The organism is Fructobacillus tropaeoli (assembly GCF_001047135.2).
Classification (GTDB): Bacteria; Bacillota; Bacilli; order Lactobacillales; family Lactobacillaceae; genus Fructobacillus; species Fructobacillus tropaeoli.
On the sequence record NZ_DF968080.1, the window covers coordinates 115,344 to 173,014 of the forward strand.

Annotated in this window: 48 protein-coding genes, 2 tRNA genes, 2 pseudogenes and 1 other annotated feature (2 of these 53 cut by a window edge); of the genes and pseudogenes, 8 read left to right on the forward strand and 44 right to left on the reverse strand. The window is 45.6% G+C overall.

Annotated features, from left to right (window positions below; all coding sequences use genetic code 11):
• On the reverse strand, positions 1-251 hold the 5' portion of the coding sequence (locus AOQ32_RS03430) for a SemiSWEET family transporter (RefSeq protein WP_059393695.1). The gene continues 64 nt to the left of window position 1, outside the view; only the first 251 of its 315 coding nucleotides appear in the window; the start codon lies at positions 249-251; its stop codon lies beyond the left edge, outside the window.
• Between the two features lie 563 nt (positions 252-814).
• Here AOQ32_RS03430 and AOQ32_RS03435 point away from each other — a divergent pair.
• Positions 815-1,024, forward strand: a complete 210-nt coding sequence (locus AOQ32_RS03435; RefSeq protein WP_059393599.1) for a hypothetical protein — start codon at positions 815-817, stop codon at positions 1,022-1,024.
• Positions 1,025-1,460: 436 nt separating this feature from the next.
• Here the strand turns inward: AOQ32_RS03435 and AOQ32_RS03440 are convergent, their stop codons facing one another.
• From AOQ32_RS03440 to nrdD, 31 genes and pseudogenes are all read right to left on the reverse strand, one after another.
• The gene (locus tag AOQ32_RS03440; RefSeq protein WP_059393600.1) at positions 1,461-1,853 is read right to left on the reverse strand and encodes a type II toxin-antitoxin system HicB family antitoxin; all 393 of its coding nucleotides are present in this window, start codon (positions 1,851-1,853) and stop codon (positions 1,461-1,463) included.
• A 37-nt stretch (positions 1,854-1,890) separates the two neighbouring features.
• Complete coding sequence (locus AOQ32_RS03445) at positions 1,891-2,082, reverse strand: type II toxin-antitoxin system HicA family toxin (RefSeq protein ID WP_059393601.1); 192 nt, start codon at positions 2,080-2,082, stop codon at positions 1,891-1,893.
• Positions 2,083-2,284: 202 nt separating this feature from the next.
• Positions 2,285-2,355, reverse strand: a tRNA-Cys gene (locus AOQ32_RS03450).
• An 85-nt stretch (positions 2,356-2,440) separates the two neighbouring features.
• Positions 2,441-2,743 carry a hypothetical protein gene (locus tag AOQ32_RS03455; protein WP_047975318.1) on the reverse strand — a complete coding sequence of 101 codons (303 nt, stop codon included), beginning with the start codon at positions 2,741-2,743 and terminating at the stop codon, positions 2,441-2,443.
• On the reverse strand, positions 2,727-3,506 hold the full coding sequence (locus AOQ32_RS03460; RefSeq protein WP_059393602.1) for a YibE/F family protein: 780 nt from the start codon (positions 3,504-3,506) through the stop codon (positions 2,727-2,729). The genes AOQ32_RS03455 and AOQ32_RS03460 overlap by 17 nt, the downstream gene beginning before the upstream one ends.
• Entirely contained in the window at positions 3,503-4,591 is a 1,089-nt protein-coding gene (locus AOQ32_RS03465) for a YibE/F family protein (protein WP_059393696.1), read from the reverse strand. The genes AOQ32_RS03460 and AOQ32_RS03465 overlap by 4 nt, the downstream gene beginning before the upstream one ends.
• Before the next feature lie 99 nt (positions 4,592-4,690).
• Positions 4,691-5,647 (reverse strand): primosomal protein DnaI, encoded by a 957-nt coding sequence (dnaI, locus tag AOQ32_RS03470; protein ID WP_059393603.1) that lies wholly within the window; start codon positions 5,645-5,647, stop codon positions 4,691-4,693.
• Positions 5,648-5,655: 8 nt separating this feature from the next.
• Entirely contained in the window at positions 5,656-7,107 is a 1,452-nt protein-coding gene (locus AOQ32_RS03475; RefSeq protein ID WP_059393604.1) for a DnaD domain protein, read from the reverse strand.
• The gene (coaE, locus tag AOQ32_RS03480; RefSeq protein ID WP_059393605.1) at positions 7,107-7,709 is read right to left on the reverse strand and encodes a dephospho-CoA kinase; all 603 of its coding nucleotides are present in this window, start codon (positions 7,707-7,709) and stop codon (positions 7,107-7,109) included. The genes AOQ32_RS03475 and coaE overlap by 1 nt, the downstream gene beginning before the upstream one ends.
• On the reverse strand, positions 7,706-8,416 hold the full coding sequence (locus tag AOQ32_RS03485; protein WP_059393606.1) for a DUF975 family protein: 711 nt from the start codon (positions 8,414-8,416) through the stop codon (positions 7,706-7,708). Before AOQ32_RS03485 ends, coaE begins: the two co-directional genes overlap by 4 nt.
• 128 nt (positions 8,417-8,544) lie before the next feature.
• Positions 8,545-9,375 carry a DNA-formamidopyrimidine glycosylase gene (gene mutM, locus AOQ32_RS03490; RefSeq protein WP_059393607.1) on the reverse strand — a complete coding sequence of 277 codons (831 nt, stop codon included), beginning with the start codon at positions 9,373-9,375 and terminating at the stop codon, positions 8,545-8,547.
• 305 nt (positions 9,376-9,680) lie between these two features.
• Positions 9,681-11,051, reverse strand: coding sequence for a DEAD/DEAH box helicase (locus tag AOQ32_RS03495; RefSeq protein WP_059393608.1), 1,371 nt, complete (start codon positions 11,049-11,051; stop codon positions 9,681-9,683).
• A 143-nt stretch (positions 11,052-11,194) separates the two neighbouring features.
• Complete coding sequence (obgE, locus tag AOQ32_RS03500; protein WP_059393609.1) at positions 11,195-12,511, reverse strand: GTPase ObgE; 1,317 nt, start codon at positions 12,509-12,511, stop codon at positions 11,195-11,197.
• A 273-nt stretch (positions 12,512-12,784) separates the two neighbouring features.
• Positions 12,785-14,578: an excinuclease ABC subunit UvrC gene (gene uvrC, locus AOQ32_RS03505; protein WP_059393610.1), complete on the reverse strand. Its 1,794-nt coding sequence runs from the start codon at positions 14,576-14,578 to the stop codon at positions 12,785-12,787.
• Positions 14,579-14,684: 106 nt separating this feature from the next.
• Positions 14,685-16,304, reverse strand: coding sequence for a CTP synthase (locus AOQ32_RS03510; RefSeq protein ID WP_059393611.1), 1,620 nt, complete (start codon positions 16,302-16,304; stop codon positions 14,685-14,687).
• A 311-nt stretch (positions 16,305-16,615) separates the two neighbouring features.
• Positions 16,616-17,995: an amino acid permease gene (locus AOQ32_RS03515; RefSeq protein WP_059393612.1), complete on the reverse strand. Its 1,380-nt coding sequence runs from the start codon at positions 17,993-17,995 to the stop codon at positions 16,616-16,618.
• Between the two features lie 51 nt (positions 17,996-18,046).
• Positions 18,047-18,269: a binding site (T-box leader), on the reverse strand.
• A gap of 84 nt (positions 18,270-18,353) precedes the next feature.
• A pseudogene (locus tag AOQ32_RS03520) lies at positions 18,354-19,370 on the reverse strand (HoxN/HupN/NixA family nickel/cobalt transporter).
• 37 nt (positions 19,371-19,407) lie between these two features.
• The gene (locus tag AOQ32_RS03525) at positions 19,408-20,184 is read right to left on the reverse strand and encodes an L-threonylcarbamoyladenylate synthase (RefSeq protein ID WP_199504894.1); all 777 of its coding nucleotides are present in this window, start codon (positions 20,182-20,184) and stop codon (positions 19,408-19,410) included.
• A gap of 170 nt (positions 20,185-20,354) precedes the next feature.
• On the reverse strand, positions 20,355-21,659 hold the full coding sequence (locus AOQ32_RS03530) for an MFS transporter (protein ID WP_059393613.1): 1,305 nt from the start codon (positions 21,657-21,659) through the stop codon (positions 20,355-20,357).
• 10 nt (positions 21,660-21,669) lie between these two features.
• Positions 21,670-22,254: a 3-isopropylmalate dehydratase small subunit gene (gene leuD, locus AOQ32_RS03535; protein WP_059393614.1), complete on the reverse strand. Its 585-nt coding sequence runs from the start codon at positions 22,252-22,254 to the stop codon at positions 21,670-21,672.
• 1 nt (position 22,255) lies between these two features.
• Positions 22,256-23,653, reverse strand: coding sequence for a 3-isopropylmalate dehydratase large subunit (gene leuC, locus AOQ32_RS03540; RefSeq protein ID WP_059393615.1), 1,398 nt, complete (start codon positions 23,651-23,653; stop codon positions 22,256-22,258).
• Positions 23,650-24,713, reverse strand: a pseudogene (leuB, locus tag AOQ32_RS03545) (3-isopropylmalate dehydrogenase). The gene leuC and the pseudogene leuB overlap by 4 nt, the downstream one beginning before the upstream one ends.
• Complete coding sequence (locus AOQ32_RS03550) at positions 24,710-25,879, reverse strand: 2-isopropylmalate synthase (RefSeq protein ID WP_059393616.1); 1,170 nt, start codon at positions 25,877-25,879, stop codon at positions 24,710-24,712. Before AOQ32_RS03550 ends, leuB begins: the two are co-directional and overlap by 4 nt.
• Before the next feature lie 295 nt (positions 25,880-26,174).
• Complete coding sequence (locus AOQ32_RS03555; RefSeq protein ID WP_059393617.1) at positions 26,175-26,483, reverse strand: metal-sulfur cluster assembly factor; 309 nt, start codon at positions 26,481-26,483, stop codon at positions 26,175-26,177.
• A 3-nt stretch (positions 26,484-26,486) separates the two neighbouring features.
• Positions 26,487-27,917, reverse strand: a complete 1,431-nt coding sequence (sufB, locus tag AOQ32_RS03560; RefSeq protein WP_059393618.1) for a Fe-S cluster assembly protein SufB — start codon at positions 27,915-27,917, stop codon at positions 26,487-26,489.
• Positions 27,918-27,919: 2 nt separating this feature from the next.
• The gene (sufU, locus tag AOQ32_RS03565) at positions 27,920-28,429 is read right to left on the reverse strand and encodes a Fe-S cluster assembly sulfur transfer protein SufU (RefSeq protein ID WP_059393619.1); all 510 of its coding nucleotides are present in this window, start codon (positions 28,427-28,429) and stop codon (positions 27,920-27,922) included.
• Positions 28,426-29,640, reverse strand: coding sequence for a cysteine desulfurase (locus AOQ32_RS03570; RefSeq protein WP_059393620.1), 1,215 nt, complete (start codon positions 29,638-29,640; stop codon positions 28,426-28,428). Before AOQ32_RS03570 ends, sufU begins: the two co-directional genes overlap by 4 nt.
• On the reverse strand, positions 29,621-30,811 hold the full coding sequence (sufD, locus tag AOQ32_RS03575; RefSeq protein ID WP_059393621.1) for a Fe-S cluster assembly protein SufD: 1,191 nt from the start codon (positions 30,809-30,811) through the stop codon (positions 29,621-29,623). Before sufD ends, AOQ32_RS03570 begins: the two co-directional genes overlap by 20 nt.
• A 1-nt stretch (position 30,812) precedes the next feature.
• Positions 30,813-31,601, reverse strand: a complete 789-nt coding sequence (sufC, locus tag AOQ32_RS03580; RefSeq protein WP_059393622.1) for a Fe-S cluster assembly ATPase SufC — start codon at positions 31,599-31,601, stop codon at positions 30,813-30,815.
• A gap of 245 nt (positions 31,602-31,846) precedes the next feature.
• Positions 31,847-32,428, reverse strand: a complete 582-nt coding sequence (nrdG, locus tag AOQ32_RS03585) for an anaerobic ribonucleoside-triphosphate reductase activating protein (RefSeq protein ID WP_059393623.1) — start codon at positions 32,426-32,428, stop codon at positions 31,847-31,849.
• Positions 32,364-34,574 (reverse strand): anaerobic ribonucleoside-triphosphate reductase, encoded by a 2,211-nt coding sequence (nrdD, locus tag AOQ32_RS03590; RefSeq protein ID WP_059393624.1) that lies wholly within the window; start codon positions 34,572-34,574, stop codon positions 32,364-32,366. The genes nrdG and nrdD overlap by 65 nt, the downstream gene beginning before the upstream one ends.
• 271 nt (positions 34,575-34,845) lie before the next feature.
• Here nrdD and AOQ32_RS03595 point away from each other — a divergent pair, with 271 nt between their 5' ends.
• Both AOQ32_RS03595 and nadE read left to right on the forward strand, forming a co-directional pair.
• A complete protein-coding gene (locus tag AOQ32_RS03595; protein ID WP_059393625.1) occupies positions 34,846-36,288 on the forward strand; it encodes a nicotinate phosphoribosyltransferase in 1,443 nt (480 codons plus the stop codon).
• On the forward strand, positions 36,285-37,106 hold the full coding sequence (gene nadE, locus AOQ32_RS03600) for an ammonia-dependent NAD(+) synthetase (protein WP_059393626.1): 822 nt from the start codon (positions 36,285-36,287) through the stop codon (positions 37,104-37,106). The genes AOQ32_RS03595 and nadE overlap by 4 nt, the downstream gene beginning before the upstream one ends.
• Positions 37,107-37,254: 148 nt before the next feature.
• Here nadE and AOQ32_RS03605 read toward each other — a convergent pair.
• The 3 genes from AOQ32_RS03605 to AOQ32_RS03615 form a co-directional block, all read right to left on the reverse strand.
• A tRNA-Lys gene (locus AOQ32_RS03605) sits at positions 37,255-37,328 on the reverse strand.
• Between the two features lie 82 nt (positions 37,329-37,410).
• Positions 37,411-37,971, reverse strand: a complete 561-nt coding sequence (rpoE, locus tag AOQ32_RS03610; protein ID WP_059393627.1) for a DNA-directed RNA polymerase subunit delta — start codon at positions 37,969-37,971, stop codon at positions 37,411-37,413.
• Positions 37,972-37,996: 25 nt separating this feature from the next.
• Complete coding sequence (locus AOQ32_RS03615) at positions 37,997-38,437, reverse strand: YwiB family protein (RefSeq protein ID WP_059393628.1); 441 nt, start codon at positions 38,435-38,437, stop codon at positions 37,997-37,999.
• 81 nt (positions 38,438-38,518) lie between these two features.
• On the opposite strand from AOQ32_RS03615, the gene AOQ32_RS03620 reads away from it, so the two are divergent.
• Complete coding sequence (locus AOQ32_RS03620) at positions 38,519-39,865, forward strand: HD domain-containing protein (RefSeq protein ID WP_059393629.1); 1,347 nt, start codon at positions 38,519-38,521, stop codon at positions 39,863-39,865.
• 123 nt (positions 39,866-39,988) lie between these two features.
• Here the strand turns inward: AOQ32_RS03620 and AOQ32_RS03625 are convergent, their stop codons facing one another.
• The gene (locus tag AOQ32_RS03625; protein ID WP_059393630.1) at positions 39,989-42,541 is read right to left on the reverse strand and encodes a M1 family metallopeptidase; all 2,553 of its coding nucleotides are present in this window, start codon (positions 42,539-42,541) and stop codon (positions 39,989-39,991) included.
• A gap of 190 nt (positions 42,542-42,731) precedes the next feature.
• Between AOQ32_RS03625 and AOQ32_RS03630 the strand changes: the two genes are divergently transcribed.
• On the forward strand, positions 42,732-44,810 hold the full coding sequence (locus AOQ32_RS03630) for a cation:proton antiporter (RefSeq protein WP_059393631.1): 2,079 nt from the start codon (positions 42,732-42,734) through the stop codon (positions 44,808-44,810).
• An 84-nt stretch (positions 44,811-44,894) separates the two neighbouring features.
• Here the strand turns inward: AOQ32_RS03630 and AOQ32_RS03635 are convergent, their stop codons facing one another.
• From AOQ32_RS03635 to AOQ32_RS03655, 5 genes are all read right to left on the reverse strand, one after another.
• Complete coding sequence (locus AOQ32_RS03635; RefSeq protein WP_059393632.1) at positions 44,895-45,488, reverse strand: DUF1054 family protein; 594 nt, start codon at positions 45,486-45,488, stop codon at positions 44,895-44,897.
• Positions 45,481-46,344 (reverse strand): YihY/virulence factor BrkB family protein, encoded by an 864-nt coding sequence (locus tag AOQ32_RS03640; RefSeq protein WP_059393633.1) that lies wholly within the window; start codon positions 46,342-46,344, stop codon positions 45,481-45,483. The genes AOQ32_RS03635 and AOQ32_RS03640 overlap by 8 nt, the downstream gene beginning before the upstream one ends.
• A gap of 81 nt (positions 46,345-46,425) precedes the next feature.
• A complete protein-coding gene (locus tag AOQ32_RS03645) occupies positions 46,426-47,793 on the reverse strand; it encodes an FAD-dependent oxidoreductase (protein WP_420889746.1) in 1,368 nt (455 codons plus the stop codon).
• Between the two features lie 122 nt (positions 47,794-47,915).
• Positions 47,916-48,632 (reverse strand): VIT1/CCC1 transporter family protein, encoded by a 717-nt coding sequence (locus AOQ32_RS03650; RefSeq protein ID WP_059393635.1) that lies wholly within the window; start codon positions 48,630-48,632, stop codon positions 47,916-47,918.
• A gap of 15 nt (positions 48,633-48,647) precedes the next feature.
• Positions 48,648-49,322: a VIT1/CCC1 transporter family protein gene (locus AOQ32_RS03655; protein ID WP_059393636.1), complete on the reverse strand. Its 675-nt coding sequence runs from the start codon at positions 49,320-49,322 to the stop codon at positions 48,648-48,650.
• A gap of 255 nt (positions 49,323-49,577) precedes the next feature.
• On the opposite strand from AOQ32_RS03655, the gene AOQ32_RS03660 reads away from it, so the two are divergent.
• On the forward strand, positions 49,578-49,982 hold the full coding sequence (locus tag AOQ32_RS03660; protein WP_047975351.1) for a Fur family transcriptional regulator: 405 nt from the start codon (positions 49,578-49,580) through the stop codon (positions 49,980-49,982).
• Between the two features lie 80 nt (positions 49,983-50,062).
• Here AOQ32_RS03660 and AOQ32_RS03665 read toward each other — a convergent pair whose 3' ends face one another.
• A complete protein-coding gene (locus AOQ32_RS03665; protein ID WP_059393637.1) occupies positions 50,063-52,102 on the reverse strand; it encodes a peptidoglycan D,D-transpeptidase FtsI family protein in 2,040 nt (679 codons plus the stop codon).
• A 99-nt stretch (positions 52,103-52,201) separates the two neighbouring features.
• Between AOQ32_RS03665 and AOQ32_RS03670 the strand changes: the two genes are divergently transcribed.
• Positions 52,202-54,829 carry a YfhO family protein gene (locus AOQ32_RS03670; protein ID WP_059393638.1) on the forward strand — a complete coding sequence of 876 codons (2,628 nt, stop codon included), beginning with the start codon at positions 52,202-52,204 and terminating at the stop codon, positions 54,827-54,829.
• Positions 54,830-54,891: 62 nt separating this feature from the next.
• Complete coding sequence (gene greA / locus AOQ32_RS03675; protein WP_059393639.1) at positions 54,892-55,383, forward strand: transcription elongation factor GreA; 492 nt, start codon at positions 54,892-54,894, stop codon at positions 55,381-55,383.
• Between the two features lie 142 nt (positions 55,384-55,525).
• Here greA and AOQ32_RS03680 read toward each other — a convergent pair whose 3' ends face one another.
• Together AOQ32_RS03680 and AOQ32_RS03685 are read right to left on the reverse strand one after the other, a co-directional pair.
• The gene (locus AOQ32_RS03680) at positions 55,526-56,470 is read right to left on the reverse strand and encodes a GRP family sugar transporter (RefSeq protein WP_059393640.1); all 945 of its coding nucleotides are present in this window, start codon (positions 56,468-56,470) and stop codon (positions 55,526-55,528) included.
• 127 nt (positions 56,471-56,597) lie between these two features.
• On the reverse strand, positions 56,598-57,671 hold the 3' portion of the coding sequence (locus AOQ32_RS03685; protein WP_207657365.1) for a glycoside hydrolase family 73 protein. Its footprint extends 75 nt past the window's final position; 1,074 of the gene's 1,149 nt are visible here — the last part of the coding sequence; its start codon lies off the right edge, out of view; the stop codon is at positions 56,598-56,600.

Genomic DNA, 57,671 nt, shown 5'->3' on the forward strand with positions numbered 1-57,671 from the left:
ATAATTGGCCAATCCTTATAAGTCTTCAACCAACCATAACCAGTCCATAGTGTAGCGTTGACCATTGCAACAGCCGGTTGGAGCCAGTTAACTGGATTTCCGCTAAAGTTAGAAACAATCTGTGGAAAGTATGAAACGTACATCAAGATGTTCATCACGGTTGCGACCTTAGAAAAGATCTTCAGCATCTTAATCCGCTTCTCATCTACCTGTTTTTTTTCTTCTGGTGAAACATAATTATCAACACGCATGCCCATGATTTTGTATCTCCTATTCCATCATTCGCTCGAATGATTGTGTCAATTATAACACAATCAGAAAAAATGCAAGGACAATCGAAGCGAAGTGTTGGATAATCAAAAATAAATATTTTTGATTAAAAAGCGCCACCATTCGTCAATCCTATCGGAATCAGTTTTATGGCTAAATGGCCGAAAAATTAAAATCGAATCATTGGGATTCAGTCAATATTCCAGAACTATAAACAAACTAAGACTTGCTTCATCAATTTTTAAATGAAATTTTATTACTTTTTGTTAGTTTTTATCTCATTTTTGATAGAATAAAGTATATCGCTCATCGAAGATGACATTCTATACAATTAATAGCCTTTTGTACAACCGTATAAAAGGCTAATTGCAGATTTTGTATCTTACAAATGTAGCGAAGAATTTGTCAATACATCAACACATGCTTTGGTATTTTAGTTGAAGTAAAAACAAATGTGTAGTTTGAATAATTGAATGTGGAAGCATTACGTGCAGAGCCGGAACCACGCTAAAAGCTGATTAACTTAGGTATTAGGAGAAGGCCCATGTTATTAGAGTCAAATCATTCAAATAGCGGTAAGGTTATCAGAATTTTAAATGAGTATGAAGTGATTGTGAACGTTGGTAAAAAAGACGGCATCTACTGCGGACAAAAGCTAGGCGTCTATAAGCTGTTAGGCGAGGTCACCGATCCCTATAATGATGACAAATTCTTAGGCCGCTGTGAATCACTAATTGAAACACTGACACCATAAAAATCGACGAAAACTACTCAATTCTATATAAGCGTCATTTCGCCGTGCCATCAACTGCACATGTTAACTACCCATTAACTAGCAAAGAAGCACTGATTTTAAATGTTGATGACGACAATATTCTCCCGTTTGAAGACGTTAGTCGTCAGACCATTAAACTGGGCGATACTGTGAGAAATTTGCCGTTGTATTGATGGCTGTGGTCTGACCACCTATTAAACAAAATTTGACTGCAATCCAATTAACGGAAAAAATATATTTTGTGCCTATGAGAGGCAGCAATTTGAAGGCTTAACAGCCTTCTTTTTTGTTTGCTAACACAACTTAACGCCTGAAAAATCAGAAAAACTTAAAAAAGTTCATCTACCAAATTTTAATGTACACTCAGAAAACAACTTTCAACGGATACTTTGACTCACTAGCAATTATCTCCTACTCAATTCAGTTTCAACTTTTTCTTTAACCTATCAGACAGCTCTTGCGAAAAGTTAAGGCCATTCTCCCGAGCAGCCCTATCTAAGTAAGACGGAATGGTCAGCGTTTTCTTGACCAATTTATTGTCTTCTCGCTCCCTTACAAGGGAGGTATCAACCACAACAGCAAGCAAGGAATCACCTTTTTTTGTTTGAATATCAGCAGCGTTCGTTCTTTCAGGCAATTCAATCTGGTTGTCTTCAGCAGCAAGCAGATACCCTTCTAATGCATCCTTGGCCATTTCGGACGCTTCAATTTCACCATCGCCAAAAGTATTCACATTTGGAAAATCGTAGAACTTAACACCAATGCTGTCACCGTCTTGATATAGAGTTGCATAATAAATATATTTCATATCGCTCACCTTTTCAATTTTAACGTGCAAAATCAACCTAATAGCCCAATGCTTTCAGTATTCGCTGGGCTGTGCCTTTAGCAATTGCCTGTTTACCGTGGTTAGGTATCGTAACCAATTCTCCTGTTTCGTCCTTCAAGAACTGATAATGACTACCTTTAATACGGACAACTTTAAATCCCTTATTATTAGCCATTTTGGACAACTTTTTGAAGTTGTACTCTACCATGCTTCCTCGTTTCTTCAAATAACATTATAACACGTATAAATATACGTGTTACTGCCAACTATCTATTTTAAAATCAGAAAAGTAATTACTTGTGTGCGCCAATCGACCACAAGTAATCATACGAAATCAAGATAAAATAACGCAGTTCAAAATAAATAAAAAAAGTCCCCGACAGGATAACCCGTCAGGGACTTTACTTTCAAGGTGGCAACCGGAGTCGAACCGGCGATCAGGGTGTTGCAGACCCATGCCTTACCACTTGGCTATGCCACCAAAAAGCGTTTGAACAACGCTTATAATTATAAAGAAAATTGGTCTAAATTACAATACCTTTATGAAAGTTATTGCACAAGCTGATTTAACCTAACTTATTGTCTAAAAGGATCTGCTTCATCTCCGCCTGGATATCATCCGGCTTGACCCACTCGTCAAAGTGGTCAGCTTCCAATGGCAAAAAATCATAGTGATGGTTAATGAAGTCCTCTACCTTTTCCACGTGAGAAGACCGCGGAATATTCATCTTCAAAATCCGCACTTCTTTAATCATCCCATGCTCAGCAGCATACTCTGCTCGAGAGTTTTCGGAAATATTGCCCAGCTCGTAGTAAATTGTGCCATCATTGCGGGTGATTTCTTCAATCAAATTAAACGTCTGATTCATCTAACAAGTTCCGTCCTTCCTTTTGGTAACGGCGCTCGACCATGTAAGTCGACAGCCAAATCGATAGCAAAATACCAATCATGCCCAACAGCATCGTGGCCACTTCCATCACCAAGAGCTTGGCATTGATAAATTCCGCCAACGTGTAGTGCAGGCGCAGGTACCAAATCAGAAGCGGAATATTAGCCCCTAACATCCCGAAGAAGAGCGTGTTAACCGCTGTCCCTAGAATTTGGCTCCCAATTGTTTCCGCATGTTCACTTAAAGACTCCTTGGTAATATCAGGCGAACGGTCAATTACCTCGAATAAATCAGCAGTAATCGCCATCGAAGCTTCGGCAATCGCTCCCAAAGCCGAAATCACCATCACAATCACGACCAAGTGACTAAAATTGATGCCGATATTGAGCGACAAGCCCTCTAATTCATCCGAATTTTCAAGAGTGTAGCCTTGAACCTGGGCAAAGTGTTGGGTCAAAAAAGACAAGCAGCCAACAACGGTGGTGACCACCAAGGAGCTTTGCCAAGCAATTGCCATCACTTTCGCCCGACCGGCCGAAAGGTAGATAGCGACCGAGAGGATCATCAAGGAAATAATGGCCGTCACGATATAAGGATTAAAGCCCCAATTAACTAGGATAATCAACGTAAAAATCAGGAAAAAGTTCAAAACTAGTCCCAAGAACGTTTTCAGCCCCTGCTGACCACCAACAATCATTAACGAAAGAAGAAGGATAATAATCAGCACACAAATCGAATTCATTTTGCCGCCTCCTCTTCTTGATGACGTAACTTCCAGGCCGTCAGGCCGGCTGTGACGGGCACTGCCCAAACAATTCCAAGAGCAGAAACAACTGTCTGCAAGATACCAAGATTCATGACCTGGTCCAAAATATACGACCAGTTATTGCCATTACGCAGCATCAAAATCACCATTGGAATCGTTTCGGCAATGAAAATCATAAACAAAACGTTGGTCAAAGTGCCCAAGATTTCACGGCCAACTGACAATCCCGCCTGCCAATAATCCTTAAAAGGTCGATGAGGTGATTCCCGGTGAAGACCAAAGAGGCCAGCAACAATATCAGCCGACTCATCCATCACCGCCCCCAAAACCCCAATAATAGTTTGCGCATAGAAAATTGGGGCTGGAACCTGGGTCACAAAGGACATGGTTTCAAAGTGGACACCAATACCACCCGTGACCAGTAAGACAAACCACATGACGAAAACCGCCAAGGCAGTTGTGATGACTGTTGCCGCCAGCGTAATGTGGGCTTGCTGACTCCGTCCCAAAACAAGGTAAAGAGAAAGTGCCGCCAAAGCCACTGCCACCAAAGAGAACCAGAAAACAACGGGCAAACTCTTAACATGAACGTCAACAAGGAGTGCTACCACAAAGACGGCAGCGTTTAACAGAACCGATAGCAATAAGAAACTGGTCTTTTTAAAGCGAACATAAATGATTGTCGCCGTTACCAATAAGGCCACCAACGCCAAGAGCGTCGAATCGCGCTTGATGGTATCAATCTGATAAGAGCCAGAATATTCCTTCAGGAGAATTTGGTCACCAACATCGTAATTAGTCGTCATCGTCTGTGAGGCCATCACCTGATTTTGAATCTTAACCGTTTGGCCAGACCGGTTGAGTAGTTTGACCGTCAGGTTCTGAGTATACTGACCGTCCTGGTTGCCAAATTCGTCCGTCGTGGATTCTTGGCTGGTCTGCTTGACGGCCGTTACCTGGCCAACAGGGGCGGGGTACAAAAAGCTATCAAAGCGAGCCAAGAAAAAGGCCAGGATGGTCACAACGGCAATAATGGCCAAGCGGCCAAGCTGTTTTTTCATGATCAACATCCCCTCTTGCCCTCCTGAAAAAGGGCAAAGTGAAAACTTACAAAAGAAAAGGGCTGTCACAGTAACTGTCCAGCCCCCAACAGAAATTTTTTAACGACGCAAGCGCAGATTTTCGCCGGCCACCGCTACTGGTTGAGCCAAGAAAAGGATTCGCTGCATTAACCGGGCAGCCTTGCCCGGCTCTTTTGCCTCTCTCGTTTGACTCAAATACTCCTCTAATGAGGTTAAATCAAAATTAGAAGTAAAGCAAGTGGTCAACTGATTTTGCATTCGGTATTCCAAGATAACCGACAAAATAGAATCTCTCGCCCAAGCAGTCAAGTTATCCGTCCCCATATCGTCTAAAATCAGGACTTCGGCCTGCTTGGCCTGCAAAATAATATCGTCTGTTTTTTGATCAGCGCCATTTTTGTTAAAGCCGGCCTTCAAGTCCTCAATCATCGATGTCCAGTGGACCATCATGACCGAAATCCCGTTAGCAGACAAGGCATTGGCCAAAGCCCCCATTAGGTAGGTCTTGCCGACACCAAAGTCACCATACAGGTAAAGGCCCTGAACAAAGTCGTCCTGGTGGCCTTCATCCTTGGAAACCAAGGCATCAAAAAGTCGCACGGCAGCAGAAACAGCAGCCTGGCGGCCAGGATGTTGGCCGACTTCTGCAACTAATTGTTTCAAATCAGCCTGGCGCACGTCCTTTGGCACCGAAAACATCTTCAGCATCTTTTTTTGCATCAAAGATTCCTGGGTTTTCTGGCTGGCCTGGTAGGTCACATGTGGGTAACCCTTTTCAATCGTCAGAACGGGATGGTAGCCGGGGAAAAGCCCACTATCCGGATTTTTGCTCTGATGCTTTTGGTTAACAAATTCAAACAAATCCATCATCGATACCGCAAAGGCATCAGGCCTCAGCTCTTTTTGATGTGCCTGCCAGAAATCTTGAACGTCTTGATCGTTCTTGATTACTTCCAGGGTTTGCGCCAAACGGGCATTGGAAACTTGGGGGTATTTTTTTTGAAAATCTTTTAAGGCTGACCCTAAATCTTTCATTACAAACCTCAATTCTTAGTTTTGCGGTCCTTCAACAACGCCATCATGGCGGCTGCATCATCACCCTGACTGGCCTGGTTGGTCAACTGATCATTTTGAGCCATCTTTGGTTCAACCTTTTGACCGGATCGATTATAGCGGCCCTGGTAGCGACTTTGATTCGTGCTCGTGCGGGCCTTCTGCTGATTTTGGTGGTTCTTAATCGCAGCGACTGCCTTCGGTGCGGTATCGACCTGATTTTTCGCCCAATCATTGGCAATCGAATCGACCAAGTTTCGCTTCAAATCGGAATTATCCATATTCACCAAAACCTGGTAAATCAGGATATTAATCACCGGCACCGGCAAAATATTTTGTTGGACCAGATTGGTTAGTAACTGGCTCTCGGACTTTGTCACGTAACCATGATTATTTTCTTTAATTTGCCGTAGAAAGTCAATTGGGCTCAAGAGGTCAGCGGCCTGATAAAGCGATTGCAGGGCCCTTGATTGTTTTGACGTTCCTTGTTTAGGATGACTCTGACTGTTTGACGCCTGAGCAGACTGACCCTGGCCTCCGTTAGTCTGTTGGCTAGCTGGGTCAGTAGCTTGGTTGCTCTGCCCCTGACTAGTAACAGGCCTTTCGCCTTGGCTCCCCCGGTTGGCCAACTTGGTCTTTTCAGCATTGTTTCCCCACTGATTTTGCAAGTAGGCCATAAAGGCGGGGCGGTTTAAACGGTGGTCATCAAGGTTAATGCTGCGTGTAATGGCCGTTGCTAACTCGGCCTCGTTCAGCCCGTAAAGGACTTGCTGGGTCATAATCAATTGCCGGTCAGGCGCTAAATTAGCAACCGTTGTGCCATGGATAAGGGCGACCATTGCATCATAGTCAAAAGGTTGCTTGCTAAAGTCCAAATCGTCCAGCGACCCTGGCCCTGCCAATTCGACACTTGGCTGACGGCCAGCAACCGGATTATCAAAGAATTCCAAGAAGCTAGCCGAGAGGTTGACAACGTTGGCACCAGTGACTTGACCGGCCGGTTGACCCGCAAAGCGGTCAGCCAAAACCTGAAAACGGTCCTCACCGGCAAAGTAAAAGAGTAAGCCAGACAGCAGGTCTTCGTTAAAGAAGTCTTGTGCCGTCATTGGGGGCTGAATTTGATATGTATAGCCAACAAAGCCACCAGCTTCCTGGTAGAAGGTTTTCAACAACCCTACCGCCTCCAGCGCCTTGCGGGCATGGACAAGGTCGGGCAATGAAAGGGTTAGCGTATCAAGCAGCAAATAGTGATCGGCCCATTTTGTCGTACCAGCCTGGCTCTCTTGAACCATGAAATGGTAAAGCGCATAAGCCTTAGCACCCAAAAATGGCAAGTACAAGCTAAAAACCCGGTCCAAATCAGCAAGGCTGATCGGCGCCTGCAAGCTCAAATAGGCCGGCTCTTTCGCCTGAAATTCAATTGTCTGCTTGGAAACAGCCATTATTCTTCCTTCTTTAAATCAGCTAAATACTTTTCCACTTGCTGCTTTAGTTCTTCTTCACTGCCATTGTTATCAAAGACGACGTCTGCCATCTCGGCCTTCTTTTCGATTGAAATTTGGGCCTTAATTCGGCTTTGAGCCGCATATTCGTCTAAGTGATCACGGGCCATTAATCGGTCAAGTTCGATCCGCGGGTTCGTAGCGACCACCAAAATTTGGTCGAGCCAGCCAGATTCATCGTACTTTTGTTCAAAAAGGAGTGGAATGGCGATAAAAATCACCTTTTCACCACGGTTTTTAAAAAAGTTGAGCTTGTCCTCAATCGCTGAGTAAATTGCTGGACTCGTTATCGCTGTGAGTTCCTTTAATTTAGCTGGGTCTTGAAAGACCATTTGCCCAAGCTTCTTCCGGTTCAAGACTCCGTTTTCAACAATATCTAAACCAAAAACATCCTTGATTTTTTCAAGAGTAAAGGTCCCCGGTTCCACTACCTCGCGGGCAACCAGGTCGGCATCAATTACCCGGTAACCGGCAGCTGCCACAATCTTGGTGACCGCTGATTTTCCAGTAGCAATACTCCCTGTCAAACCGATGATTTTCATGCTGCCCCCTTCTGCAAAGCTTGTGCAAAGACTTGGCTTGAGTAGACAACTCGCGCCGTATTCAAGTATGGCGTCACGTAGATATAGGCTAAGCCAAAGGTCAAAAATCCTAGTAGGTGCCAGCCCAAAAAGGAAAGTTCAAGTTGGAAAAGTTCCATTTTTCGTCCAGACATTACCCGCCGAGAAATCGAAATATAGTCGGTCAAGGATTTCTGCTGGCGACCAAACAGGCTATCCATCTTAAAGGCATAGTAAGTCTGTGAGTAGGAAAAGGCCTTAACGAAGCCTGGAATCACCAGTGCCGACCATAAGAAGAGCAGGATGTTTTGTACGAAAGCCAGCATAAAGGTCGCAAAGAACCGCCCAAAGCGAAAAGCCTGAATGCTTTGGCGCCATGTGACCTTAGCCTTTGGTTCCTGAAATTGATCCACAATGGCCCACTTGGCAGACCAAGAGAAGACCAGAGCAATCGTACTGGCAACCGTTTGGCTAAAGTAAGCACTTCGTTGGTTGAAGTATACCAGCTGACCCGTTTGGTGATAGTTCAATAACACTAGATAGGTCGTTGTCAGTACCAAAGCGGTTTGAAAAAGATTAAATAAAATGACAATCCAGTTAGCCTTGATGGCAGCAACAAAATTTTTTTGTAGATGTTTTCTCGCGGTCAGTTTAACACGGTTGCGCGAGATTGGTGTGATTTCTGTCATGAGTTCCTTTCGCGAAAAGGCACAATTACCTTCTGCTGGGTTTTTAAAGATAAATAAAATGAAATAGCGGTTAATAGCGCTGATTTTTCATGGTCTAATTACAGCCACCAGACAAGCCGAGGTCTCACTTACTTTTGTACCTGGCAGTTTGGACAGTAGGTGGTTCCGCGTTGGGCGACTTTGATTTTGACCAGGGTTGTGCCACAGCGCCGGCAAGGCTCACCTGCCCGACCATAGACATCGAGTTCGTTTTGGAATTGGCCGACCTCACCAAAAACATTGGAGAAGGAATGGACGGTGGTCCCGTGATGGACCGTTGCCCGGTTAATCTCTTGAATAATGTTTTGGCGCAGGTTGGCCACCTCTTCCGCCGATAAATGGTCCGTTAAGGTCTCCGGGTGGACCTTGGTCTGCCAAAGCACCTCATCCGTATAGATATTACCAAGGCCAGCTACGTTAGACTGATCAAGCAAAAATGGCTTAATTTTCCGGTGGGACTTGGCTAAAATTGAGGTCAAATAGGTGATGTCCAAATCAGCTTCGGTGGGTTCCGGCCCCATTTTCGCTAAACCAGAAACCTCTTGGTATTCTTTACCAGTTGGCACCAGCTGCATCCGACCGAAGCGGCGGGTATCGTTGTACATTAAATCGCGGTCGTCATCTAAAGTAAAGATAACCTCCGTGTGCTTATGCGGGGTCGCCCCCACAGGCTCAACCGAGTACTGGCCCTCCATCCGTAGGTGGGAAACCAGGGTCTTTTGATTTGAAAGTCGGAAAAGCAAAAACTTGCCCCGCCGGTCAATTTGATCGATGGTTGCCCCAGCTAAATCCGTCTGAAAATCGGTTAAATCAGAAACGATTGCTTTTGGATAAGGAACAGCCACACTGTTAATTTTTGCCCCCTGTACCAGGGCGGTCAGCCCGCGGCGGACAGTTTCAACTTCAGGTAATTCTGGCATTTGGGTCAATAACCCCCTTCATATCAACGTTTTCAATATTTTGGCTTAGTTTTTGGCTAACTTTTTGGTTAACTTTTGGCCTAACCTTGACGATTACTGGTTAAATCAACAAATTTCATTAATATTTTCAAGAAATATTATAACAAAAAATAGCCAGGCACGATTGCCCGACTATCTTTTGGATAATCTGTCAATAAGTTCATATTGTTTTCATTATAGCAAAGCGATAATGGCCAACGATTCGTCTTGCTGTCGTCAGCCAACTACCAGTTGGCCACACTTGAAAACACGGCAACCCGATTAAATCACTTCGAATCCTGAGGTCGGCTAGCCCATTTTGGCTTTCCTTTATCCTTCTTCTTCCGTGCTTGGTGCTTTTTCTTGGCCTTAGCGGCTTCCTTGGAAGTCAATTCGCGTTTCTCTTCGGACTGCTTTTGACGGTTCTTCTTATCGGCCTTGCGGATTTTGCCATCCTGAGGGTTGGTGGCCCGCTTCTTTTCAGCACGTGGCTGCTTTTCTTCGTCCAAATCAGCACCATCATCTGTCACTGTCGCCATCGCCTTTTGCAACTTCTTAGCTTCCTGTTGCTTTTCATCAGCTGCAGCCCAGTCAAACTTTTCCAGGCTGATTTCCTCTGGCAAGTACTGCTTCAACTTGCGAATATCGTGGTCGTTACCAAGGTTCAGCACTTGGCCGGAAAGACCCGCGCGTCCTGTTCGACCAGTTCGGTGAAGGTAGGTCGTCAAGTTATTCGGAATTTGCGCGTTCACCACTAATGGCAAGCCCTGGATATCAAGACCACGGGCAGCCACATCGGTTGCCAGCAACAAGTCAAGCTTGCCCTTCTTAAACGATTGGAGGGCGTCGGCCCGCTTTAAGTGCGACTTCTCGTTGTTCCCAACGGACATAACGGAAGCATGTTCGTGGCGCAAGGCTGCTTGTGCAGCAACCAAGGCCCCGATGGTGTTAAAGAAGACCAGGGCTTGCTGGTGTCGACGAGCTAATTCAATCAAGACCTTGTGGTTTGCCTTGGCATCAACGTGCAAGTAGGTATGGTCAATCGTTTTTGGTGCCTGATTTTCCACGGAAACCGGCTTCACAGAGTGGCCAAAAAGTTCCTTGACCCAGGCCAAGTCGACACCGGAGGTAGCTGAAAAAAGATCCACCTGGTCAAGTGGAGGAAGCGCATTCGCTAAAGCATTTAAGTCTTCCTGATGTTCCTCGTTCAAGGTCGCATCGGCCTCATCGACAATTAACGTCTTCAGGTGCTTGGTTTTCAATGCCCCACCATCAATCATCGTTAAAATCCGGCCAAGAGTCCCGACCACGATAGCCGGCTTCTCCTTCTTCAACTTATCAGCCTGACGTTTCCCGTTGGCCCCACCAATTAAGGCGGCAACTTTCACGCCAACCTCACTCGCATACGGGCGAATGACCTGGGCCAGCTGTGCCCCTAGTTCCTGTGACGGTGCTAAAATCAGAACCTGACTCTGCTTGGCCGTCAAATCAATCCTAGACAACACTGGTAAAGCAAAAGCCAGCGTCTTCCCAGAACCAGTCGGTGCCAGGCCGAAGACGGATTCACCGGCGGTCATTCGGTCAAAAAGGGCCTTTTGAATTGGCGTTTCTTCTTGAAATTGTTCATGAAATAAATTGGCAAGTTCCGGTAAAATCATTCTTTATTTTCCTTATTTTTGGTGACTGTCTTTTTGACGGCAATCCGCCCGTTTTTAAAATTCACTTCTATTATAACAAAAGCCCGCCTTACGATTTTTGTAGGTGGGCTTTTTCGACTGAAAGGTAGCCAATGGTTTTTGGCTTATTCAGAATATTCAAAGACAAAGTTTGTATTATTAATTCGAACGTCGTCGCCGTCTTCGGCACCAGCTTCGCGCAACTTATCATCAACACCCATATGGCGGAGTTGACGGGCAAAGCGCATAATGGTTGCTTCACGTTGCATGTTCGTCATGGCAGCAAGCTTTTCGACTTCCGGTCCAGAAATCAACCAGCAAGAAAGTTCATCATCCCAATCAACGGAAATAACAGGCGTCTGCTTCTTGTACTGGTAAATTTTCTCTTCTGTTGTTTCTTCTTCTTGTTGGTAAGCCGTTGGTACTGGTGCTTGATCCAACAGGTCGGCTGTTTTACGCAAAAGCGCATCAACGCCATCATGAGTCACAGCTGAAATCGAAACAATTTCAGGCGTTTTGGCCAAACCGGAATCTGCTTGCACCTGTTCCTGGAACTTCGCAAACAATTCCTCTGAATCTGGCATGTCCATCTTAGTAGCAACCACGATTTGTGGTCGCTCCAAAATCGTTGGATCATATTCCTTCAATTCAGTCAAAATCTTCTTGTACTGAACATAAGGATCCTGTCCTTCAATGCCAGACATATCCACCAGGTGCAAGATAACGCGAGTCCGTTCAACGTGACGCAAGAACTGGAAACCTAATCCAACACCTTGAGAAGCCCCCTCAATCAATCCTGGCAAATCAGCCATGACAAAGTCACGGTTATCGCCCAAGCGAACCATTCCGATGTTCGGGTCAATCGTTGTAAAGTGGTAAGCCGCAATCTTTGGTTTTGCATTTGAAACCACTGACAACAATGTTGACTTTCCAGCAGATGGGAAACCAACCAAACCGACATCAGCCAAAACTCGCAGTTCCAACTTAATTTGTCGTGTTTGACCTGGCTCACCGTTTTCAGATAATTCAGGAGCTGGGTTAGCTGGTGTGGCAAAACGAATGTTACCACGACCACCACGACCACCACGAGCAACCAGTAATGTCTGATCAGGGCGCACTAAATCACCCAATACCTCACCGGTATCAGCATCGGTCACGATGGTCCCTTGAGGAACTTTAATCACTCGGTCGTCTGCAGACGCACCGGTCATCCCCTTGGTCCCACCATTGCCACCAGACTGGGCCTTAAAGTGACGATTATAACGGAAATCCATCAAAGTTCGTAGTCCTTCATCCACCTTCAAGATGATGGAACCACCATGGCCACCGTCCCCACCAAAGGGACCACCCATGGCCACAAACTTTTCATGACGGAAGGAAACGATTCCATCGCCACCCTTACCTGCTTTTAGCTCAACTTGTGCTTGATCAACAAATGCCATTTGTATTCGCGCGCAATGCGCTACTCCTTTTTTAATCCAATGAATCTAGACAGTTAAGTGTATCACAGAAAGTTCTCTTTGCCTACACTTCTGCCCAGAAGACGCCAAATCAGGACAAAAATGACCTGATTTTTCACCATAGCAAAAATTTTGACGTCACCTATCAATTGTGTCAACACTACCAATATACTGCAAACCAGGGGTAAAACGCCAATGATTGCCGGCAGCATATAAAACCATTCTAACCTGACTGGCCAATTAAGCCGATTTTCCTTAAGGCTTTTGCTCCGACAGTGACCAGTGAACTAGCTGAGCAACCTTGGATGACAATCCCAAGGCTTCAAGCTCTTCGATGCTGGCCGCTTCAATCTTGGTGATCGAACCAAAGTTGGTCAACAGCTTCTGTCTCGTTTTCGGACCGACTCCCGCAATCGCATCCAGGCGCGAAGACAAGGATTTCTTCGACCGCGACTGACGGTGGAAAGTAATGGCAAAGCGGTGAACTTCATCTTGGATTCGCTGAACCAAGAAGAAGCCCTGAGACTGGTGGTCTAAGCGCACGACCTCTTCCGTCTTCCCGTTAATCAAGTCAGCAGTCTTGTGCTTATCGTTTTTAACCATGGCCGCAATTGGTACATCAAGGCCCAGCTCATCTTCCAAAACTTCCTTGGCCGCATGCAGCTGGATGATGCCCCCATCCATTAAAATCAGGTCCGGCATCTCAGCCCCTTCCTTCAACAGGCGGGAATAACGTCGCCGAATAACTTCTTGCGTTTCTAGCCACTCATCGGCATGATCGGTCGACTTAATCTTGTACTTCCGGTACATATCCTTGTTTGGCCGGCCATCTTCAAAGACCACCATCGCCGACACAATTTCTTCCCCTTGGGTATGAGAATGATCGAAGGCTTCGATCCGGTGACCCATTGAAATTCCAAGGACATCAGTGATTTCCTTCATGGCCCCCGACGTCTTTTGCTCATTCAATTCCATCAGGCGGAACTTCTCATCCAGGGCAATCTTGGCGTTCTTTTCTGCCAAATCGAGCAGGTCCTTCTTTTCACCGCGGACGGGCGTGCGCACCGGAACGTCCAGGGCAGCGGCTAGAAGGTCATGGTCAACACCCTTTGGCACCAAAATTTCCTTTGGCTTTTGAATATTTTTTTGCAGGTAGAATTGCTGGATAAAGGTTGTAAATTCATCAATCCCATCACCAACAACGGCAAAGGTCTGTTTACTCTGGCGAATCAAGCGGGCCTGCCGAACAAACATCACGGAAACCGTAATCCATCCCTTATCTAGGTAAAAGTTAAAGATATCGCGTGGCGTTGAATCATTCGACAATATTCGCTGGCTTTCAACTGTTTCATCAATATACTTCAGTTGGTCACGTAAATCAGCTGCTCGCTCAAACTCCAAATTTTCAGCAGCCTGACCCATTTGCTTTTCAATTTGGCGTTTCACGACTTTGGTATCACCGGACAAAAAGCGCTTAATTCGGTCAACCTGAGCCGTATATTCCGCCTTGGGAACATCCCGAAAACAAGCACCCAAACACTGGCCCATCGAATAATAGAGGCAAGGACGACCTTGGCGACCCTTGCACCGCCTTAGTGGGTAATTCTTTTCCAAGAAATGGAGCGTTTCCTGGGCAGCATACACGTTAGGATAAGGACCAAAGTAAAAGGCACCATCCTTCTTAACCTCTGAAACCAAGGCCATTCGTGGATCAGTTTCGCGGGTAATCTTGATGTATGGATAGCCTGTTCCATACTTCAAGCGAATGTTGTAATAGGGCTTATACTTCTTAATTAACTCATTTTCCAACAAGAAGGCTTCTTTATCGGAATTGGTCACGATAAAGTCAAAGTCAACAATATTGGCAACCAGTTCGGCCGTCTTGCCAGTATGGTCCTGCTTAAAATATGACCGCACCCGGTTCTTCAAGTTTTTGGCTTTACCAACATAAATAATTTTGCCCAAACGGTCCTTCATTTGATAAGAACCTGGTTCATCTGGTAAGAGGAGCAGTTTTTGTTCAAGGTGTTTTGAGATATTGGCTAACATAACTTTATTATACCCTCACGACTTCTATGTACGAAAAGGCCGCCAAATAATATGGCGACCTTTTTGTCTTCAAAACAAAGCATTCATTAAAAAATCAGCTTGGTGCTTACTTTTCGTTATAGGCCACAGCAGCAGTAATAAAGCTGTTGTACAAACCTTCTGGCTTGTTTGGCCGTGAAATAAATTCTGGGTGGTATTGAGCAGCAATAAAGAAGTCGTTCTTTGGATATTCGATGACTTCCATCAACTTGTTATCAGGTGATGTTGCTGAGAAGACCATACCAGCCTTTTCAAATTCGTCCCGGTACTTAATGTTAAATTCGTAGCGGTGACGGTGACGTTCGTCAACTTCAGACTTGTTACCATAAGCAGCAGCAGTCTTTGTGCCTTCCAACAGGCAAGTTGGATAGAAGCCAAGACGTTGTGTCCCACCCAAGTCAGTCACTTGGTTCTGGTCATCCATCAAAGCGATGATTGGATGCGTTGTTTCAGGGTTCAACTCGATTGAGTTGGCATCCTCATAACCCAAGACATCACGGGCAAATTCAACAGAGGCCAATTGCATCCCCAAGCAGACACCCAAGAATGGAATGTTGTTTTCACGGGCATAACGGATTGCCTGAATCTTACCTTCTGTTCCACGAGGACCAAAGCCACCAGGAACCATGATGCCATCCATATCCTTCAACAAGGAAGCAACGTTTTCTTCCGTCACCGTTTCAGAATTAATGTGGGCAATTTCAACATCAGTATCTTGTGAGTAACCACCGTGCTTCAAGGCTTCGTTTACTGAGATATAAGCATCCTGCAAATCAGTATACTTACCAACAACGGCAACATGGATGGTCTTCTTTGGATGCTCGATGGCATCAACCATGGCCTTCCATTCCGTCATGTCGGCTTCTGGCACATCCAACTTCAACTTATCAACAACCACTTGATCCATCTTTTGTGCTTGCAAGTTCAAAGGAATTTCGTACAAAGTGTCCACATCGCGTGATTCGATAACCGCTTGTGGGTTAACATCCGTAAAGGTTGCCAACTTTGTCTTCATTTCATCTGTCAATGGGTGTTGTGTCCGCAAGACCAACATGTCTGGTTGGATACCCAATGAACGCAACTGTGAAACAGAGTGTTGTGTTGGCTTTGTCTTTGCCTCACCGGCTGCTTGTAAGTAAACAATCAATGATGTGTGCAGGTAGAAGACATTTTCGTTACCAAAGTCTGATTTCATTTGACGCAAGGCTTCGATAAATGGCAATGATTCGATATCACCAACCGTTCCACCAACTTCGACAATAACAACATCGGCATCAGTTGATTCACCAGCCTTAACAATCTTGTCCTTGATGGCGTTCGTGATATGTGGGATAACCTGGACAGTCGCACCATGGTAATCACCCTTACGTTCCTTGGCCAAAACTTCTGAATAAATCCGACCAGTCGTCACGTTTGAGTACATGTTCGTGTTGATATCCATGAAACGCTCGTAGTGGCCCATGTCCAAATCAGTTTCCAGGCCATCGCCCGTTACATACGTTTCCCCGTGTTGGTATGGAGACATGGTACCTGGGTCAACGTTGATGTAAGGATCCAACTTCTGAATTGCCATCTTCAAGCCGCGGTTTTTCAACAAACGACCCAAAGAAGCTGCTACGATTCCCTTTCCAAGGGATGAAACGACCCCACCGGTGACGAAAATATACTTGGTTTGCTTCTTTGCCATAATGCCTCCTATGTTTTGCCTGACACACTGAATTTTGCTATGGTTTTAGCCAAAATTCATTAAATAAAATAGAAAGGCTCCCAAGCAGTAGCTTGGGAGCAATAAAAGATTTTCACATTAAATGTGAGCCCTAATATATATTACAGACTGCCCCCCTGAATGTCAACACTAGATAAAATAATTATCTAGACCAAACAAATTCAGTATGAAAGGTGGGAGACAGCCAACCACTGACAACAATTATCTCGGTCATCTCGGTTAAAATGCATCCAATTAAGCAACCAAGACGACCTTGTCAGCGAAGCTGATTTTTACTTAACTTCTTGCTGGTTACGGTGCGTCCAGAAGTACAAGAGCCCCATGAAAAACAAGAAACCAAAGCCGATGGCCAATGGTACCCGAGTCGTTGGGTTAATCACCATGAAGACCAAAGTAATTAATAGGAAGAAAATTGCAAAGTAGTTCGACCATGGTGACAAAGCCAACATGAATGGGTGGCCCTTCATCAGGTCTGGGTTTTCCTTGCGGAACTTAATTTGAGAAATCAAAATCACAAACCATGGCACCATTCCTGGCAAGGTTGAAGCCGAGTAAACCAAGACAAAGATGTTCTCGGACCCCTTCCAGAAAAGTGGTAAGACGGCGTTTAAGACGATTCCCAGCAAAATTCCAACAGACATGGCCATCACGGAAACGTCTGGCACGCGGTTCTTTGACAACTTCAAGAAGACTGGTGGCAATTCCTTTTGCTGTGCCAATGTGTATAACATCCGTGATGATGAGAACAGACCAGAATTCAATGCGGAGGCTGCAGCCGTCAACATCACGAAGTTGATGATTCCGGCAGCAGCCGTAATCCCAACTTTGGCGAACGTTTCAACGAACGGTGAGCCGACCGTGTCTAATTTATCCCAAGGATAAATCGTTACGATCACAAAGATTGCCCCAACGTAGAAAATCAGGATTCGCGCAACAATCGACTTAATCGACTTCACAATGGCTTCTTGTGGGTGGGCCGCTTCACCAGCCGTAATCCCGATGATTTCGATGGCTTGGTAAGAAGTGACCACGATTGACAAGGCAAACATGAAGCCCTTGAAGCCGTGAGCAAAGAATGGTCCGTGTGACCACAGGTTTGAGAAACCAATGGCATGACCGTGATTACCAAAGCCAAAGAGAATCATCAACAATCCCAAGATAATCATAAAGACAATCGTCAAAACCTTAATGATTGAGAACCAGGCTTCCAATCGACCGTAGGCCTTAACCGTTACCAAGTTTGTTAACGTCAACAGGATTAAGACAATCACACCCGTTACCCAGGTTGGCACACCTGGCCACCAGTAGTGCATGTAATCACCGACGGCGATTGTTTCCGAAATTCCAACCGTCAACCACTGGAAGACATTCGCCCACACAGTTAGGTAACCGGCAACCGGATGAATATACTTCGTTGCATAGTTGGCAAATGATCCAACGATTGGCTTCACGTAGAGCATCTCACCCAATGCCCGCATGACAATATATAAGACCAGCCCAGCCAATAGGTAGGCTAGCAAGACGGACGTTCCCGTCCACTTGATGGTCGATGATGACCCCAAGAAGAGTCCAACACCAATTGTGCCACCAAGGGCAATCATTTCCATCTGGAACGATGACAATGACCGCTTTAATTCTTTTCCATTTTCCATCTGTTTCTCCTCCACGCGGCTGGCCAAACAAAAAAAACGTCCCTAGAAATCTCTAGGGACGCTTTGTTGCGTGGTACCACCCGTGTTTTGCCTAAGTAAAAAGACCTAGACAACACTCTTTTGCCAAGATAACGGCTGACAACCGGGCTTCATTTCACGCATTACTCAAAGGCCACTACTGAGGGAGTTTTCACCGGCTTCGCCCGTCACTTTCACCAACCGTGACGTCTCTAGCAGACTTGTACCGATTACTCGTCCTCATGAATGTGATAATTGTAAGCGCATCTGAAAAAAATTGCAAGTACTTTTATCAAAGACAATCGAACGGCAGCCGTTGGTACGCTGATTTTTCCAAATATTATGACTCGACTTGATCATACTTTGACAGGTTCATCAGCTTCCAAATCAGCAAAGCAACTGCCCAGGCAACAACGAAAATCACCACCAAAATAATGCCTAATTCGTTGAAATCGAGCGCACCCGCCCACTTGGTCAAGAAGTTGTCCCAGTGGAACATGGCTGACATTGATTGAATCAAGTCGACAACACCGATAAAGCCAGCAGCAATAATCGAGATACTTGTCAAAATCAGGTTAAAGTAAACCTTGCGGTAAGAAGTTGAAATAATCCAGTTGTAGGTTGTTGACATGAAGAAACCATCCAAAGTATCCATCAAGCACATCCCTGCGGTAAAGAACAGAGGCACGGATAAGATGGCATACCAGGGAACACCAGCAGTCGTTGCCGTTGCCGATGTGGCTAAGACCGCCACCTGCGTTGCCGTGTCAAAGCCCAAACCAAACAAGAAACCAACAATCGCCACTTGCCAGTTGTGGTTCACTAGGTTCAACATCTTCATGAACAAGCGGTAAATCCGTGATTCAGCGGCTAATTGCTCGTTATCGGGATCCAAAGCCGCCTTCTTCATTTGCCGAAAATTTTTCCAAATACCACGCAGGATAAAGGTATTAAAGCAAGCCAGCATTAACAACATCACAGCGGCAATCATGGTCCCAAACATCCCACCAACGGACTCCAAAATTGGCAAAGAATGATCGGCCCATTCAACAAAAAGTACCGTCAATAGGGTCAACAACACCACGACCAAAGAATGCCCGAAGGAGAAGGAAAACCCAACCCCTCTCGTATTCTTGTGATCATTTAACATTTTCCGGGTCATATTGTCGATAGCGGCAATGTGATCAACATCAAAGGCGTGGCGCAGGCCAAAGGTAAACGAAATCCCGGCCATCCCGAGTAACTGAGGCTACTTGCTCATCCCCGTGCTCAAAAACACGATGCCCAGAGCCAAGATACCCAAAATAAAGGCCCCATAACGGCTAATGTCGAACTTCCAACTGTGACTGTCTGTCATAAATACTGCTCCTCTTTTCTACTTTCTAAAAGCTACTTCAGTAATAAAAACCATGGCGATAATCAAAACTCGTAAAAATCTGTGCCATGTTGGCCATAATTTTGTCGATATCAAGTCCTTTCCGAATCACGATTGGGCATGGCTGGATGCCCACCTGATTGTTTTGTTCTGGAATCAAATGTCCATTTTCGTCAACCATCGAAACCATTACCCCTTGCTCGTAGCGGGTGTCGATGTTCTTATCCGGTTGAATTGAAGCCACGTAATCATCGGCCTCAATCACCAAATCAGCGGCTTCTTCGATTCGTTCACCAATACCAGTAACCAAGCCACGGTTCCCCTGCCCTGATGGGTTGGCAGAACTAGCAAAGGCAAACTGGTGGTGTTCTTCCCACAATGCCTTGGCAATTTGTTCGCTTGGCCGACCAAATTTGATGACAAAGCAACTCGTCTGTCGTTGATCCATCATCAATTCTTGGCAACCATCATCTGGCAATTGGGCCATCCCCGTTTTCTTCCAGGGCAAAATGCAGCCCAACAAGATGTCTTGGTCCCAATGCTTTTGGTACAGATCTCTGATTTCTGGTGTCATTTCGGCCAATTCTTCCAACTCGGCCATGGAACCACACAAAACAACGCCGGGCTTATTGCGCTTACGGTTCTTGGCGGAAAACTTCCGTTTCAAGCCTGCCTTATCCGTGGTCATAATGATGTAACCAACCTTGGTTGGGCTGACAATCATCCCCTTGCCCGCCTGCAAAATGGTCATGGCCTCTTCTTGGACATGCCCGTTCCAGTGCACTTGCTTCGTCATCGTCTTTGTCATCGTTTCAGTCATTTTCTTCTCCTCTTTTTGAACTAACGCTCGCTGTCAAACGCTTATTGTGGCGTCGACTTTTTTGCGATTGCTGATTTTACCTGCAAAAATTCCTTGGATGCCAGCCGGCATCCCCCTCGTTTCGATTGCTACATTTACTTGGTTGCTTACTCGATGGCCACTTTTTTCGTTTCCGGTCCAAAGATGGCCACGATCACCGCCGCAATCAATGCAACCGCTGCGATAAACCAAAAGATAACGCTGGCCTTCAAATAAGTCAGGGCAAAAGCTACCACATAAGGCGTAAAGACCGTTAAAATCTTGGCCACAGCGTTGGCAATTCCGGCACCCCGAAAACGAAAAGTCGTTGGAAAAAGCTCAGCAACGTAAACACTGACAATCGAAGCCATCAAGACATAAATCGCCAGCACTAAGATAAAGCCGACAACCATCACAGCTTCTGCCTGACGTTGGTTGGCATAAATCAGTCCCCAAACCGCTGTAAAAATAAAGGTCGTGATGATGACTTTTTTCCGACCCAGCCAATCGACCAAGCTAGCACCGAGCAAAGCACCAAATGGGGCGCCAACCATCATCACGGCCGAGAAAACCAACGAGTGGGCTACTGCAACTCCCTGCTTAACCAACAGGGTTGGCATCCAGGAAGTAAAGGTGTACTGGACCAAATTAATAGCACTGACCGCAACAATCGCTACCAACAAACCTCGCTTAATACTGGTTGCTTGCTTTGCCGGTTCTTCTACCGTGCTTTGCTGGCTGCGGTCTGTCAGGCCATCACGGTCCTGATTTAACCGATCAATAATGACCGCCGCTTCCTGATAGCGTTTCTTAGAGATCAGCCACCGTGGTGACTCTGGGAAACCACGACGAACAATCCAGAGTAATAGGGATAACCCACCAACGATGACAAACATCATCCGCCAGCTGTAATGTGGAATCACGTAAGCTGACAACAACAGGGTCAGTGGAGCGGCTGAATTGGCAATCACTGATACCAAACCGGACCATTTTCCTCGACTAGCAATCGGTGCAAATTCGTTGACCAGTGAAAAGCCCGTTACGATTTCAGCACCCAAACCAATGGCGGCCAGAAAACGCAAGACAATCAAGGTCCAAATATTTGGTGCCAAGGCACCCAAGAGGGTCATTGACCCAAAGAGTAGCAAGTTACTTTGATAAGCAATTCGGCGTCCAAAGTGGTCACCGATGTAGCCAGCTAACAGGGAACCAAAGAAGAGGCCCATAAAACCAGCGGAGAGAAACATCGAACCCTGTGCCAGGGTTGCAAAGTGATTTTTCAACAAAACGGAGTTAACGGCACTCACTAGGTAGACATCAGCCGCATCCAAGATCATCCCGGCAGCGACTAGAGTAAATACCTTATAAAACAACGGGCTAGCGCTACTAGTGTTCATCCGACTTTCTAATTGACTAACGCTTACTTGATCCATGTTTGCCCCCTCACACCAGCGCCTGACGCTGGTCTTCATATGCCTGAATTTGGTCGGCATACTTCATGGTCAAATCGATGTCATCTTCACCCTTCAAGAACTTTTCCTTCCACTGGGGATTGATATCGAAATGGAAGTGACGATCGTCCATGGCAACATCCTGGTTGACGAGGTCAATCGTGATGGCTTCATCCGCAGCAACCGTCATCAAGATATCGCGGTCTGCCTTTGGCAACACAATCGGCAAAAGGCCATTTTTCGTTGCGTTCATATAAAAAATATCGGAAAAGCTACCAGCAATCACGGCCCGGAAACCAAAATCAGTCAAGGCCCAGACAGCGTGCTCCCGCGAGGAACCACTGCCAAAGTTATCGCCGGTAATTAAAATCGAAACACCCTGATGGTCTTTTTGGTTTAAGACAAAGTCCGGATTCTTTTGGCCATCAGCAAGGTACCGCCAATCCCAGAAAAGGTACTTGCCAAAGCCCGTCTTTAAAATATTTTTCAAAAATTGCTTGGGTAAAATCAGATCAGTATTGACACTATTAGCATCAATAACGGCTGCCCGTCCCACTTCTTTCACGAATGACTGCATCTTAGACCCCCATTGCCGCTTCGGCTGTGTCATGAATCTTGGTAATGTCCACAAAGTGACCGGCAATGCCGGCAGCTGCCACCATTGCTGGTGAAGCAAGGTGCGTCTTGGACCCCTTCCCTTGTCGACCAACAAAGTTTCGATTCGACGTTGAAGCGGCATGCTTGCCGGCTGGAATTTTATCCTCATTCATTGCCAGGCAGGCTGAACAACCAGGTTCGCGCCACTGGCAGCCAGCATCCAAAAAGATTTGCGCCAGACCATCTTTCATTGCCCGATTGCGAATTGCCCGGCTGCCTGGCACAATCCAGGCCGTAATGTTTGCTGCCAGATGCTTGCCTTTCATGATCTTGGCAGCCTCCACCAAATCTTCATACCGCGAATTTGTGCAAGAACCAATGAAAATATAATCGAGTGGAATTTCCTCGGCAGCCATCCCCGGATGTAAGCCGATATAGTCATAGGCCGCCTGGTCATCTGAATTCGAAATAGCCGGCGTCTTTTCGTCAACGGCCATCGCCATTCCAGGATTCGTTCCCCAGGTCACCATTGGTTTCAAATCACTAACATCAAATTCAATCAAACGGTCAAAGGCTACTTCATCATCCGTTTTCAGTTGTGACCAAACTTCCTTGGCCTTTTCCATGTCCTTTGGCGCTCGCTTACGGCCCGCCAGATAATCAAAGGTGGTTTGGTCTGGTTGGACCATCCCGGTCTTCGAACCAGCCTCGATGCACATATTACAAATTGTCATCCGTTCTGGCATCGACAAATTTTCAATCGTTTCACCAAAGAATTCAATTGCATAGCCAGTCCCAAAGGAAACCCCATACTTGGCGATTAAAGCCATAATCAAATCCTTGGCATAGGTATTGGCGGGTAAGTGCCCGGTAACCTTAATGCCCATTGTTTTTGGTTTGACTTGCCAAATCGTCTGGGTGGCCATCACGTGTTCAACTTCCGAGGTACCGATTCCAAAGGCAATGGCACCAAAAGCGCCATGGGTCGCGGTATGAGAATCACCACAAACAATCACCTTGCCAGGTTGAGTCAATCCCAATTCTGGGCCAACAACGTGGACAATCCCCTGGTCCTCATCCCCCACGGATGCCAAATCAACACCAAATTCCTGACAGTTCTTTTCCAGGGTGGCCATCTGCAACCGTGACATTTCGTCTTGTACGCTCTCAAGGTTCTTGGTGGGCACATTGTGGTCCATCGTTGCAAAGGTTAAATCAGGCCGCCGCAAGCGCCTGTTACTCGTCCGTAACCCGTCAAAGGGTTGCGGTGACGTCACCTCATGCACGAGGTGCAAATCAACGTAGAGCAACTGTGGCTGCCCCGGTTCACCAGCGATAACGTGTTGGTTCCAGATTTGATCAAAAAGTGTTTGGCTCATGAGAAAACCCCCTCTTGCATCGCATTCATCACTTGCTCGGTCACCTCTTTGGTAGTCAAGTCCCACCCATATCAGGTGTTACCTGCCCCCGTCGGATTGTTAACTCAACCGCCTCATCGATTTGCTTGGCTAATTTTTCCTGGTGAAAACTTTGAGACAGCATCAGAGAAACCGTTTTAATCATCGAAATGGGATTGGCAATCCCCTGACCTGCAATATCGGGCGCCGAACCATGAATAGGCTCGTACATTTTTGGACCGGTCGCACCAGCAGAAAGCGATGGAATCTGACCAATCGTGCCAGTAATTTGAGCGGCCTCATCGCTTAAAATATCACCGAACAAATTTGGAGTAATCAACACATCAAACTGAGTCGGATCCGCGACAATGGCCATCGCAGTGGCATCAACATAGCGGTAATCGACCGTCACTTCAGGGTAGCGTTGCGCCACAGCTTGGCCAACTTCCCGCCAAAGCTTTGAGGTCGCCAGCACATTCGATTTATCAACAACCGTCACGTGCTGGCGGCGGCTTTGCGCCAAGTCAAAACCATAAACCATGATGCGCTCAATTTCGGAGCGGCTATAGTACATCGTGTCGATTGCCTGATCAAATGTTTTTGACCGTGGTTCACCAAAGTAAGCACCAGAGGTTAACTCGCGCACAATCACGAAATCTGTTCCGCGAACAATCTCAGCCTTCAAAGGTGATTGGTCAATTTGTGAATCGGCAACGACCGTCGGCCGGACGTTGGCAAAGAGTCCTAACTCAGACCGCAGTGCCAACAAGCCATCTTCCGGCCTTTTTGGACAGGCATTCCACTTTGGCCCGCCAATAGCACTCAACAAAATGGCATCGGCGCGCTTGGCTTGGTTAATCGTGTTATTCGGCAATGGTTCGCCGACCTGATCAATTGCCTGACCACCAAAGGGCAAAAATCCTGTTTCATAAGTAAAATCAGTTCCCTGTGTCACAGCGGCCAAGACATCCAAGCCGGCCGCCATAATTTCTGGCCCAATACCATCGCCTTCGAAGACAACAATCTTTTGACGATCCATCATTTTGCCACCACCCCTTCTGCTAACTCCTGTTCAGCTAAGGCAATCAACTGGTCATCGGAAACAATGCTAACTTTTTCCGCTAGCGTCTTAAAAGCTGGGAAAAGATGGGCAATGTTTTCAATCGGCATCTCATAACCCAACTCTTTCAACTTGGCTGAAACAGCATGCGATCCTGATAACTTGCCCAATGGCATGGAAGCACTGGCACCAACCATGGCTGGTGACAAGATTTCGTAGGTCGCTGGGTTTTTCAAGTACCCATCCTGGTGAATGCCCGATTCATGGGCAAAGGCATTTCGACCAACAATCGCCTTGTTCGCCGCAATCTTGACCTTCGAATAGTTTTCAACTTGGTGGGCGATTTTAGTGGCTTGCTGCAAGTTCAAGGCAATAGTTTGCTGGCAGTGGTCACGGCGAACCTGCAATGTGACGGCCGCTTCAATCAAGTCAACGTTGCCGGCTCGTTCACCAATCCCATTGATGGTTCCTTGAATTTCTGTTGCGCCATGGGCGACCCCCGCCAAGGCGTTGGCATTGGCCAAGCCCAAATCATTGTGCGTATGGGTTGACCAAGTCACCTGGTCAAAGGCTTGGACATGGTCATGAAGGTAGTCAAATAGTTCACCATATTCTTCCGGCAAATCATAACCAACCGTATCGGGAATATTGATGGTCGTGGCCCCAGCGGCAATGGCAGCGTTAATGCTTTCGACCAAGTAATCCGGTTCCGTCCGAGTGGCATCTTCTGGTGAAAAGATAACCTTGTCGACGCGACTCTTGGTGTAGCTAACGTCTTCTTGAATCTTTTCAATAATCTCTGCCTTAGACATCTTCAACTTGGTTTCACGGTGAATTGGCGAAGTCGCAATAAAGACATGAATGACTTGGTGCTTGGCCTTGTTGGTGGCTGCAATCGCAGCGTCAATATCCTTTTTCACCATCCGAGCTAGGCCTACCACTTCTGCCTCTTGAACCGTCTCACTAACGGCCTCAACTGCTTCGAAATCTTCCGCGGAAGCTGCCGGAAAACCGGCTTCAATCGCATCAACGCCAAAATTTTCAAGGCTTTTAGCTAAAGCGACCTTTTCGTCAATCGAGAAATTAACACCAATTGTTTGTTCGCCATCACGTAATGTTGTGTCATAGAATCTAATCTGGTTTTTCATACTCTTCCCTCACTTTGTGAATAAAAAAACGGGCTAATCAAAATGACTAGTCCGCAAAGAGAAAAAGATGAATTGCCTTGGCTAGCCATTAGGATGTTCCCCCTAACAGCCAGCTAAAAACCTTGGCTCGTTAGGGGTTGCCCAACAAGCCAAGCAAGTTTGCGCTGTGCATGGTCTTAACAATCATTACGCCTTGGTTCTTCATGATTTTTCTCCTCCCTTAGATTCGTTATAATCATGATAATACCTTGCTCATGAGATTTCAATTAAAACATTAAGTTTTTATCATTATTTTCTAACTTAGGCCTAACATGGCCTTGGCATATGGTGACATCCTTTCAACCGACCAAGCCGGTTCCCAACGATATTCAATCTTAACTTCCTCGACACCATCAATAATTTTCAAGGCATCGGCGACCATTTCTTCTAGAGTGCCCATAATTGGACATCCAATCACGGTTAAGGTCATATTGACTAAGCACAACCCCTGGTCATTTAAATCAATATCATTAATAAAGCCCAAATTAACGACATCCACACGAAAGTCCGGGTCAATCACCTGACTCAAGGCCAACATGATTTCTTCTTTTTTTCCTGCATCCATTTTTTAACCTACCGATCCACTCATTTCAAATTTCATCAAGCGGTTCAATTCAACCGCATATTCCATCGGCAGTTCTTTCGTAAATGGTTCCACAAAGCCCATGACAATCATTTCGGTTGCCTTTTCGGCCGAAATTCCCCGGCTCATCAGATAATAAAGTTGGTCTTCAGAAACCTTGGAAACCTTTGCCTCATGTTCCATCGAGACATTCCCGTTCAAAACAGTGTTATAAGGAATGGTATCCGCTGATGATTGGTCATCAACCAAGATGGTGTCACATTCAACGTGAGCAAAAGAGCCGGCCGAATCGCGACCGAACTTCACTGTTCCCCGGTAATCAGTTGATCCACCATCATGGGCAATGGATTTGGACACAATCGAAGAGGACGTATTGGGTGCATTATGAATCATCTTGGCACCAGAATCTAAGTTCACACCCTCACCGGCAACAGCAATCGAGAGCATGGTGCCTCTGGCCCCCTGGCCATTCAAATAAACCGAAGGATATTTCATCGTTGTCTTTGAGCCAAAGTTCCCATCGACCCATTCCATTGTGGCGTTTTCCTCAGCCGCTGACCGCTTCGTTTCCAGAGAATAAACATTATTCGACCAGTTTTGAATGGTTGTGTAGCGGCAATAGCCGTCCTTTTTTACAATCACTTCCACCACAGCCGCATGCAGGGAATCTTCCGAATAAGTTGGTGCGGAGCAACCCTCGACATAGTCAACATGGGCACCTTCATCGACAATAATCAACGTGCGTTCAAACTGTCCTTCCTTTTCCGTGTTAATTCGGAAATAAGACTGGATGGGTGTCGTGACATGAACGCCCTTCGGTACATAGATAAAGGTTCCCCCGGACCACACAGCTGAGTTCAAAGCAGCTAATTTATTATTGGTGGGCTTCACTAATGAACCCAAATATTCTCGAACTAATTCCGGATATTCCTGCACAACCGTGTCAGTGTCCGTGAAAACAATCCCCGTCTTCTCGAACTCCTCTTTCATCCGGTGGTAAACCACTTCGGACTCATACTGGGCAGACGAGCCGGCCAGCCATTTCCGTTCGGCCTCTGGAACACCCAACCGCTCAAACGTATCCTTTAATTCTTGGGGGACATCGTCCCAATCCCGATATTTCCCGTTGGTTGGCTTGTTATAGTAATAAATTTCGTCAAAGTTCAGCTCGGATAAGTCCGGGCCCCACTCCTGCATCGGCATCTTCAAATAAGCCTGATAAGACCGGAGGCGAAAATCAAGCATCCACTCGGGCTCATTTTTCTTAGCCGAAATTTTACGAATAATCTCTTCATTTAGTCCCTGCCCGGTCGAATAGACTGCCTGGTAGTCATCATGAAAGCCATGAGCATACTCTTCATCGGCCCCGATGGCTGCCCGCGTTCGCTGCAGGTCTTCTTGTCGATCGATTTCCATTCTTACTCCCCCTCAATCTTGGCTATTAAATCAGTCGCCGCATGGCTGGCGAGAGTGGCGCACTTTAGTCGGGTTGGAAATTGACGAACGCCGGCCAAAGCCGACAATTCACCGAGGTCAACATCCTGCGCTTGCTCACCTTTTGCCCCAGCTGATTGGCCTTCACCGGTGAACAGGCCATCCTGGTTCTGACTCTGGCCCTGATCAGCCGTTAATAAATCAGAAAATGCCGCTAATTTTTCCCGAGCTGCTGGCAAGCTTTGCCCAATCAACTGTTCTGTCAGCATCGAAGCCGCAGCCATCGAAATGGCACAACCCGCGCCATCAAAGGACATGTCTTGAATCTGATTTTCCAAAACAACCATTCGCACTTGTAAAACATCCCCACAGCTTGGATTAAACTTTTCAACCTGTTGACCAACCAAGGCTGGCAACGTCCGAAAATGATGCGGATTTTTAGCATGGTCTAAGATGACCTGCCGATATAAAATTCCTAAGTCTGCTTGATTCATACAAAGTACTCCCGAGCCTGCCGCAAAGCCGAAACAAAGCGGTCAAGGTCTTCTTGGTTATTGTAAAAGGCAAAGGTGGCACGGACGGCCGATTGAATACCCAAATAATCCATTAACGGCTGGGCGCAATGGTGGCCCGCCCGAACCTCAACGCCGGCCATATCCAAAACGGTGGCAACATCATGCGGATGAACACCCGCTAGGTTAAAGGACAAAACACCATGGTGATTTTTGGCGTCCTTTGGCCCATACACGGTTAAATCAGGGATTTCTGCCAGGGCGGACAAAGCGGCTGCCATCAACTCTTCTTCTTTGTCGGCGATTGTCTCTAAGCCAACCTCGTTCAAGTAATCGACAGCTGCCCCGAGACCGATGGCGCCGGCAATATTGGGCGTTCCGGCTTCAAAGCGCCAGGGAATCTCTTGAAAGGTCGCTTCCTCTAGTGTTACCCGCTCAATCATTTCCCCACCGTATTGCACCGGTGTCATTGCTTCTAAGAAATCAGTTTTCCCGTACAGCACCCCGATGCCGGTCGGCCCAAGCATTTTGTGACCGGAAAAGACATAGAAATCAACATCTAAGTCCGAAACATCAATTGAAAAATGGCCAACAGCCTGAGCCCCATCAACAATAACCGTTGCCCCCACCTCATGGGCCAGTGCCGTCATTTCCTTGACGGGTGCCAGGCTACCAAGGACGTTGGATACGTGAGCAAAGGAGACGATTTTCGTCTTCTGACTGAGCTTGTCCTTAAAATCAGCCAAATCAATTTCGCCTTCGTCCGCCAAGGAAACGTACCGTAACCGAGCCCCCGTCGCCTTGGCCAGCACCTGCCAAGGAACAATGTTGGAGTGGTGTTCCAGCTGGGTTAACAAGATTTCATCCCCGGCCTCCAGCTGGTTCGGTCCATAGCCCTGAGCCAGCCAATTCAGGCTTTCGGTCGTCGACCTAGTAAAGACAATGTTTTTGGCAGCAGTCGCCCCAATCATGGTCGCAACCTTCGCCCGCGCACCCTCATAGCTGGTCGTCGCCTCTTGCGACAACGTGTAAACGCCACGATGAACATTGGCATTTTCTTGGTCATAATAGGCCCGAATCCGGTCTAAGACCTGGCTTGGTTTTTGGCTTGTCGCCGCCCCATCAAGGTAAGTTAACGGATGGCCGTTGACCTGCCGATTTAAAATTGTAAAGTCATCTCGTACCGTTTTCATTGTTTAACTTTCTTTCAATGGCCGCAACGACCTGATTTTCGACCTTCTCATCATGGATTTTCGCGAGGATTTCCCCCACGAAGCCACGAACAACCAGCCTTCTGGCGACTTGTTCCGTCAAACCGCGACTCATCAAATAGTAGAGTTGCTGGTCATCCACCTGGCCAACCGAGGCAGCATGCCCGGCCGTAACATCACTTTCGTCAATTAAGAGCAACGGGTTAGCCTCACCACGAGCGCGCTTGGATAACATCAAGACCCGTGATTCCTGCTGGGCATCGGATCCCTTGGCGCCCTTGATAATCCGCCCCATCCCATTAAAAATCAGGCTTGAACTATTCAAAATCACCCCACGTTGGAAGATATGCCCAACCGTATGCCGACCGATATTTTGAATTTCCGTGTTAAAACCTTGGACCTGCTTGCCTGAGGTAAACGCGGCCACCCCGGTTTCTGATTTAGCACCCTCACCAACCAGCTTGGTCGTCAATTGGCTAATCACGTTGCCATCGTTAAAGGCAGCGTTGACCCAATTGACTTCCGCCTGGTTACCAACAACGGCCTGACGATTAATAAAGCCAGTCGTCTCCTGGTCTAAGTGGTCGAAGTTAACCATCGTCAGTTTGGCACCGGTGGCCGCCAAAACCTCAATCACCAAGGAAACATTACTAATGCCAGCAGTAGCCGTCTCTAATTGACTGACGATTCGTGCCTGACTATTTCGATCAGCATAAATTACTACCCGGCCAACCAAGTCACCGTCTGCACCCAAGTGAGCCAAAAAGAGGTTCAAATTTTCGGCAACCGTTACCCCGACTGGTAAGTAGACAAAGAGACCCGTGTTAGCACTTTGCAAATTTTCTGCCGTCAAGCGGTCCTTTGTTTCGGCCACTCGGTCATAAACTTGCTCAACCAAGTCCGGATAGTCCTGCTTGGCCTGCTTCAGTGGCAGGAGTAAGACGCCAGCCTCAACCAAGTCCTCCGGCAAATCATAGTACGTTTGGCTCAGACCCGCTAACTCGACGCCGGTCTCCCCGGCTTGCGCCATCAACGGCTGGTCTGCCTGTCCTTGACCAGGCACTAAGTCCGTCAAACCCCAATGTTGAAAACGAACCTTAGGAAAGTCTGGTAGGGGCAATTCTTCAATTATCTGTCTTTTGACCTCTTCCATTTCACACCACCGGTACATCTTCGTCTGTCAGCGTAATATCGAGTCCTAGTTCGTCGCGCAGGGCTGCATAGCCCTCGCCCTCCAAACGCTTGGCCAAATCAGGACCACCAGTCTTCACAATCTTACCGCCCATCATCACGTGCACATAATCTGGCACGATATAGTCAAGCAAGCGTTGATAATGCGTGATCATCAAGGTAGCAAAATCAGCCGAGCGCATGCTATTAACACCCTTTGAAACGACTTTTAAGGCATCAATATCCAAACCAGAATCAATTTCATCTAGAATGGCAATTGCTGGCTTAATCATTAGCATCTGCAGAATTTCATTGCGCTTCTTTTCACCACCGGAAAAGCCTTCGTTCAAATAACGACTGGCCATCTCGGCATTCATCGACAAAAAGTTCCGCTTTTCTTCCAGTTCCTTCATGAAAGTCATGACATCAACCTGGTCATCGTCAGCGCGCCTGGCATTCACGGCCGAACGCATAAACTCAAAATTTGTAATACCTTGAATTTCGGCCGGATATTGCATGGCCAAAAACAAGCCAGCTCGAGCGCGCTCATCGACACTCATTTCACTTAAGTCCTGACCGTCCAGCTTGATGGTCCCCTGGGTAATTTGATAGGCCGGGTGGCCCATAATTGTTTGCGATAAGGTCGATTTTCCGGTTCCATTGGGTCCCATAATGGCGTGAATTTCACCCGTATTAACGGTCAAGTTGACACCCTTTAAAATTTCCTTGCCATCGATTTGAACATGGAGGTCTTCAATTTTTAACGTCTTCATTTATCATCCTATTCTCATAAATATCATCATTTTCTAATCATTATCAACTTATTTGGATTAAAATGCAAGAAGAGATGACAAGAGCCACAAATCCCTGTCGGTGTTTTCCATCGGCAGGGCCTTGCAGCCCCTAATTGTCAGTATTTTGTTCCAAAAAGTTAGAAACTTTTGAGCCACTTATTTTTCAAAGATAGTGGGCCACTAATACTCTCTATCCGTCGACTAAAAATTTACCGACCAAAAAATCAGTGCACTAATTTATCCCAGATAACCACTTCACCCGAGTCAAGTGATTTTGGCACATCGATAATCCGCTGGTTGGCACTACCACGGAATTGGAGTGTGAGGTCCTTTTCTTCTTCCAAGAACCGACCATCCACTAAGATATCGATTAGAGACAATAATTCCAGCTTGTCATCCGTTTCTTTCATTAATTCATCCCAGGTATAACCGGTCCAAGACCAGATATCCTTTGTGTGACCAAATTCCTGGCGGATTCGCTTGGCCAATTGGATGCAGACTTGGGTATTCAAGAAGGGTTCCCCGCCTAATAGCGTCAAGCCTTGGACATAATCCTTGGATAAGTCTTCAATAATTTTGTCTTCAAGTTCCATTGAATAGGGCTGACCATAATGGAAATTTTGCGCCACCACGTTATAACAGCCCGGACACATAAACTTGCAGCCAGAAACATACAGTGAACACCGGACACCCTCACCATCAACAAAGTTAAAGGCTTTGTAGTCCGCAATAAAGCCTTGACTAAGCTCTTCTGCGGTCCATTCTTTGGGCATCGGATTGTTTGGTTTTCTGGTAGCTTGCGACATCTGTAATCATCTCCTGTGTTAAATGCTTTGCTCGTGCTGCAATTTCAACGTGACGGCCATTGACCATTGGACGCTGCTGTGGGTTCCCAAGGTAACCACAGGTCCGCTTGACCACATCACACATCTGTGGATCGTGATTACCACACTGTGGACATTCAAAGCCCTTGGCCGTCGCCTTAAAGTCGCCGGAGAAACCACACTTGAAGCACTTATCGATTGACGTGTTAGTTCCTAAGTAGCCAACGTGGTCGTAGGCCCAATCCCAAACAGCCTCTAGGGCTTGTGGATTTTGACGCAAGTTTGGATACTCACAGTAGTGAATAAAGCCACCAGCGGCGTACTTTGGAAAGGCTTCTTCGAAGCTGATTTTGTCAAAGGGCGTTGGATGCTTACGGACGTCATAGTGGAAACTATTTGTGTAGTATTCCTTTTCCGTAATATCTTCAATCTTGCCGAACTTTTCGATATCGGCCTCGCAGAAAGTATCCGTCAAAGATTCAGCTGGTGTGGAATAAAGGCTGTAGTGGTAACCACTTTCCTTTTCCCATTCAACACAGTAATCATGCATCCGCTTAACGATTTCCTCGGCAAAGTCGTGCGCTTCTTGGTTCCCTTCCCAGTTTGAACCATAGAAAGCAGCAACCGTTTCATACAAACCGATATAACCCAATGAAACCGTAGCCCGACCATTCTTAAAGACTTCATCAACACTATCCGTCTTCTTCAAACGTTTACCAAAGGCACCATACATATACAGGAGTGGCGCATTTTCTGGTACGGCTTCCTTCGTTCGTTCAATTCGATAAGCCAAGGCCTGATGGGTCAAGGCAATCTTTTCATCAAAGATTTGCCAGAAGAGTTCCTTGTTTTGCTTGGCAAAGAGTGAAATTCGAGGAAGGTTCACCGTGACAACCCCGAGGTTCATCCGACCAGAATTCACTTCTTGACCATTTTCGTCTTCCCAACCTTGCAAGAAGGACCGGCAGCCCATTGGCGTCTTAAAGGAACCAGTGATGTCGATAATCTTGTCATACATCAGCAAATCAGGATACATCCGCTTCGTTGAGCATTCGAGTGCCAATTGCTTGATATCATAGTTGGGATCGTTTGGGTTGAGGTTCAAGCCACGCTTAACCGTAAAGCTCAGCTTGGGGAAGATGGCTGTTCGTCGTTCCTTACCAAGACCCTTGATTCGGATTTGAAGGATAGCCTTTTGGATTTCGCGTTCAATCCAGTTGGTTCCTAAACCAAAGTTAATCGTTGTAAAAGGTGTTTGTCCTTGGGAAGAATACAAAGTATTAATTTCATATTCCAAGGCTTGCATGGCATCATAGATGTCCTTTTTAGTCTTGGCCTTGGCATATTCTTCTTGCTTTTCTTCGGCGACCCAGTTCTTCGCATCGACTAAGTGCTTGTCATAATTCTTCTTGGCGAAAGGAGCCAACAATTGGTCGATTCGGTTGGCCGAACACCCACCATATTGGGAGGAAGCGACATTGGCAATGATTTGTGACATCTGTGCCGTTGCCGTTTGAATTGAATTTGGTGAATCAACCCAGGCATTACCAATCTTGTAACCGTTGTTCAAAAGGTTGTCAAAATCAATTAAGCAACAATTCGTAGCGGGTGTCACCGGTGAATAATCCAAGTCGTGCCAGTGAATGTCGCCACGCATGTGTCCCTTGGCCACCATCTTTGGTAGCATTTGCATCCCGAGTGCGCGGCTAGCAGCACCAGCCTCCAAATCGCGTTGGGTATTAAAGACCCGACTATCCTTATTCGCATTTTCATGGACGACGGATGCGTCCTTATCGAATAGTTTTTCAATTCGCTTCTGAACATTGGAAGCATCGGCGAACTTTTGTTTGTCTTTTTCCCAATACGTTTGGTATTGGTTGATGGCTTCTTCTTCGCCATGTTTTTCTAAACAAGCATTCAAGAGCGTCCGAATTTCTGAAGTCGTGACCTTCTTGGCTTTCGCCAAAGTTTCGGTCAATTCTGCCATTATGGCTTGAGCGGTTTCTGTTGATAAATTCAGGTGTTCCAGGATAAAGTCGATCTTATAAGCATAAAAGGCCATTGCTTCGCCACTTTGCTTGATCACGGTTAGCTGTTTCAATTGGTTATTTTCGATTGCCTGTACCATTCTAAATTACTTCCTCCTGTTTTTTGTTTTTTTGGGGTAACTCAAATACTACAACGATTTTGTTTTTTAGAACAGATGTTCGTTTGTGAAAAAAGCGCCTTCAAGTGCTCTTAGTCTTAGGGCACAAGGAGTTTAGAATGATAATTACCATTTGTTTACAATCAGAAAAAATTAGCAACAAAAAAATAACTATTTGTTATTGAAATTCTTCACAAAACCTTTTTAACAATGAACCAATTCTGCGTATAATAGGAGAAAAAAGGACGGAACTATGTACACAGACGATTCACTGGTATTGCATACTGATGCATACCAAATCAATATGATTTATACCTATTGGAAAGACAAAATTTATCAAAAGCCAGTGGTCTTTGAAGCCTATTTCCGCAAGATGCCCTTTGACAACGGTTACGTTGTTTTCACAGGGCTGGAACGACTCGTTAAGGCCCTAACAAATCTTCACTTTAGCGATGACGACATCGACTACTTACGGTCATTAGACCTCTATGAAGAGGACTTTTTGCTCTATTTGAAGAATTGGCACTTGACGGCAACTATCCGCTCGGCTTTAGAGGGCGAAGTCATGTTCAACCACGAACCATTGATTCAAGTCGATGGTCCTTTGGTGGATGCCCAACTGTTGGAGACTCTCTTATTGAACATCATCAACTTCCAGACACTGATTTCAACAAAGGCAGCTCGGATTGCTTCAGTTACCGATGGCCAGCCGTTGCTTGAATTTGGAACCAGACGGGCCCAGGAACTGGATGCCGCCCTTTGGGGAACTCGAGCCGCCTACATCGGTGGTTTTGATGCCAGTTCAAACGTCAGAGCGGGTAAGCTCTTCCATATTCCAATCTCAGGAACGCATGCCCACGCCCTGATTCAGGCCTATCAAAGCGACTATGAAGGTTTTCGGGCCTATGCCAAAACCCACCATGATGTTGTTTTCTTGGTTGATACCTTTGACACCCTAAAATCAGGTGTGCCAAATGCGATTAAAGTAGCCAAAGAATTTGGCGACAAAATCAACTTCCAGGGGGTCCGGATTGATTCAGGCGATATGGCTTACCTATCAAAGAAGGTTCGGGCAATGCTCGATGAAGCCGGCTTCCCAGATGCAAAAATTTACGCCTCCAATGACCTGGACGAAAATACCATTTTGAATTTGAAAAGCCAGGGAGCCAAGATTGACGTTTGGGGCATTGGTACCAAGCTGATTACCGCCTACGACCAACCGGCCCTCGGTGCCGTCTACAAAATGGTCAGCATCGATGGGCAAAACACCATTAAGCTGTCCAATAACGTCGAAAAAATTTCTACGCCCGGTAAAAAGCAAATTTGGCGGATTACCGATAAGAAGGATGGCAAATCAGAAGGTGACTATTTGACCTTCTTTGGCCAGGATCCAAATCAAGTGGAAACTCTCCACATGTTTGACCCGAACCACCCCCTTCTTTCCAAGGAAGTTACTGATTTTCAGGCAACCCCAATTCTCCATGACATTTTCGTCGATGGAAAATTAGTCTACGACCTGCCTGACATCAAAGAAATTAAGGCCTACGCCAAAAACTCACTAGACAATCTCTGGGATGAATACAAGCGCATCTTAAATCCAGAAACCTACCCCGTTGATTTGGCACAAGACCTCTACGATGCCAAAAACGACTTAATTCAAACCATCCGTCAACAAATCAAGGAGATGAAAGCATGAGAGCCCTTCAAGCCAAAATTATCGCCGAACTACACGTGCAACCCGTTATTGACCCCCAAGCCGAAATTCGGCGGTCAGTTGACTTCTTAAAGCAGTACTTGACCCATAGCGCCTACCAGGGATTGGTCATCGCCGTTTCTGGTGGCCAGGACTCAACACTGGCCGGTAAATTAGGTCAGATGGCCATTGATGAGCTCAGAGAAGAAACGCAAGAAGATTATCAATTTATCGCCATCCGCCAACCTTATGGGCAACAGCAAGATGAAGACGATGCTCAAGCGGCGCTTGATTTCATCAACCCTGATCAAACAGTGACAACCAATATCAAATCAGCTACCGACGCCATGGTTAGCTCTTTGCGTGAGGCTGGTTTGGTCGTTGATGACTTAAGCCGAGGCTCGATTAAGCCCAAGATGCGCATGATTGCCCAGTATGCGGTGGCTAGAGAACACCAGGCAGTGGTGATTGGTACCGACCATGCGGCCGAAGCCATCGCCGGGTTCTTTACCAAGTACGGTGACGGCGGCACGGATATCAACCCCCTCTGGCGACTAAACAAGCGCCAAGGACGGGCGTTGCTTGAAGCCTTGTCAGCCCCCGCTCACCTGTATGAAAAGACACCAACAGCTGATTTGGAAGATGATCGACCACAGCTGCCAGATGAAGTGGCCCTAGGAGTCTCTTACAAGACCATAGACGACTATTTGGAAGGCAAGCAGGTTTCTACTAGCGACGCCGAAAAAATTGAATCACTCTATTTAAATAGCCAACAAAAAAGGCACGAACCAATTACAATTTACGACACTTGGTTTTATTAATCATTAACGACAAAAAAAGGACTTCAGGTTCTACCGCAAGGTAAATCCTGAAGTCCTTTTTAACTGTCTTTTTTGAGCAAAGAAAAAGCAGAACTTTTTCAAGTTCTGCTTATCTTTGGAATCTCCCAAGGTCGCCTGATTAACTCAGTGCTCCCGCTCGGATTCGAACCGAGGACCTTGGGATTAAAAATCCCCTACTCTAACCAACTGAGTTACGGAAGCAATCCTGTGCCTTAGCACATTTATATATATTACCGAAGCAAGAGCAAAAAAGCAATACTTTTTGAAAAATATTTTTACTTTTTTATTGCTCTTCATCCCCATCAGATAAGTCATCCAGGTCATCTGAGCCGGCTAATTCCGTCAGGTTATCTTCGATGGCTTCGTCCTTTTCAGCATCGTCGTCATCTTCGGCATCATTGCCGTCACCAGTCTCGGCATTGTGACCTTCAAGGTCATCAAAGTCATCGTCTTCTGGATCATCATCGTTATAGTCAATCACGTCGTCATCGGCTGATGCAGAATCGGCAAAGACGTTCACCTTCTTTGAGGCCTTCTTCTTCTTTGGCTTTTCTTCTTCATCATCAATTTCGTGAATTGATTCGTCGATTGCATCGACTGGATACCATGAACGCAGAGCCCATTCGTTATTTCCCAAGGAAATAAACGAACCGTCAGTGTTCAAGTCCGTATAAAATTGTGACAATCGACTTTGGAAAGCATCCGCATCGATTTCCAAAAAGTTTTGGATGGCCGTTACTAAATCAGTAAAGGCCATGGCCTTCTTTTGTTCTGTTAAGATGGCCGTAGCGATTTCCACCAAGGACATCTCTTCCTTGAGTTGACCGTTTTCTAAATTTGACATGGCTCTCGTCCTTTCGCGCTTCTAACTAGTTGAGTATACTGGATTTTGGCCCAAATTGCAAGGCAACCTGGTATTGGCCAACCACCTGGTCATTGGCTGACAAGGCATAGGCCAAGTCCAACGACCCCGCTTGCTTGCCTTCATCAAAGGTAAAGTCGAGCTGGTTGGTATTGGTTGAAAGCAGCATCATGCCTGCCACCGTTTGATAGGGCTGGTGTTCAACCAAGCCAGGTTGAAAAACCATTCGCGTCTTCGTCACATTATGACGACTAAGGCTGATTTGCTTTTCGGTGAGCTTAAAGATGACCTTGGTCTCACCTTCATCATCAATTTTTTCGGTGTAGGCCAAATAAACACTATCACCCTTGATGGTCAATAAACCGGTCGTTTCAACCTCATAATGTTCATCACCGGCATCTTGAAAGACCTGGTGACTGATTTTCACTTGTACTTCTTTTTGGCTCATTTAGTTAAAATTGCTCCTAATATTTTCACAAACAGCTAAAGTCTATTATAATAAGAAAAAGCACGAAGGGAAAGGTCAAATATGTCGGAAAAATTAGCACACGAAAAAGTCCTCCGCGATCCAATTCACAAATTCATTCATATCCAAGATCAATTAGTCTTAGACCTGATTAATACTCCCGAGTTTCAGCGACTCCGTCGGGTTGAACAACTTGGCGTAACCGCCTTTGTTTTCCACGGGGCCGTTCATGACCGCTTCGGTCACTCCGTCGGTGCTTACGAACTAGCTCGGCGCATCACCGATTACTTTAACGAATACTATCGCACCAAAACACCTGGCGATGGTCTTTGGGACCCAGAGGAACAGATGTTGACGGTTGTCGCTGCCCTCTTACATGACGTTGGCCATGGTGCCTTTTCACACACTTTTGAGCACCTTTTCCACACCAACCATGAACAAATGACCCAGGATATTATTACTGGCGATACCGAAATCAACCGAGTTTTGCAATCTTACAGTCCTGATTTTCCCAACAAGGTCGCCTCAGTCATTGCCAAGACTTATGAAAACCATCAAGTCGTCCAACTGATTTCCAGTCAATTAGACGTGGATCGGATGGATTACCTTCTGCGCGATGCCTTTTATACCGGCGCCACTTACGGTGAATTCGATATCGACCGAATTATGCGAACGATGAAACCTTGCAAAAGCGGGATTGCCTACGATATCGCTGGTATGCATGCGGTTGAAGACTACATTGTTTCCCGCTATCAGATGTACCTTCAGGTCTACTTCCACCCGGTTTCACGTGGGATGGAAGTGATTTTGGAGCACCTCTTAGGTCGCGTCAAGGAACTCCTTTCACAGGGACACAATACCGGTGACTTGGTTGGACCCTTGCTGGCGCCCGTCTTTCAACCCGACCACGATTTGACCATTGATGAGTACCTACGCCTTGATGACAACCTCTTTATGACGGCCATCAACGGTTGGCAGGACTATCCTGACCAAATCTTAGCGGACCTCTCGTCCCGGTTCTTAAACCGGCGCCCATTTAAGTCTATCCAAATTAACGAGCAATCGGCGCCCTACCTGGCTGAGCTCGAGCAAATCGTCAAGGATGCTGGCTTTGACCCAGAATATTACACGGCCCAAAACGACGCTTATGACCTTCCTTACGATGATTATAAGCCAAGCGAGAAGAAGCCCCGGACCCAAATTGAGCTCGTCTTGAGTGATGGCAGCCACCGTGAGTTATCACAGCTATCGGCGCTTGTCGCTTCCATTAAGGGCCGGGCTTCCCTAGATCAACGATTCTTCTTCCCAAAGGAAATGCTAAACAACGGTCCAGATGATCTCTTCTCCCAGGTGCACCAAAATTTCCGGTCACTGATTAAAAATGATACGTTTATTCCGGGCGAACACTAAAAAAACTGATAACGCAGAAATCAGTATCCATTAACTGATTTTCCACCTCATAAAAACCGCTTTGACTACTAGCAGTCAAAGCGGTTTTTGTCTCGTTAAAATTTTGCGTTTGTACTTAAAGGCTTACTTCTGTGCCAACAAAGCCAAAGCACGGTCAACGTCAGCCGTTTGGTCGGCAATCGTCTTCATCCGGTTTTCAATCACCGCTTGGTCAATCACGATTTCACGGGCCAAACCTGGTTGGTCCAACTTAGGCGTGAAGAAGGCCTTGAATTCGGCCAAGTTTTCCGCTGTCTTGAAGATGCGAGAAATCACCGTCACGTATGATGAGAAGGACATGTCACCACCAAGACGGTCTTCCAACCAGTCCCAGTTGTTCTTTGCCCAGTTCCAGGCCAAAGCTTGACCCTTGTCATTGCCCAAGACACCTTGGAACCAACCGCGAAGGTCTTGTGGCTTAATCACATCGGCATTCTGGTAGTTAGCAACCAGCGTCTCCAACTGATTTTCATCCTGGCTCGTTACCAAAGCGGCTTCCAAATCAGACTTCAAAGCAGCTTCCGCCGTCTTTTGGTAGTCCGTCAAGAACTGGTTGAACTTTTCTTGGGTGTTAAAGTTTTGGATTTCGTTCTTCAACACAACTGCTCGACCGTTGGCAGGCAACTTCGTCACATCCCCACCAGCTTGTTCAAAGACTTCGTGATCGTGGGCAACCAAGTCAGCATTCTTAGCAAAGAGGGCTGCTGACAACACTTCAGCTCGCACCATTTCGTCGTCAACACTTTCACCAGCACGCTTGTCAAAACCGAGACGGGCCAACTGCTGCTTTGAAAGGTCGCCAACAAAGGTCTTCAAGTTCTTTTCCAAATCAGAACCGTCTGTCGCAAAGGCCTTGACTTGACCGATGACTTGGTAAATCAGTGATTGAACCAATTCAGACGTTGAATCTGCCAACTTCGGCAAGACCCAAAGCAAGTCAGCAAAGGAACCTTGACCAGCTTGGGCCAACAACAAGTTATTTTGCAAGAATTGAGCTTGGGAAATGGCGTTTGCCTTTTCCAAGTTGGCCACTTGTTCGGCCAAAAGTGTGTCGTCGTATTGCACGATGTAGTGACCAGTATTGCCAACATTCAAGGTAAAGGCGCCATTGCTTTCACGCTTCAATGTTTCGTAGTCACCCAAGTCCATGCTTTCAGTCGTCAACAAATCAGGAGCTGAGGCAGCAGAAGCGGCCAATGGCACTTGCCAAATCCGGCCGTCGGCATTTGGCACAGCTGATTTGTCACCACCAATTGAGAATGGCTTTTGGCTAACCTTGACGCGACCATCTTCCACCTTGACAGAAACAACTGGGTAACCAGGTTGTTCCAACCAAGAATGCATGATTTCGCCAATGTTCTTGCCAGAAGCTTCACCCAAAGCAGACCAAAGATCATCCCCGGTTGCATTGCTGTACTTCTTCTTGGCAAAGTACTCCTTCAAACCATTGCGCAAGGCATCATCACCAATCAAGGCACGAACCATGACCAACAAGTGGCCACCCTTGGCATAGACAATGGCAGGATCAAAGAGCGCATCAATTTCTTCTGGGTGCTTAACTTCAACGTGAACCGGTTGAACGCCTAAGATGGCATCACGCTGCAAAGCCTTTTGAACTTCGACGGCGTTGAAGGATTCCCAGATATGCCAGTCGGGCTCCAAGAAGTCCGTCGCCACGTATTCCATCATGTTGGCAAAGGATTCGTTCAACCACAATTCGTCCCACCACTTCATGGTTACTAAATCACCAAACCATTGGTGAGCCAATTCGTGGGCCACGATGGTAGCCACGTATTGCTTGGTTGCCGTTGAAGAGTTCTTTGGATCAACAAGCAGGCAAGCTTCACGGTAAGTCACAACACCCCAGTTTTCCATGGCGCCGGCTGAAAAATCAGGCAAAGCCACTTGCCAAGAATGTGGCAATGGATATGGTGTTTGATAGAAGTCTTCGAAGAATTCAATTGACCGCTTGGCGATATCAAGTGAGAAGTCCAAGTTATCGGCAGGGTGCGCCTTCGTGGCGAATACCCCGATTTCAACCCCAGAGTTCGTCTTAGTCTTCTTGCTTTGCAAGTCACCCAAGGCAAAGCCTAAGAGGTAAGTGGACATCTTGACCGTCTTGTCAAAGTAATGCACACCCTCTTCGACCTTTTGCTCTGGCATGTTTGAGATGACGGATTCCTCTGGCTTTTCATCAAACTTAATGGCCAAAGAGAACGTGGCCTTCGCTTCCGGTTCATCAATGCTTGGGAAAGCTTGACGGGCAAAGTAAGTTTCAAATTGCGTGGAAACCAATTGCTTAGCTTGACCATCGACGTTGTAATAAGATGGGTAAATCCCATTCATGTTGTCCGTCAATGGTGCGTGGTAAGTGATCTCGACTTCAATTTCACCAGCCTGATCAGCCTTAAAAGTCACTTGATCTTGGTCATTGTCCATTGTAAAGTCGACCGCTTGGCCGTTAACCTTCAATGTTTCCACCACTAAGTCGTGTTGGTGTAATGCTAAATCAGTCGTCGTCACGTGACCCGTAATCGTCGTTTTTCCAACAATCAACTTATTTTCGCGTGAGATATCCAAAAACAAATCGTAATGATCGGGTTGGAATGTTTCATAAAGACGTGGAATTGCAGCCATGAGGCACCTACCTTTTATTAAAAATTTATTAATATAGAATTAACAATAATGCTATTATAACTAAAAAATGAGATAAAAGATAGTAAGCGGATGTGAAAAGGCGAACGCTTGCCTCATAATCTGGAAAGCCCTATAATTATTAGGAAGAAGACCTTTCAATGGTCAATCCATTTATGAGAAAGAGAAGTACATGTCGATTTTATTGATTATCGCCTTGCTCGTGGGTGCCGTTGTTGCGGCTAACATTGTTCAGCCCTTTGTCAAGCGTATTCCAGAAGCACTGATTTTAATTGTCATTGGTGCCCTTTTTTCCATCCTACCAATCTTTCACGGCTTTCAAATCAACTCCGAGTTCTTTTTATTCTTGATTATTGCGCCCATCATGTTTCAAGAGGGGCAAAGCCACCCCTACAATACTATTCGTAAACACGCCAAAACCATTATCCAGCTGTCAGTGGTATTGGCGCTTTTTACCATGGTCTTAGTTGCCTTAGTCAACGCCAACTTCCCTACCAAGTGGCCGCTGGCCTTAACAATCGCCCTGGCATCCATTGTGGTCCCAACGGATGCCGTGGCCGTTAAATCGATGACAAAGGGCCTAACCATGCCCAAGGGGTTAAATCAGTCATTGGAACTAGAGTCTCTTTTTAATGATGCAACCGGAATTGTGTTACTGGACTTAGCCCTTTCATTTTTTACTAAGGGGTCGCTGTCACCCATGACAGGTATCGGCTATTTCCTCTTTGTTTCCTTAGGTGGCCTTTTAGTCGGTGCCCTCCTTTCTTTACTAGTAGTTGGGTTACGGATGTATTTAAACTTCCACGCAACCTCTGCTAAAGCAACAACTATCCCCCTAAACCTCTTAACCCCCTTTGTGATTTATATTGTCGCCGAACACCTTGGCACCTCCGGTATTTTGGCCGTGGTTGCAGCGGGCTTAGTGCATAACTGGGAACATTCAAAACTGCAACTAATTGCCACCGAAAGTCAAATCGTGACCGCTACCATTTGGCAAACCACCACCACCGTTTTGAACGGTATTGTTTTTGTGATTTTAGGTCTAGCGCTGCCAGCGATTTTTAAAACGATGACCCACTTTGGCTGGATTGGTTCCCTGATTTTAATCGCACTGGCTGCCGCCATCTATCTGGCAATGTTTTTAGGCCGCTTTCTTTGGGTGACACTCCAAAGTGATCAGAACCTCACTGAATTCTTCGGTAAAAAACATACAAAAAACCGCCGAGTTCGCGCCCGCCTCTTTGGTCTTTCAGGCGTCCACGGAGCCGTCACCTTAGCCTTGGCAATGTCATTGCCAGCCAAGATTAACGGTCGCCCCCTGCCTTTCTTAGATGAAATTCAAATTGTGGCCACCCTCGTGATCCTGATTTCTCTTGCTGTTGCCAGCGTGGCCCTACCACTCTTGCTGAAAAAAGAAACGGCGGACTTTAGCCCAGAAGACCTCGATCGCGTCCGCAAGCAAATGATTGATACGGCGATTATTGCCGTCGAACAGTCTTCAGCCAAGCACGCCGTCAAAAAAGCTCTCAGCCAAACCTTGCAAACGCAAAAGTTTACCAATGGTCGCCGGCTGGCTCAGGCTGATTTTACAACAGCCGTCTTGCCATTGGTTAATGAAGTCTTCGATGAATTGAACGAGTATATGGATTCCGACCATATCCAACAAAACTTCGATGAAAACACGATTGCCATCTATTCTAAGATTATCCAGCGTGGCCTGATTAATCCGGCTACCAAGCGTCATCCGGTGATGAACCTGCTCCGTAAACTGCGGCGATTGCAAAGCGAAATCAAGTTCCACACCAAGACTCGCACCTTTACCCATAAGCAACGTGCTCGTTACCAGCAAGAATACCTTAAGACACACCCTGAACAGCAGCAAATTATCGCCAACTTCCGCGATAACCGCCACGCTGTTTGGGCCTTAAACGCTGACACTCAAAGTTACGCCGACCAACTGCTAGCCAAGCACTTGGCAAAGCAGATGATTGCTGGCCAAGAAACTGCCAATATCGACCAAGTCAGAAGAATCTTAGACCGCTTCTTTGATTTAGTATCCCACGATTACCAGCACGTTGACGTAACGGTTCCTGCCGAAGCCTACATTCAGGCATTCGGCCATGAGTACCGTTTTGTTACCACTGAATTAGAGAAAAAGGCCATTTCACCTGCTCTGGGTGACCAACTCTACCATGAAATCAACCAAGCACAGACCCTCCAATTGATGGACCTGACTGCTACTTCGGACTAAGTATTTCACATAAAAAACCAGGTACTTTGCTACAAAACAAAGTACCTGGTTTTTTCTTAATCTTTTAACAGCCCTAGTTAACCCTTAGCGCAACTTTTCATAAATTGGTAGAAGTGTTTGCAAAGCTTGAATTAACGTCTCTGTTAGCTTCTCCTGGCCCATTAAGGACGATTCAGCCGGTATCTTCAAGCCAACCAAAACTTCAGCGGCTTTCACCTTTTCATACCGCTCCACCGCATTAGCATAACTGGCCAACTCCTGATTTTCATTAACCATATGATTTAATGACAGGCAGTACTCACTTGGTAGCTGAGCAACTTGGCTAGCTACCGCCCGCAGCTTGGGTGCAATCTCAGCCAAGTCCTTGGGTTTCATATTCTCCTCAACTGCCAAGTAAAAATACAAGTTATCCGCCCACAAACCCAACTCGAAATGCGGCATCATCTTATAACCACGCTTATTGGGGGCAAAGGCCACCCAAGTATTATCCGGCGCATTAGTCTTACGCATCTTATGCTTGGCGACGTGTGCATACCAATCTTGACCATCTTTTTTTAAAATCGGCAATGCCAAATCAGCAAAAGCCTCAAACTTCGGATCAATGATTGCTCGAATTTTGTCCATTCGTCCATCCAAAGTCGGGTCATCAAAAACGAGAAAATCCTGTTGATTAAACACTTTCTTCCTCCTTCTCCTTATCGTCCTTGCTAAAGAACGGGAATTCCGTTAGCCATGTCATCAAGACAAAGCCCACGACTAAAATCGTTGCCAAAAGATCCAACCAAATCAAGAAAACAGCAATCGACGCCAAAGACTGATAAACACCGGATCGATGGAACTGGATATTAGCAAACCAAACAAACACTCGGTTTAAAAGCATTAATAATGATAGGTCAATCAAAGTTCCCACTATCGCTGCTAAGAATGATGGCCGAGCACCCTTCACCGGTAAGCGGTAGTTAACCCAAATCAGAAAAATCCACAAGCCAATAATGACCAGCCAGCGAGTTGGTGAGGCAATCACAATCCCAGTCCAATGATTAATCAGCAACGCCGTAATATTTCCAATCAAAATGATGGCTGCAACGGTTACCAACATGACTATTAGCCATAGAAAGGCCCATAATCTTGAAAGAATCGGCAAACCAACTTCTTCCTTATCGGCAATTTTATTAAAGGTACTGCGCAGAACGGCCAAAACCTGTGATAGCGACCAGACAATAAAAATCAGTGAAAAAGAAAGATATGATTTTGTATTGGTATGGGCAACCGAATTGACAATTGGTGTTAAAAAGTTAGCAATCGAAGAAGGCAACATCTGTGCCAAAACGGTCACCACGTGTTCCGTTTTTAAATTTAACGCCGCAATTGTCAACACAAACATAATCAACAGCGGAATTAGTGTCAGAACCACATAGTAGGCAAAGGTTGGTCCAACTAACGTTAACTGTGCACGGGTAAAATAGGTCACCAAGGCATCGACCCGAAAACGGCGGTCTAGATAGGCCCAGATTTTTTTTAAACGTTTTTTCATAAATCCTATTATGCCATAATTACAAGCAAAAAGACCTCACAGTTTGAGGTCTTTTTAAGTTAAAAAAACTAATTTTAAAAATTAAACGGATGGAATTTGACCCAAGGCAGTCTGGGCTGCCAAGTTCAAGACAGACCATTGACGGTCATAACCAGGTTGGAAGAAGAAGTCAGCTTCGGCCAAGTCTTCCAAAGTCATCTTGCCCTTAATTGCCAAGGCAATCGTATTGGCATGGGCAGTGACGTCGGCCTTTGACAAGACCTGACCACCCAAAATTGCATGTGTCTTGGGGTTGAAAATCAACTTCACACTGATTTCCGGGTTTCCTTCCTTGACGAATTCAGGTCGGATTGTTGCTTCATACAGAGAAGAAGCAATTTCTAAGTTCATCTTCGCGGCATTGTTGGCGTTCACACCAGTTGTGGCCAGGTTGTAATCGAAGACTGGCAAGGCAGATGAACCGTTGACACCAGCAAATGAACGAGCAGGCTTGTCCATCGTCATCGTTTCAATCACGTAGCGTGCTTCACGACGGGCAGTTGAAGCCAAAGCAATTGGTGCTGGCTGACCAGCTGGCGCAAAGAATGGCAAGATGGCATCCCCAATCGCGTAAACATCCTTGGCAGAAGTTCGCAAGTATGGATCCGTCTTAATCCAACCACGTTGGTCTAAGTCGATTGTTCCCTGCAAGTACTTCGTATTTGGCTTAACACCAGCCGCAACAATGGCCAAATCAGCATCAAATACTTGACCGGCATTGTCCTTGACCTTGGCTAATTTACCATCACCTTCAAAGGCAGCAACCGTATGACCGAGGTGTAAGTTCACTCCGTTCTTTTCCAATTCAACTCGAACCTTTTCAGCCAATTCAGCGTCAAGGTAGTTTCCCAATGGGCGGTCAATCAAGTCAATGACCGTCACCTTCTTGCCTGCCTTCGCAAAGACTTCAGCAGCTTCGATTCCAATGTAGCCAGTTCCAACGACGACAACGGAAGAAACGGCATCGTCATGCAACTTGTCATAAATCTTGGTTGCCCAATCACGACCGCGCATCAGATAAACGTTATCCAAATCAGCACCGGGAACTGGAATTGTCGCTGGCGTAACACCAGAAGACAAAATCAACTTATCGTATGAATCTTCCAAAACTTCACCAGTCGCCCAGTTCTTGACAGTCACCTTCTTGGCATCCGTATCAATGCCAGTCACTTCATGTTGTGTCAAAACCTTGCCACCAAACTTTTCCAAGTCGGCTGGCTTAAAGTTCCGGACATCGTCACGATCCGTTACTTTATCTTCTAAGAATAATTCCATTCCACAAGACATAAAGGACACAAAGTCGCCCGCTTCATAAACAGTAACTTGTGCATCTGGGTATCGAGTTAAAGCTTCATGTGCGGCTTCGTGACCACCATGAGAGGCACCAACAACAACAACTTTCATTTTCATCCTCCGTTAAAATAACTTCGATTTGCAATAACAAAACTTCACATACATTATAAAATTTTTTCAGCATTAAGCCAAGACTTTTTTAAAAAATTTCAGTTAGACCATTTTTCAACCTTTTTGTCTTAAAACAGCTTACCAATGCTAAAGTGAATCACAATCGTTAAGAGCCCAATCCAAATATTTCTGATAACCGCTCGTTTCACCATTCCCTTTGATAAGAAAGCTGAAATGAGACCAGTCAAAGAAACAGCCACCACCGTTGCCAAAATCGCTGCAATATATTGGTATTTCATCGGTGATAAAAGAAGTGCCAAAAGTGGCAGGGCACCACCAAGCGCTGCCGAAAACGTTGAAGCAAAAGAGGCCTCAATTGGTGAAACGTAGTGACCAAGGGTCATATCATATTTGACGGACAAAATCGTTTCCAATGGCTTTTGTGCTAACAACTCAACCGCGATGGCCTTGGCTGTTTCAGCGGTCACACCCCTGCCTTCATAATAGGCTTGAACTGTTGCCAGCTGTTCATCAAAGTTTTCCTTTAATGCCACTCGCTCGCGATCGACTGCCACCCGTTCACTATCCGACTGTGAAGAAACCGCTGCAAATTCACCCGATCCCATTGATAAGGCACAGGCCAACAAGTCTGACAACGCCGCAATGACAATCACAAGTCGATTCGTTGTCGCTGCCGCAACTGAGAAAACAACCCCAACAACGGTTAAGATACCATCATTTGAACCTAGGATTCCTGCTCGAATTGCATTTAGCCGTTCTTCCATTGTTTGACCGCTCTTTTTTTCCTCACGGCGGTCACTAACTGTACTTAAAACATTTTTCATCTTTTTTCTCCCCCATTAACGAAAGAGTGAACCGATTGCCAGCGTCACAGCCATCGTTAAAATCCCGGCCACAAGGTTCCTTAAAGCACCTCGAATGCGGTTAGCGCCATTAATCACAGCAGCTAAATAACCTGTAATTAATAATGCCACTAAGACTGCTAAAAAAGTCGCTGCAATGCGCCACTCTGGTTTTGCTAAGCCCATCAATGTCATTGGAAAGGCTGCTCCGGTTGGGAAGGCGAAAAAAGAGACGATAGCGGCACCACCAGCAGAAACCTTGGAATTTAACGAAAAGCCAAAGCGTTCGCGCACCATTGTTTCTAAAGGATCTTTTGCCATCATTTCTTTTGTCGCCTGCAAAGCCATCTGAGCTGAAATACCATCAGCTTGATACTTGTCTTTGACAAAATTAAATTCTTTGTCGTAATCTTGTTCTAAAACCTTCGATTCTTCTTTTCGAGCGCGGTCTTGAGCATCTCTTGATGATTCAACCGAGACATACTCACCCATAGCCATCGAGACCATGCCGGCTAGCGTTCCTGCAAAGCCTGACAACATCACTGCCGTCAGGCTTTGGCCCGCACCGGCCACTCCAATAATAATACCGGCAACCGATAGAATCCCATCATTGCCGCCCATGACGCCCGCACGAACCAAGTTGTTTTGGGCCATTAATGACTTTTTTTTCATTCTCAATAATCCTCCTCAATTAAGAATGGTTCTAATATAGTTTATCAGCTTCCTTTACGTTTGTCAAGCAAATGTGTAGTTCTGATAACTATCTTTTCTAAGTCATTAATGTCCACTCTATTCTTATTTAGATAATTAATTAAGAATAATCCCAGTGTAAAGCCACAAATTCTAAAATATTTGTCAAGAAGTCTTTGAATTGTTCTAATCACATGTTATAATCGTAATGTATTCGATACATTAGGAGGGGAAAATATGCTTGATCAGCTGAAATCCGTTTTACAGGAACACAAACTTAAGGCAACTAATCAACGGTTGACCTTGCTAGAGTACATGATGAGTCATGACACCCACCCTACGGCGGAAATGATTCATAATGATTTGCCAGATATTTCTCTAGCAACTGTTTATAATACTTTGGAAAAATTTGTTAATGCTAAATTAGTCGTCGTGATTGAGGGAATTTCAGATGGTAAGCGTCACTACGATGCCGCCTCTCATCCCCATTATCACGTCATTAATACGCAGACCAACGAGATTATCGATGCAGCTAACTTTGACCCTGCGCCCCTGATCAAGGCTGCCCAGGCTGCAACCGGTTTGCAAATTACCGAGTATCGAATTGATTTGTATGGCATCAAACCAAACGCGAACGACTAATTAACAATTGCAACACAAAAAACCAGTACTGAAAAATTTCAGTACTGGTTTTTTGATGCTTATTGTCTTTTTAACTAATTTTAACTTGGCTTATTCATCACAGTATCCCAAAAGGCATTAATAATTTCCTTTGAGATACGACCATTTGTTCCATCCAAATAGGAGTTCAATCCTGGAATAGCCAAAGACATGGCAAATGGTTGACCTGGTACATAAGCCACCATTGACTCAGTATAGGTCGAATGACCATTGGTTGTTGTTTCGGCAGTACCAGTCTTGGCATAAACCTGTGGCGACAAGCCGTGCAAACTAGTTCCCGTGTTATGTGGGTCTGAACCGTTGGCCACTCGGTACATTCCATTCTTAATGACATTCCATTGGTCCGTGGTCAAAGAAACTTGACCTTGAAGTTGTGGTTGTGCCGTCCAAACGGTCTTTTGGTTCTTACCAGAAACATCACTCTGCAAAACCGAACCAACCAAGTGTGGCTGAACTAGGTAACCACCGTTAGCAATTACTGAAACGTAGCGAGCCAACTGCATGGTTGTATAAGAATCATACTGTCCGAAGGATTCGTACAAATATTTTCCAATATTGGCACCGTCTGTCGGTCCACGATAACCCGCTGTTTCGCCATCAATATCGATTCCCGTCTTCGTTCCTAAGCCAAACTGTGCCAAACCATTACGCAACGTTTGGAAAGCATCGGAACGAAGCTTCAACTGTTCACCCGGATAATAAGTCTGACCACCGATTTTCATTCCCAATTGAACGAAATAAGTGTTCGAAGACCGCTCCAAGGCCGTTGGGGCATCAACGGCCACCGGACTACCACCCTGGTTCCAGTATGAAGTAATGTTTGGCGTTCCTTGAATCTTAATCGCCTGATCATACATCGTATTGTTCGTTGGGGTGACCACGCCCTTTTGGAAACCAGTGGCCAGGATAGCTGGCTTAACAACAGATCCCATGACGATGGCAGCATTAATGTTTCCTAACGGATTGGCCGTCTTCGTTCCAGTCTTACTATCACGACTAACCCCACCCATGGCATAAATTGCACCAGTATAGGGATTAATAACAGTCGCATAAGCTCCTTGCACATCACCACCAGGCAAATTATCTTCCAAAATTTGTTGCACTTTCTTTTGGAAGGCAGAGTTGATGGTCAACTTCAAAGAGTCACCAGCCTGTCCCTCATACTTAATATCAGAACTCTTGACACCATTCATCGTCGAAATCACCGTTTGTGATGGTGATCCCTTCAATAGTGATTCATACTGCTTTTCAAGAGCAAAGCTACCAACCGGTTCATTTTGTGAATAACCCTGTGCCAACAGTGTGTGCAATCGATCTTCCGGCAAACCAGTTGATTCATTGGTGACCGTACCAACCATTGGTTCGAAATCATTCCCTTCAGGATAATCACGAGAGAAAGACTCACCAATCTTGATACCAGGCATGTCAGACAACCGTTCCCCAATTTCAGCCTGTGCCTTATCGGAAACACCTGACTCTTGGATATAGGTTGTTGATAGCGCATAGGCCCCTGACATCTTTTGGAAAATCATCGCCTGGTTGGCATCGATATCCTTATCCAGATTATGATTCATCACATACTGCGCTTGGTAAGTACTCAATTGAGTAGACGACCAACCATCGGCAGTCTTCCCATATTGCTTTTGCAACTTCGTTTGAATCTTTGTTGCTTCCGTTGAGTTTGTCACGAGATAGTAATCGGCCTTCGCCCGATCACTTAAACGACTAGTATCGATTGAGATATACTTGGATAGCGTCTTGGCAATTTTAGCAATCTGGGCCGAAGTCGTTGTTTTTCCTCTAGTATAAGTTACCGCCGCTTCGGGCTTATTACCGGTAATCACTTTACCGGTACTATCATAAATCAGGCCACGCTGGGCGCTACCTAATTCAACGGTTTCATCGGACTTGCTAACCTCTGTTTCAAAGGCTGGTCCCTGTTTGATTGTCAGAAAGGCCAATTGAATAATCAATGCCATTGTTAAAGCAATGACGACGCCTAAAAGTAACTTTAGCCGGGATGGCAAGTTTGCTCTGGCGTCATTTTTATCACGGTCTTCAAGGTAAGGATTGCGCTTCATTTGAATTCTTTCCATCTATGTTCATTATGATTCTCTCTACTTTACCATAAAAAGCGAATTTATCGCTAAATTTCAACCGAATTTTGTTATTCTAGAGGCATGAATAATTACAGACAAACCGCCCAAAAATACCTTTTTTCACCAGTCACGCTTTCCTTTCTAATTCCTGTTATATTAATGACCGCCTATTTTGCTGGTCGTGGGATGACGCCCTTTGGTTCATCGACCATTTTAACGGTTGATTTGGGCCAGCAATACCTGGATTACTTTATTCAGTTTAAGCATACGATTCTATCTGATCCGTCTGCCTTTTTTTATTCCTTTTCATCAGGAATTGGTGGCGACATGGTTGGTGAATGGTCTTATTATTTAATGTCACCATTTAACCTACTCTTCTTACTCGCCTCAACAAAAACCATGCCTATTTGGATTTTAGTCGTGACCGTTTTAAAAATCGGTTTGGCCGGCTTTTCGATGGCGCTTTTAATTAAAAAGATGAATTGGCTGTCAGGCTATTGGGTTCTGATTTTCGCCATTAATTACCCACTCTCAGCCTGGTTTATCGCCAATGATTTAAACCTGCTATGGTTGGACACTGCCGCCATCTTCCCTTTGCTGATTCTGTCATTAGAACGGCTCCTGGCCCACAAGGGTTCCGGTGCCTTTTTGGCAATGCTGGTGGCGACGATTATCACCAATTATTACATCGCCTGGATGGTGGGACTCTTCTTATTTCTTTATGTTCCCTTTCGCCTGCTTGACGGTCAAATCAAAAATCGGCTAAAAATTGTTTTCACATTGGTAAAATCAGGAATCTTAAGCATTTTTTTAACCGCTTGGCTTTGGTTGCCGACCTACGCCCAACTGAAGATGGGGAAAACGACTCACAATTCCACCTGGCTATTCAAATTTGATAATAACCCATTGTTATTATTCCTGAAGTTAATGCCTGGTTCCTTTGATTTCGATCAAATGCAAACCGGTCAGGCTAATTTTTTAGTAGCGCCATTAATTTTAATCGCTCTCTGGGCCTTTTTTGCTAGCAAAAAATTTTTACTTCGTGAAAAATTGATGGCCGCCCTAATCTTAGTGATTTTAATTTTAGCAACGACTTTTGCACCATTGATTTTACTTTTCCATGGTGGGCAATACCCCGTTTGGTACCCAGCTCGGTTCTCTTTTTTGATTTCCTTCTTTTCAATTGTCCTTGCTGCCAAGGGCTTTCAGCCAAATTGGCAGCCCAGCCTGTTCGCCCGTACTTTTTACCTGGTGGCTGTTTTAGCACTAACAATCTGGGGATCTAGCCAACTGCTAAAGGTATCTTACCTTGATAAAAATGCCCTTCTCGGCTTTCTCTTCGGTTACCTTTTAACCATCCTGATTTTAATTGTGATGGACGGCAATCAAGTGAAGATGTTGCTTCTATTGATTGTGACCACTGGCTACCTGATTTTTAATGCTGGCAAGACGTTAAACCACCTTTCCTATCTAACAAAGGCCACCTATGAGGCTGGCGTTACCCGACTCACGGCAGTTTCCAAAGCAGCCACTAAGCACGATAATTCTTGGTATCGCATTAGTCAGGGCCTCAGTCGGACCTATAACGATGGCTTTTCGGCTAATTTTAAGGCTGGCAGTCACTTTTCATCCCTGCTCCCTGCCACTACCGCCCAGTTCTACCAAAACATCGGCCAAATCGAAGGCGATTCAAAAATTGCCTATGATAATGGCACTACCATCACCGATTCTCTGCTGGCCTTTAAATACTTTATCCAAACAACCGGCCACTTAAATACTAGTTCCGCCTATTTAAAGCAAAGCAATCGTCCCGACTACAATCAGCAAAAGACCGTTGCTAGTGGCAAAAATTGGGCACTAAAAGAGAATCCAACAGCTCTTAGCCTGGCCTATGCTGCTTCAAATCAGGCGTTGACCACTCCACTATCCGTGCGTTACCCACTGGTCAACCAGGCAAACCTTCTTGCCAGCCTTGCCGGTCTGTCAGGACAGCAATTACTTTATCGAGAACCTTTCCAGATTCTCAAGACTGAAAATCTAACAACGACGGCTGATTTGACGGGTGGGACAATTCAAAAGGTCAATAAGCATAAGAAAGCTGTCTTAACCTTAGCTTACACACCAACAACTAATGATTCTTACTACCTTAATATTGGCGGCGCAATCAGCCTTGATTCAGTCGACCTCCGACTCAATGGTGAACTTCTGACCCAGTCAAGTTCATATGACCATACGGTGGCCCTAAACCTCAACACCAACAAGAAGGACCAGCCTCAAATCTTAACGATTACCTTAAATGACGGCGCCGACTCACGTTACCTCGATGATTTCGCCATCTACTACTTCGATCAACAAGCCGTTAACCAAGACCTAGCAAAACTAAAACAACACTCACTAACCATTAAAAATGCCAATTCACGCAAAATTAGTGGTACGATTGTCACAACAGCCAACCAACCCTTAATTATGACTAGTATTCCAGCTGCCTCCGGTTGGCAGGCCAAGGTTGATGGCAAGGTGGTCAAAACAAAGACGGTGCTCCAAGGGCTGATTGCCATTCCGACAACCCCTGGTAAGCACCACGTAACCTTAACCTATACACCACCGCTGCTAGTGCCCGGTCTCTTTTTATCAATGCTAACAGCACTCTTAATCGCTGCCTATGCATCCTTTAAAAAGAATCGACGACAAGCCTTGCGCCGAGACTAGGACCGTGATATATTCAACGTGCTGTATTTTTTGTGCTACATGGCACTGAAAGGAAGAGAACCATGGCGGAAGAAAAGAAATTCCCAATGACGGCCGCAGGTCGTGACAAATTGCAAGCGGAGCTTGATGACTTAATTACCAAGCAACGTCCAGAAATTACTAACCGCATTCAAATCGCACGTTCATACGGCGATTTGTCTGAAAACTCTGAATACCAATCAGCAAAGGACGAACAAGCCTTTGTTGAAGGACGGATTGTGACCGTTCGCAAGATGATTGAAAACGCTGAAATCATTTCAGCTGACAACTCTGACAGCGATGAAGTGACATTGGGTAAGGAAGTAACCTTCAAGGAACTTCCAGATGAAGATCCCGAAACCTATACCATTGTTGGTTCTGTTGAAGCGGATCCAATGGCTGGTAAGATTTCAAATGAATCACCAATGGCTGCTGCCTTGCTTGGCAAGCATAAGGGTGACACCGTTAAGGTGCCATTGCCTAACAACGTTGAAATTCAAGTTGAAATCTTGTCTGTTAAGACAAAGCAAGACTAAGTTAGAAAACCACTCAATTCAGTTTGAGTGGTTTTTTTAATGTTAAAATAAAATCAGCAAAGTAAAAGGCGGGTTCTTCCTTTTTTGGAAGGGCCCGCCTTTCTGATTTATATTATGTTGCTTATTATGATGAATTAATAAATTATGCAAAGGAGTGAATGTTACCAATCAAGATGGCACCAATCAAAACTAAGAGCGTTCCGGCAATGATAAACTTCATTTGAGTAGAAGTCTTCTTTTCATGCAAGATGTAGATACCACCAAAGGTACCAACAACGATACTCAACTGTGACAAAGCAGTGGCAATCGTTTGACCAACGGCTGGGTTAGCAGATGAAACGAACATGAAGATGTTTCCAACGGCCCAAACCAAACCAGTTACCAAGTTCTTCCAAGTTGGCTTTGAGAACATTTGCTTTCCTTCGCGGAAGACGAAGAGCACGATAATCAATGAACCGATTACCTGACCGATGGCCTGAGGACCAACGATAGCCGTCATGTAGTTCAAACCGTGACCGGCAGATTTGATGTCGTCTGAAATATAACCAATCTTTGACAAGAAGTTAGGCAAAACGAAGTAGAGCATGAAGCCCGCAGTTGACATCACTAAGTAGAAGATTCCCTTAGCGTCAATCTTTGAAGGCGTTGCTGCCGTCTTATCAGGCTTTGAAATGAAAGTTGCACCAGTCACGACCAAGGCAATTGAGACAACCCCAACAATCCACATAGCGGCATTCTTCCATTCTCCCAAGAGAGTGGCAGCCAACAAGGCGTTCATAATAATCTGGCCGGCTGTTGACAAAGGCATTCCCAATGAAACACCCATTTCCTTGAAGAGCAAGAACTGGAAAACCATTCCCATTGCCCAAACCAATCCTGATAAAATACCAACAACCCAGATTTCAGAACCAAGGTAGAAACCATGTGGTAATACGAAACCAAAGAGTGTTAGCATTCCGAAAATCAATGCTCCGATTGACATTCCGAAAGTTTGTTGTGAGGCAGATCCGCCCATCTTTGTTGATACGAGCCCAACTGAACCCCAGAATAAAGCTGGGAGCAAGGCAATTAAAATTGCAAAGTTCATAATGTTTAAGTTCCTTTCACTTATCTTACAAGCTATATTCTACACGAATGTAAACGGTTACACAACATTTTTTTACAAAAAAATTTCACGAAATAATAAAAAGCCTGACAAAGCAGGCTTTCAAAGGTTAATTTTTATCGTATTGTGCTAAGTTCCAGTTTTCAATAATCTGGATAATCAGCTTTGGATAGCTAGGATCTGTAGCATAGCCGTCAGTTGACAATGCTTGAGCAGCATCCTTGTAATTTTTAGCGGCCAAAACATCGGCAAACTGGTTGGCATTCCAAGTATTGCCATTGGCGATTGTCTTAGCGTGAGCCTTCATGGAATCTTGATAAGAGTCGTAAACAGCAAAACGAGCATTCTTCGTCACCGTTTGACCGTTTTCAACTTCTTGAGTCTGCAAAACGACTGATTTACCAGCCGTTGTATCATCCGTCTTCACACCATAGTAGTTATTATACTTTGATGACAACGCAGAATCGTCCCAGTTTGATTCATGGATAGCCTGAGCGATTGAAATTGACGCCAGAATACCATACTGAGATTGAAGACTCTGGCTATATGGCGCAATCTTCTTAATAAAGGCTAAACGCCGGTCGAACTCTTTCTTACCGCCGTTTTCCGCCAGCAAAATAGCAGTCGATGCCGGAATCTTATTGGCTTTTAATTGAGCATAATATGGCTTTAAAGTCTTATTCGTCTGTTTCAACATGGTCATGACCAAGTCCTTGGCGGACTTTTCTTTCTTGAAACGATAGATTCCTGGATAGACGAAATCATACAAAGTCTGGTCACTCTTGGCATTTAAGAATAACTGTGGGTATTCCTTCTTAGCTTGAGCAATTAAATCACTATCACTATAGGCAGCCAATAAATCAGACTTTGATACACCAGCAGCATCAGCAATTGTTTGTGCCGTCTGCTCTGCTGTCTTCGTATTTGAAATAAAGGTATAGCCAGAAGACAAAACCGGTTCAGCTCCAGAACCCTCTGTTAATTCTTGGTAAATCTCAGCAATATCTTGAACCTGTGACAACGGATAAGTGCCACCCGCAATATCTTTAGCCCCATACTTATTTGCATAACTAACAAAGTAGCGACTGTTGCGGATAATCCCCTCTTTTTGCAACTGGGCACCGATTTCCTTGACGCTCGCCTTGTCCTTGACTGTAACCATCGTGACCGCGGTGTCATTTGG

Bases quoted from the DNA above. Each gene is read 5' to 3' on its own strand.
- AOQ32_RS03435 (WP_059393599.1), top strand. From the start codon at position 815: ATGTTATTAGAGTCAAATCATTCAAATAGCGGTAAGGTTATCAGAATT.
- AOQ32_RS03440 (WP_059393600.1), bottom strand. From the start codon at position 1,853: ATGAAATATATTTATTATGCAACTCTATATCAAGACGGTGACAGCATT.
- AOQ32_RS03445 (WP_059393601.1), bottom strand. From the start codon at position 2,082: ATGGTAGAGTACAACTTCAAAAAGTTGTCCAAAATGGCTAATAATAAG.
- AOQ32_RS03455 (WP_047975318.1), bottom strand. From the start codon at position 2,743: ATGAATCAGACGTTTAATTTGATTGAAGAAATCACCCGCAATGATGGC.
- AOQ32_RS03460 (WP_059393602.1), bottom strand. From the start codon at position 3,506: ATGAATTCGATTTGTGTGCTGATTATTATCCTTCTTCTTTCGTTAATG.
- AOQ32_RS03465 (WP_059393696.1), bottom strand. From the start codon at position 4,591: ATGAAAAAACAGCTTGGCCGCTTGGCCATTATTGCCGTTGTGACCATC.
- dnaI (WP_059393603.1), bottom strand. From the start codon at position 5,647: ATGAAAGATTTAGGGTCAGCCTTAAAAGATTTTCAAAAAAAATACCCC.
- AOQ32_RS03475 (WP_059393604.1), bottom strand. From the start codon at position 7,107: ATGGCTGTTTCCAAGCAGACAATTGAATTTCAGGCGAAAGAGCCGGCC.
- coaE (WP_059393605.1), bottom strand. From the start codon at position 7,709: ATGAAAATCATCGGTTTGACAGGGAGTATTGCTACTGGAAAATCAGCG.
- AOQ32_RS03485 (WP_059393606.1), bottom strand. From the start codon at position 8,416: ATGACAGAAATCACACCAATCTCGCGCAACCGTGTTAAACTGACCGCG.
- mutM (WP_059393607.1), bottom strand. From the start codon at position 9,375: ATGCCAGAATTACCTGAAGTTGAAACTGTCCGCCGCGGGCTGACCGCC.
- AOQ32_RS03495 (WP_059393608.1), bottom strand. From the start codon at position 11,051: ATGATTTTACCGGAACTTGCCAATTTATTTCATGAACAATTTCAAGAA.
- obgE (WP_059393609.1), bottom strand. From the start codon at position 12,511: ATGGCATTTGTTGATCAAGCACAAGTTGAGCTAAAAGCAGGTAAGGGT.
- uvrC (WP_059393610.1), bottom strand. From the start codon at position 14,578: ATGTTAGCCAATATCTCAAAACACCTTGAACAAAAACTGCTCCTCTTA.
- AOQ32_RS03510 (WP_059393611.1), bottom strand. From the start codon at position 16,304: ATGGCAAAGAAGCAAACCAAGTATATTTTCGTCACCGGTGGGGTCGTT.
- AOQ32_RS03515 (WP_059393612.1), bottom strand. From the start codon at position 17,995: ATGGAAAATGGAAAAGAATTAAAGCGGTCATTGTCATCGTTCCAGATG.
- AOQ32_RS03525 (WP_199504894.1), bottom strand. From the start codon at position 20,184: ATGACGAAGCAAGTGCACTGGAACGGGCATGTCCAAGAAGAGGCCATG.
- AOQ32_RS03530 (WP_059393613.1), bottom strand. From the start codon at position 21,659: ATGGATCAAGTAAGCGTTAGTCAATTAGAAAGTCGGATGAACACTAGT.
- leuD (WP_059393614.1), bottom strand. From the start codon at position 22,254: ATGCAGTCATTCGTGAAAGAAGTGGGACGGGCAGCCGTTATTGATGCT.
- leuC (WP_059393615.1), bottom strand. From the start codon at position 23,653: ATGAGCCAAACACTTTTTGATCAAATCTGGAACCAACACGTTATCGCT.
- AOQ32_RS03550 (WP_059393616.1), bottom strand. From the start codon at position 25,879: ATGAAAAACCAGATTAGATTCTATGACACAACATTACGTGATGGCGAA.
- AOQ32_RS03555 (WP_059393617.1), bottom strand. From the start codon at position 26,483: ATGGATGCAGGAAAAAAAGAAGAAATCATGTTGGCCTTGAGTCAGGTG.
- sufB (WP_059393618.1), bottom strand. From the start codon at position 27,917: ATGGAAATCGATCGACAAGAAGACCTGCAGCGAACGCGGGCAGCCATC.
- sufU (WP_059393619.1), bottom strand. From the start codon at position 28,429: ATGAATCAAGCAGACTTAGGAATTTTATATCGGCAGGTCATCTTAGAC.
- AOQ32_RS03570 (WP_059393620.1), bottom strand. From the start codon at position 29,640: ATGAAAACGGTACGAGATGACTTTACAATTTTAAATCGGCAGGTCAAC.
- sufD (WP_059393621.1), bottom strand. From the start codon at position 30,811: ATGGAAGAGGTCAAAAGACAGATAATTGAAGAATTGCCCCTACCAGAC.
- sufC (WP_059393622.1), bottom strand. From the start codon at position 31,601: ATGAAGACGTTAAAAATTGAAGACCTCCATGTTCAAATCGATGGCAAG.
- nrdG (WP_059393623.1), bottom strand. From the start codon at position 32,428: ATGTCGCAAGCTACCAGAAAACCAAACAATCCGATGCCCAAAGAATGG.
- nrdD (WP_059393624.1), bottom strand. From the start codon at position 34,574: ATGGTACAGGCAATCGAAAATAACCAATTGAAACAGCTAACCGTGATC.
- AOQ32_RS03595 (WP_059393625.1), top strand. From the start codon at position 34,846: ATGTACACAGACGATTCACTGGTATTGCATACTGATGCATACCAAATC.
- nadE (WP_059393626.1), top strand. From the start codon at position 36,285: ATGAGAGCCCTTCAAGCCAAAATTATCGCCGAACTACACGTGCAACCC.
- rpoE (WP_059393627.1), bottom strand. From the start codon at position 37,971: ATGTCAAATTTAGAAAACGGTCAACTCAAGGAAGAGATGTCCTTGGTG.
- AOQ32_RS03615 (WP_059393628.1), bottom strand. From the start codon at position 38,437: ATGAGCCAAAAAGAAGTACAAGTGAAAATCAGTCACCAGGTCTTTCAA.
- AOQ32_RS03620 (WP_059393629.1), top strand. From the start codon at position 38,519: ATGTCGGAAAAATTAGCACACGAAAAAGTCCTCCGCGATCCAATTCAC.
- AOQ32_RS03625 (WP_059393630.1), bottom strand. From the start codon at position 42,541: ATGGCTGCAATTCCACGTCTTTATGAAACATTCCAACCCGATCATTAC.
- AOQ32_RS03630 (WP_059393631.1), top strand. From the start codon at position 42,732: ATGTCGATTTTATTGATTATCGCCTTGCTCGTGGGTGCCGTTGTTGCG.
- AOQ32_RS03640 (WP_059393633.1), bottom strand. From the start codon at position 46,344: ATGAAAAAACGTTTAAAAAAAATCTGGGCCTATCTAGACCGCCGTTTT.
- AOQ32_RS03645 (WP_420889746.1), bottom strand. From the start codon at position 47,793: ATGAAAATGAAAGTTGTTGTTGTTGGTGCCTCTCATGGTGGTCACGAA.
- AOQ32_RS03650 (WP_059393635.1), bottom strand. From the start codon at position 48,632: ATGAAAAATGTTTTAAGTACAGTTAGTGACCGCCGTGAGGAAAAAAAG.
- AOQ32_RS03655 (WP_059393636.1), bottom strand. From the start codon at position 49,322: ATGAAAAAAAAGTCATTAATGGCCCAAAACAACTTGGTTCGTGCGGGC.
- AOQ32_RS03660 (WP_047975351.1), top strand. From the start codon at position 49,578: ATGCTTGATCAGCTGAAATCCGTTTTACAGGAACACAAACTTAAGGCA.
- AOQ32_RS03665 (WP_059393637.1), bottom strand. From the start codon at position 52,102: ATGAAGCGCAATCCTTACCTTGAAGACCGTGATAAAAATGACGCCAGA.
- AOQ32_RS03670 (WP_059393638.1), top strand. From the start codon at position 52,202: ATGAATAATTACAGACAAACCGCCCAAAAATACCTTTTTTCACCAGTC.
- greA (WP_059393639.1), top strand. From the start codon at position 54,892: ATGGCGGAAGAAAAGAAATTCCCAATGACGGCCGCAGGTCGTGACAAA.
- AOQ32_RS03680 (WP_059393640.1), bottom strand. From the start codon at position 56,470: ATGAACTTTGCAATTTTAATTGCCTTGCTCCCAGCTTTATTCTGGGGT.